The 57,671-nt window shown below is 66.1% G+C and carries 47 protein-coding genes and 2 pseudogenes (1 of these 49 running past the window's edge); 33 read left to right on the top strand and 16 right to left on the bottom strand.

Annotation, left to right across the window (positions count from 1 at the left end; translation table 11 throughout):
* Together ACV22W_RS29235 and ACV22W_RS29230 are read left to right on the top strand one after the other, a co-directional pair.
* On the top strand, positions 1-961 hold the 3' portion of the coding sequence (locus tag ACV22W_RS29235; RefSeq protein WP_448022915.1) for an HlyD family secretion protein. Its footprint begins 356 nt before the window's first position; only the last 961 of its 1,317 coding nucleotides appear in the window; the start codon falls outside the window, past its left edge; its stop codon occupies positions 959-961.
* Between the two features lie 103 nt (positions 962-1,064).
* Positions 1,065-2,621: a DHA2 family efflux MFS transporter permease subunit gene (locus tag ACV22W_RS29230; protein WP_448022914.1), complete on the top strand. Its 1,557-nt coding sequence runs from the start codon at positions 1,065-1,067 to the stop codon at positions 2,619-2,621.
* Here the strand turns inward: ACV22W_RS29230 and ACV22W_RS29225 are convergent.
* The 6 genes from ACV22W_RS29225 to ACV22W_RS29200 form a co-directional block, all read right to left on the bottom strand.
* A complete protein-coding gene (locus ACV22W_RS29225; RefSeq protein ID WP_448022913.1) occupies positions 2,615-2,842 on the bottom strand; it encodes a hypothetical protein in 228 nt (75 codons plus the stop codon). The two genes, ACV22W_RS29230 and ACV22W_RS29225, sit on opposite strands and share 7 nt — an antisense overlap.
* 400 nt (positions 2,843-3,242) lie before the next feature.
* A complete protein-coding gene (locus tag ACV22W_RS29220; RefSeq protein ID WP_448022912.1) occupies positions 3,243-4,247 on the bottom strand; it encodes a VTT domain-containing protein in 1,005 nt (334 codons plus the stop codon).
* A 175-nt stretch (positions 4,248-4,422) separates the two neighbouring features.
* Positions 4,423-5,694, bottom strand: a complete 1,272-nt coding sequence (locus ACV22W_RS29215; protein ID WP_448022911.1) for a DUF3734 domain-containing protein — start codon at positions 5,692-5,694, stop codon at positions 4,423-4,425.
* Between the two features lie 10 nt (positions 5,695-5,704).
* On the bottom strand, positions 5,705-6,487 hold the full coding sequence (locus ACV22W_RS29210; RefSeq protein WP_448022910.1) for a 3-hydroxybutyrate dehydrogenase: 783 nt from the start codon (positions 6,485-6,487) through the stop codon (positions 5,705-5,707).
* Between the two features lie 15 nt (positions 6,488-6,502).
* A complete protein-coding gene (locus ACV22W_RS29205; protein WP_448022909.1) occupies positions 6,503-7,282 on the bottom strand; it encodes an acetoacetate decarboxylase in 780 nt (259 codons plus the stop codon).
* Between the two features lie 295 nt (positions 7,283-7,577).
* Entirely contained in the window at positions 7,578-8,579 is a 1,002-nt protein-coding gene (locus ACV22W_RS29200; protein ID WP_448022908.1) for a bestrophin family protein, read from the bottom strand.
* A gap of 229 nt (positions 8,580-8,808) precedes the next feature.
* Here ACV22W_RS29200 and ACV22W_RS29195 point away from each other — a divergent pair, with 229 nt between their 5' ends.
* The gene (locus ACV22W_RS29195; protein ID WP_448022907.1) at positions 8,809-10,017 is read left to right on the top strand and encodes an NAD(P)/FAD-dependent oxidoreductase; all 1,209 of its coding nucleotides are present in this window, start codon (positions 8,809-8,811) and stop codon (positions 10,015-10,017) included.
* Between the two features lie 95 nt (positions 10,018-10,112).
* On the opposite strand, the gene ACV22W_RS29190 is transcribed toward ACV22W_RS29195, so the two are convergent.
* A complete protein-coding gene (locus tag ACV22W_RS29190) occupies positions 10,113-10,613 on the bottom strand; it encodes an Ohr family peroxiredoxin (RefSeq protein ID WP_448022906.1) in 501 nt (166 codons plus the stop codon).
* Positions 10,614-10,963: 350 nt separating this feature from the next.
* The gene (pdxR, locus tag ACV22W_RS29185) at positions 10,964-12,484 is read right to left on the bottom strand and encodes a MocR-like pyridoxine biosynthesis transcription factor PdxR (RefSeq protein ID WP_448022905.1); all 1,521 of its coding nucleotides are present in this window, start codon (positions 12,482-12,484) and stop codon (positions 10,964-10,966) included.
* Between the two features lie 193 nt (positions 12,485-12,677).
* On the opposite strand from pdxR, the gene ACV22W_RS29180 reads away from it, so the two are divergent.
* The 5 genes and pseudogenes from ACV22W_RS29180 to ACV22W_RS29160 all read left to right on the top strand — a co-directional run bounded on the left by ACV22W_RS29180 (position 12,678) and on the right by ACV22W_RS29160 (position 16,754).
* On the top strand, positions 12,678-13,421 hold the full coding sequence (locus tag ACV22W_RS29180) for an SDR family oxidoreductase (RefSeq protein ID WP_448022904.1): 744 nt from the start codon (positions 12,678-12,680) through the stop codon (positions 13,419-13,421).
* Positions 13,422-13,503: 82 nt separating this feature from the next.
* On the top strand, positions 13,504-14,541 hold the full coding sequence (locus ACV22W_RS29175) for a LysR family transcriptional regulator (protein WP_448022903.1): 1,038 nt from the start codon (positions 13,504-13,506) through the stop codon (positions 14,539-14,541).
* Between the two features lie 117 nt (positions 14,542-14,658).
* Positions 14,659-15,075 (top strand): annotated as a pseudogene (locus ACV22W_RS29170) (ABC transporter ATP-binding protein); the annotation flags it as partial.
* A 592-nt stretch (positions 15,076-15,667) separates the two neighbouring features.
* The gene (locus ACV22W_RS29165) at positions 15,668-16,171 is read left to right on the top strand and encodes an inclusion body family protein (RefSeq protein WP_059525772.1); all 504 of its coding nucleotides are present in this window, start codon (positions 15,668-15,670) and stop codon (positions 16,169-16,171) included.
* 64 nt (positions 16,172-16,235) lie between these two features.
* Positions 16,236-16,754: an AidA/PixA family protein gene (locus tag ACV22W_RS29160; RefSeq protein WP_448022902.1), complete on the top strand. Its 519-nt coding sequence runs from the start codon at positions 16,236-16,238 to the stop codon at positions 16,752-16,754.
* 136 nt (positions 16,755-16,890) lie between these two features.
* Here the strand turns inward: ACV22W_RS29160 and ACV22W_RS29155 are convergent, their stop codons facing one another.
* Positions 16,891-17,592: a FadR/GntR family transcriptional regulator gene (locus ACV22W_RS29155; protein ID WP_448022901.1), complete on the bottom strand. Its 702-nt coding sequence runs from the start codon at positions 17,590-17,592 to the stop codon at positions 16,891-16,893.
* A gap of 377 nt (positions 17,593-17,969) precedes the next feature.
* Here ACV22W_RS29155 and ACV22W_RS29150 point away from each other — a divergent pair, with 377 nt between their 5' ends.
* From ACV22W_RS29150 to ACV22W_RS29080, 15 genes are all read left to right on the top strand, one after another.
* A complete protein-coding gene (locus tag ACV22W_RS29150) occupies positions 17,970-18,986 on the top strand; it encodes a zinc-binding alcohol dehydrogenase family protein (RefSeq protein WP_448022900.1) in 1,017 nt (338 codons plus the stop codon).
* A gap of 17 nt (positions 18,987-19,003) precedes the next feature.
* Complete coding sequence (locus ACV22W_RS29145) at positions 19,004-20,116, top strand: mannitol dehydrogenase family protein (RefSeq protein WP_448022922.1); 1,113 nt, start codon at positions 19,004-19,006, stop codon at positions 20,114-20,116.
* A gap of 257 nt (positions 20,117-20,373) precedes the next feature.
* Positions 20,374-21,711: an MFS transporter gene (locus tag ACV22W_RS29140; protein WP_448022899.1), complete on the top strand. Its 1,338-nt coding sequence runs from the start codon at positions 20,374-20,376 to the stop codon at positions 21,709-21,711.
* A 71-nt stretch (positions 21,712-21,782) separates the two neighbouring features.
* Positions 21,783-23,324, top strand: a complete 1,542-nt coding sequence (locus ACV22W_RS29135; RefSeq protein ID WP_448022898.1) for a UxaA family hydrolase — start codon at positions 21,783-21,785, stop codon at positions 23,322-23,324.
* Positions 23,325-23,646: 322 nt separating this feature from the next.
* Positions 23,647-24,480, top strand: a complete 834-nt coding sequence (locus ACV22W_RS29130) for a transporter substrate-binding domain-containing protein (protein WP_448022921.1) — start codon at positions 23,647-23,649, stop codon at positions 24,478-24,480.
* Between the two features lie 92 nt (positions 24,481-24,572).
* A complete protein-coding gene (locus ACV22W_RS29125; RefSeq protein ID WP_448022897.1) occupies positions 24,573-25,295 on the top strand; it encodes an ABC transporter permease in 723 nt (240 codons plus the stop codon).
* 12 nt (positions 25,296-25,307) lie between these two features.
* Complete coding sequence (locus ACV22W_RS29120) at positions 25,308-26,054, top strand: ABC transporter permease (RefSeq protein ID WP_448022896.1); 747 nt, start codon at positions 25,308-25,310, stop codon at positions 26,052-26,054.
* A gap of 28 nt (positions 26,055-26,082) precedes the next feature.
* Positions 26,083-26,874, top strand: a complete 792-nt coding sequence (locus tag ACV22W_RS29115; RefSeq protein WP_448022895.1) for an ABC transporter ATP-binding protein — start codon at positions 26,083-26,085, stop codon at positions 26,872-26,874.
* Positions 26,875-26,881: 7 nt separating this feature from the next.
* A complete protein-coding gene (locus tag ACV22W_RS29110; RefSeq protein WP_448022894.1) occupies positions 26,882-28,375 on the top strand; it encodes an HAL/PAL/TAL family ammonia-lyase in 1,494 nt (497 codons plus the stop codon).
* 50 nt (positions 28,376-28,425) lie between these two features.
* Positions 28,426-29,181 (top strand): histidine utilization repressor, encoded by a 756-nt coding sequence (gene hutC / locus ACV22W_RS29105; protein ID WP_448022893.1) that lies wholly within the window; start codon positions 28,426-28,428, stop codon positions 29,179-29,181.
* A 118-nt stretch (positions 29,182-29,299) separates the two neighbouring features.
* Complete coding sequence (locus tag ACV22W_RS29100; protein ID WP_448022892.1) at positions 29,300-32,752, top strand: adenylate/guanylate cyclase domain-containing protein; 3,453 nt, start codon at positions 29,300-29,302, stop codon at positions 32,750-32,752.
* 92 nt (positions 32,753-32,844) lie between these two features.
* Positions 32,845-33,894 (top strand): patatin-like phospholipase family protein, encoded by a 1,050-nt coding sequence (locus tag ACV22W_RS29095; RefSeq protein ID WP_448022891.1) that lies wholly within the window; start codon positions 32,845-32,847, stop codon positions 33,892-33,894.
* Between the two features lie 63 nt (positions 33,895-33,957).
* Positions 33,958-34,578, top strand: a complete 621-nt coding sequence (locus tag ACV22W_RS29090) for an HD domain-containing protein (protein ID WP_448022890.1) — start codon at positions 33,958-33,960, stop codon at positions 34,576-34,578.
* Between the two features lie 295 nt (positions 34,579-34,873).
* Positions 34,874-35,593 carry a response regulator transcription factor gene (locus ACV22W_RS29085; protein WP_059809061.1) on the top strand — a complete coding sequence of 240 codons (720 nt, stop codon included), beginning with the start codon at positions 34,874-34,876 and terminating at the stop codon, positions 35,591-35,593.
* The gene (locus ACV22W_RS29080) at positions 35,593-37,086 is read left to right on the top strand and encodes a HAMP domain-containing sensor histidine kinase (protein WP_448022889.1); all 1,494 of its coding nucleotides are present in this window, start codon (positions 35,593-35,595) and stop codon (positions 37,084-37,086) included. Before ACV22W_RS29085 ends, ACV22W_RS29080 begins: the two co-directional genes overlap by 1 nt.
* Before the next feature lie 119 nt (positions 37,087-37,205).
* Here the strand turns inward: ACV22W_RS29080 and ACV22W_RS29075 are convergent, their stop codons facing one another.
* The gene (locus ACV22W_RS29075) at positions 37,206-38,120 is read right to left on the bottom strand and encodes a LysR family transcriptional regulator (RefSeq protein WP_448022888.1); all 915 of its coding nucleotides are present in this window, start codon (positions 38,118-38,120) and stop codon (positions 37,206-37,208) included.
* A 128-nt stretch (positions 38,121-38,248) separates the two neighbouring features.
* Between ACV22W_RS29075 and ACV22W_RS29070 the strand changes: the two genes are divergently transcribed.
* The 7 genes and pseudogenes from ACV22W_RS29070 to ACV22W_RS29040 all read left to right on the top strand — a co-directional run bounded on the left by ACV22W_RS29070 (position 38,249) and on the right by ACV22W_RS29040 (position 45,156).
* Positions 38,249-38,524: a hypothetical protein gene (locus ACV22W_RS29070; protein WP_448022887.1), complete on the top strand. Its 276-nt coding sequence runs from the start codon at positions 38,249-38,251 to the stop codon at positions 38,522-38,524.
* An 80-nt stretch (positions 38,525-38,604) separates the two neighbouring features.
* Positions 38,605-38,898 (top strand): annotated as a pseudogene (locus tag ACV22W_RS29065) (DoxX family protein); the annotation flags it as partial.
* Between the two features lie 210 nt (positions 38,899-39,108).
* Entirely contained in the window at positions 39,109-39,723 is a 615-nt protein-coding gene (locus ACV22W_RS29060) for a nitroreductase family protein (protein WP_448022920.1), read from the top strand.
* Between the two features lie 78 nt (positions 39,724-39,801).
* Positions 39,802-40,815, top strand: coding sequence for an alpha/beta hydrolase (locus tag ACV22W_RS29055; protein ID WP_448022886.1), 1,014 nt, complete (start codon positions 39,802-39,804; stop codon positions 40,813-40,815).
* Positions 40,816-40,929: 114 nt separating this feature from the next.
* Positions 40,930-41,853, top strand: a complete 924-nt coding sequence (locus ACV22W_RS29050; protein ID WP_448022885.1) for a LysR substrate-binding domain-containing protein — start codon at positions 40,930-40,932, stop codon at positions 41,851-41,853.
* 164 nt (positions 41,854-42,017) lie between these two features.
* The gene (locus ACV22W_RS29045; protein ID WP_448022884.1) at positions 42,018-43,679 is read left to right on the top strand and encodes a GMC family oxidoreductase; all 1,662 of its coding nucleotides are present in this window, start codon (positions 42,018-42,020) and stop codon (positions 43,677-43,679) included.
* Between the two features lie 19 nt (positions 43,680-43,698).
* Positions 43,699-45,156 (top strand): aldehyde dehydrogenase family protein, encoded by a 1,458-nt coding sequence (locus tag ACV22W_RS29040; protein ID WP_448022883.1) that lies wholly within the window; start codon positions 43,699-43,701, stop codon positions 45,154-45,156.
* 197 nt (positions 45,157-45,353) lie between these two features.
* Here ACV22W_RS29040 and ACV22W_RS29035 read toward each other — a convergent pair whose 3' ends face one another.
* Positions 45,354-46,454, bottom strand: a complete 1,101-nt coding sequence (locus tag ACV22W_RS29035) for an AraC family transcriptional regulator (protein WP_448022882.1) — start codon at positions 46,452-46,454, stop codon at positions 45,354-45,356.
* A gap of 320 nt (positions 46,455-46,774) precedes the next feature.
* Between ACV22W_RS29035 and ACV22W_RS29030 the strand changes: the two genes are divergently transcribed.
* A complete protein-coding gene (locus tag ACV22W_RS29030; protein WP_448022881.1) occupies positions 46,775-48,409 on the top strand; it encodes an AMP-binding protein in 1,635 nt (544 codons plus the stop codon).
* A complete protein-coding gene (locus tag ACV22W_RS29025; protein WP_448022880.1) occupies positions 48,409-49,569 on the top strand; it encodes an AraC family transcriptional regulator in 1,161 nt (386 codons plus the stop codon). Before ACV22W_RS29030 ends, ACV22W_RS29025 begins: the two co-directional genes overlap by 1 nt.
* Before the next feature lie 75 nt (positions 49,570-49,644).
* Here ACV22W_RS29025 and ACV22W_RS29020 read toward each other — a convergent pair whose 3' ends face one another.
* From ACV22W_RS29020 to ACV22W_RS29000, 5 genes are all read right to left on the bottom strand, one after another.
* On the bottom strand, positions 49,645-49,860 hold the full coding sequence (locus ACV22W_RS29020; protein WP_448022879.1) for a hypothetical protein: 216 nt from the start codon (positions 49,858-49,860) through the stop codon (positions 49,645-49,647).
* Between the two features lie 113 nt (positions 49,861-49,973).
* Positions 49,974-51,035, bottom strand: coding sequence for an NAD-dependent epimerase/dehydratase family protein (locus ACV22W_RS29015; RefSeq protein ID WP_448022878.1), 1,062 nt, complete (start codon positions 51,033-51,035; stop codon positions 49,974-49,976).
* 270 nt (positions 51,036-51,305) lie between these two features.
* Positions 51,306-52,721, bottom strand: coding sequence for a Re/Si-specific NAD(P)(+) transhydrogenase subunit beta (pntB, locus tag ACV22W_RS29010; RefSeq protein WP_448022877.1), 1,416 nt, complete (start codon positions 52,719-52,721; stop codon positions 51,306-51,308).
* A 13-nt stretch (positions 52,722-52,734) separates the two neighbouring features.
* Positions 52,735-54,336 (bottom strand): Re/Si-specific NAD(P)(+) transhydrogenase subunit alpha, encoded by a 1,602-nt coding sequence (locus ACV22W_RS29005; protein ID WP_448022876.1) that lies wholly within the window; start codon positions 54,334-54,336, stop codon positions 52,735-52,737.
* A gap of 454 nt (positions 54,337-54,790) precedes the next feature.
* Positions 54,791-55,381, bottom strand: coding sequence for a dimethylsulfonioproprionate lyase family protein (locus ACV22W_RS29000; RefSeq protein ID WP_448022875.1), 591 nt, complete (start codon positions 55,379-55,381; stop codon positions 54,791-54,793).
* A gap of 442 nt (positions 55,382-55,823) precedes the next feature.
* Between ACV22W_RS29000 and ACV22W_RS28995 the strand changes: the two genes are divergently transcribed.
* The gene (locus ACV22W_RS28995; protein ID WP_448022874.1) at positions 55,824-57,614 is read left to right on the top strand and encodes an acyl-CoA dehydrogenase; all 1,791 of its coding nucleotides are present in this window, start codon (positions 55,824-55,826) and stop codon (positions 57,612-57,614) included.
* The last annotated feature ends 57 nt before the right edge of the window (positions 57,615-57,671 follow it).

Genomic DNA, 57,671 nt, shown 5'->3' with positions numbered 1-57,671 from the left:
CGGCAACGCCGAGGCGGCGCTGGGCCAGACCGTGCGCCAGGTGAGCAGTCTCTACGTGAACGACGATCTGTACGCGGCGAACGTCGCGCAGAAGCAGTCCGATCTCGTGCGCGCCCAGGACGACCTGCGTCGTCGCGCGGCCGTCGCCGATACGGGTGCCGTGTCGGCCGAGGACATCGCGCACGCGCGCGACACCGTGGCGGCCGCGCGGGCCGCGCTCGACGCCGCGCGTCGACAGGCGGAGGCCAACCGCGCATTGACCGACCGCACGACGATCGATCAGCACCCGAACGTGCAGGCGGCCGCGTCGAAGGTGCGCGACGCGTATCTGGCCTACGCGCGCAACGTGCTGCCCGCGCCCGTCACCGGCTACGTCGCGAAGCGTTCGGTTCAGGTCGGCCAGCGCGTGTCGCCCGGCACGCCGTTGATGGCGATCGTGCCGCTCGACGGCGTGTGGGTCGATGCGAACTACAAGGAAAGCCAGTTGCGCAACATGCGCATCGGTCAACCCGTCACGCTGACGGCCGACGTGTACGGCGGAAAGGTCAGGTATCACGGCCGCGTGGTCGGCTTCTCCGCGGGCACGGGCAGTGCATTCGCGAGCCTGCCCGCGCAGAACGCGACGGGCAACTGGATCAAGATCGTCCAGCGCCTGCCCGCGCGCATCCAGCTCGACCCGAAGGAACTCGACGCGCATCCGCTGCGTATCGGACTGTCGATGGACGTCGATGTGGATACGCGCGACGACACGGGCCCGCAGCTCGGCGCGGCGACGAACACGTCGTATCGCACGGACGTGTTTGCCGAATACGGCGCACAGGCGGATGCCGAGATCGAGAAGATCATCGCGCGCAACACCATCATCGGGCGTGCGGGTGCGACGGCGCATGCCGGCGAGCCGACGGCATCCGCCGCGCGCGAAGCAAAGAACCCGAGCGACACGACGCGGCGCGCGAGTTGAACCGTCGGACGGGATACGCATGGCAGTCGCGTTCCGGTCGATTCAATCATCCGACTGGCCGGAGCGATGCGCCGGCGCGGTCGACCTACGGAGTTGGAACAAGATGAATTCCTCGACTCAACCCGCGCCGCCGCCGCTCACGGGCGGAAAGCTGGTGCTGGCGACGCTCGCCGTCGCGCTCGCGACGTTCATGAACGTGCTCGATTCGTCGATTGCCAACGTGGCGATTCCGACCATCTCCGGAAACCTCGGCGTATCCGTCGACGAAGGCACTTGGGTGATCACGCTGTTCTCGGCGGCCAATGCCGTCGCGATTCCGCTGACCGGATGGCTCACGCAGCGCGTCGGGCAGATCAGGTTGTTCGTGGCGGCGATCGTGCTGTTCGTTTTTTCGTCGTGGCTATGCGGCATCGCGCCGAACCTGCTCGTGTTGCTCGCCGCGCGCGTGTTGCAGGGCGCTGTCGCGGGGCCGCTGATTCCGCTTTCGCAGGCGATCCTGCTGGGCTCGTATTCGAAGGAGAAGAGCTCGACCGCGCTCGCGCTCTGGTCGATGACGGCCACGGTCGGCCCGATCGCCGGTCCTGCGCTGGGCGGCTGGATCACCGACAGCTACAGCTGGTCGTGGATCTTCTACATCAACATTCCGGTCGGCCTGTTCGCGGCCGGCGTGACGTGGATGATCTATCGCGACCGCGAGACGCAGGTGCGCAAGCTGCCCATCGACAAGGTCGGCCTGATGTCGCTGGTCGTATGGGTCGCGACGCTGCAGATCATGCTCGACAAGGGCAAGGATCTCGACTGGTTCAGCTCGCCCGTGATCTGCTCGCTCGCCGTGATCGCCGCCGTCAGCTTCCTGTTCTTCCTGATCTGGGAGTTCACGGCGCGCAACCCGATCGTAGACATTCGCCTGTTCGCCGTGCGCAATTTCCGCGGCGGCACGATCGCGATCTCGGTCGCGTACGCGGTGTTCTTCTCGAACCTCGTGATCCTGCCGCAATGGATTCAGGGCTATCTCGGCTATCGGTCGGTGGACGCCGGGCTCGTGACGGCGCCGCTCGGGATCTTCGCCGTGCTGCTCGCACCGTTGATGGCGAAGATCATGCCGAAGTCCGATGCGCGGATCCTCGCGACGCTGGCCTTCGTGGGCTTTGCAGGCGTGTTCTTCATGCGCTCGCGTTACACGACGGGCGTCGACCCCTATACGCTGGTGCTGCCGACGCTGTTGCAGGGTATTCCGATGGCGCTCTTCTTCACGCCGCTGACCGCGATCATTCTGTCGGGCCTCGCGCCCGACCGGATTCCGGCGGCCGCCGGGCTGTCGAACTTCGTGCGCGTCTTCGCGGGCGGCGTCGGTACGTCGCTGATCGCGACCGGATGGAACGACCGGACGATCCTGCATCACGCGCGGCTCGCCGAGCAATCAAGCGTGAACAACCCCGCTTACACGAGTGCCGTCGCGCAGCTTCAGGCGACACTCGGCGGCGGCGTCGATCAGGCTGCGGCGTTTTTCGAACGCACGCTCAATGCACAGGCCGCGATGCTCGCGCTGAACGACATCTTCTGGTTGTCGTCGATCATCTTCATCGTCATCATTCCGCTGGTCTGGCTCACCCGGCCGGGCAAGGGCGGCGGCGCCGGGATCGCGGCAGGCGGTCACTGAACGAGGCCGCCGGAATCGCGCGGCGACGATCGCTCGGTTGCCGCCGCACCGGGATGCGCCAAACCCGTGTGGATCGATGTCGGCATGGTGTCCGTCAAAATGAAGGACACCATGTCGTCGCGTTCTGCGGATAGGCCGGGTTGTCGCAGGAAGCGGCCGCGCCTTGCGTCAAACACTTCGTCAAACTGATCAAGCCGTTCGGGGCCAACCAGTGCCTTCATCGTCACGGAAATGCGTTTGACGGCGTACCAAGCCTGCCGACGTCGAACTTCCGTTACGCCGATCTCACTGACCGTGTCGGGGAAAGTGCCCCCCAGGCGCGCAGCGGCGGAACGGACGCTTTACCCGTTACATGAACGACAGCGCGTCATGCCCTCAGGTTCGAGACAAGTGGCGCAGTTGCCGCATGGCGCAACTGTCGCCGAGTGCGTCGCGTCAGGTCCGCCGAGGATGTGACCGGGAAGAAGAGGGGCGAGGCTCGCGATGTCGATGTCCGGCACTCGCTGCGCGAGCCGATGGAGGCGTCATTGAGGTGTTGACCGTCGCAAATCGAATCGGCGGCCCGACAGGCCGCCGACGGTGCGGTACCCCGCTGCCCGGGAATCCGGGCGCGCCACTGCGTCAATACGTGAAGGCTTTCCGTTCTTCCGGGCCGATCGCCGTGTCGTTCATCGCGACCATCGGCACCACGTCGAAGCCCGCGATGCGCCATGCATCGATACCGCCGGTGAGCGGCAACGCGAGCTTGACGCCGGACAGCCGCAGCTGCCTGGCCACCGACACGGCAGACGTTTCGTGCGGGCACGCGCAATAGATGACGAGTGTCCGGTTCGTGCCGTAGCGTTCCATGATCTGGCGGGGCTTGCGTTCATCGCCGATCACCGCGCCCGGAATGACGAACGGATCGAGCATTCTTCGTTCGGCGGAACGGATATCGATCACGGCCGGTCGCGGATTGTTCGCGAGCAGCGCATGCAGTTCCGCGGCGCTGATCCGCGCTTTACCGAGCGCGCTTGCCAGCATCCGTCGGCGGCAATATCCGTACGCGAAATACAGTGGCGGTGCGATGCCGATCACGATGAGCACATGCCAGCCGAGACGGGCGACGAGCGCGAAGACCGCATCGATCTGCGACGCGAACAGCGTGCCGACGGCCAGTCCGATCGATGCCCACAGCGCGATGCCGACGCAATCGTGCAAGACAAAGGCGCGTAACCTGACGGCCATCGCGCCGCAAAGCGGAACGGCCACGAGCGACAGGCCGGGTACGAACCGCGCGACCACGAGCACGCGAACGCCCCAACGCCCGAAGAAGCGCTCGGTCGTCCGGACGCACGCGTCGCGCGACGGCGTCAGTTTGCAGACGGTGTGAAGCGTGCGCTTGCCGTAGCGCTTTCCCCCCTGGTACCAGATCAGGTCGCCGAGCAAGCCGCCAACCACGGCGGCGGCCAGTATCGTCGAGAAATGCAGCAGCGTCGACGACGCGACATGGGTCACGAGCGCGATACCCGCGCCCACCGTGATCAAGGTCGGAATGGCAGGCAGCGGCAGGCCGAGCGACGACCCGAGCACGTTCAGGAATACGACCAACGTGCCGTACCGCGCGATCATTTCATGCGACATCATGGTGCTCTCCTTGAGACGAGCGCATGCGCGATCTCGACGATCGGTCATGGCTCCGACGGAAGCGGTCCTGCAAGCGCGGTACCGCGAGTCGGGAGCGGCACCGGCGGGGCGCCGGTCACGCGTCGCCGGCCCGCGGCCGACCGCCTGGCTCACCCGCGGCTGGCGTCGATACGGGTTACCCGGCGACGGACGATTCCTTCTCCGGCGGCAGTGGTTCCGCGGGAGAGGCATGCTTGCCGAGGCTGCCGGCTTCGTCGACGTCGTGCCGATAGCGGTGCACGTCCCGCGTGACGAAGCCGATTTCCCGGCTCGGAATCTCGAACCACTCCGGGTGTCCGAACGAACGGCGAATGTCCTCGAGACCGCTCGCCCAATGCTCGCGCATCGTGTCCTTGCTGAACTCGTAGTCCTTGTAGTGCCCCTCGAACGCCTTGTTCTTGTAGATCAGGTGCACCACGTTCACGGCGCTGCCATCCGCCGTCTTCTGTGCTTCCCGCAGCAGCGGGTGGGCAAGCCGCACGTGTTCGGGAATATGTTCGAGCAGCGCCTTGATCATCTGCGCATGCTTCTGGTTCTGCGACATGAACGCCGTGATCGCGCGCGTGCGGCTCGAATACTGAATGTCCTTGGTGCGTTCGCTGACATCGAGGAAGTCGCCCGGCAACTTGCCGCGCGAGCTCCACAGATCGAGCTGGAACACGAGCGTGTCCTTGTGCTGGCTTTCGCGGATGATCTCGGTGAGCGGCGTATTGGAAACGAGGCCGCCGTCCCAGTAGAACTCGCCATCGATTTCGACGGCCGGAAAACCCGGCGGCAGCGCGCCGGACGCGATGAAATGCTCCGGCGCGAGGCGCATCTTCGTATTGTCGAAATAGACGAGATTGCCCGTTCGCACGTTGACCGCTCCGACGGAAACGCGAATGTTCCCGTCGTTGATGCGGTCGAAATTGGCGTACCGAAGGAGCGTTTCGCGCAACGCCGAAGTGTCGTAATAGCTGACCTGGTCGGGACGCTTTCCGCCGAACCCGGCGAAAGGCACGTGCATGCGCGGCGAGAAGAATCCGTCCTGGCCTTCCATCAGCGTGCGCGTGGCGGCCCATGCGCTCGACCACCGTCGCCCCACGTCGGCCAGCCCGGGCCACGCCGACATGCACGCGCCGACGTGAGCGAGCGGATCGCCCGGCTGACTGATGGTGTTCCAGAAGCCGCGGAGCGCGTCCGTGCGGTCTGCCGGCGCGTTGCCGGCGATGATCGCCGTGTTCAGCGCACCGATCGATACGCCGGCGATTCGCGTCGGCTCCACGCCGACTTCGGCCATGCCTTCATACACGCCGGCCTGATATGAGCCGAGTGCACCGCCACCCTGCAGCACGAGCCCGATTTCGTCATACGCGGGCAGCTTGATGCGATGGGGCTGCTTCAGCTTGTTACGCTGGCTCGAATACATGGTGCGCTCCTTATTGCATGAACCAGCCGTGGCTGACGACGATCGATTGTCCGGTGAGCGCGTTCGACTCGAAGCCGGCCAGGAACGCAACCGTGTGCGCGACATCGGCCGCCGACGTGAATTCGCCATCGACGGTCTCCCTCAACATCACGTCCCTGACGACCTGCTGTTCGGAGATGCCCAGCGCCTTCGCCTGCTCGGGAATCTGCTTGTCGACCAGCGGCGTCCTGACGAAGCCGGGGCACACGACATTGGCGCGTACGCCGCGCGGCCCGCCTTCCTTCGCGACGACGCGCGCGAGACCGAGCAACCCGTGTTTCGCGGTCACGTAGGCGGACTTCAGCGGCGAGGCTTCGTGCGAATGCACCGAGCCCATGTAGATCACCGTGCCGCCCTTGTTCGACGCGTACATGTGCCTGATGGCGGCACGCGTCGTCGGGAATGCCCCGTCCAGATGAATGGCCAGCATCTTCTTCCAGTCGGAAAATGCGTAGTCCTCGATCCGGTTGACGATCTGGATGCCCGCGTTCGACACGAGCACGTCGATGCCGCCCAGCCGGTTCACCGTTTCGGCCATGCCGGCTTCGACGGCTTCCTCGCTGGTGACGTCCATCGCGATCGCCAATGCCTTGCCGCCGGCCGCGACGATATCGTCCGCAACCTTGTGGGCGGCCGCGAGGTTCAGATCGGCGATCACGACGGTCGCGCCGTCCGCCGCAAGCTTGCGTGCGCACAGGTCGCCGATACCGCTTGCCGCGCCCGTCACGAGCGCGATCTTGTCATTCAGTGCCATACGTCCTCCTGATGTTTACTGGTTGACCGCGAGCTTCAGCGACGCGGCGGGGGCGAGGTAGTCGTGGGCCACTTCGCCGATATCGAGCGTGAGATGCGCGATGACGTGGCGCGCGCCGATCACCTTGCGAACCGGCAGGTCGGCAACCGCCGCGAGCGCATGCGGATGCAGTTCGAGCGCGGTGGGCCCCTCCCATGCGCCGATCACGTCGACATCGCGCAGGAAGAAGCGCACCAGCTCGCAGATGCGCGCGGAGCCGTCGACGTGCGGAATGACCTTGAGCAGATAGTTGGGCGTGTCGGCGAGCTTGCGGCGTTCGGCTTCCGTGTCGAGCGCGCGGTACTTGTAACCCATCGTGCCGGTGGCGATGCGCTGCGTGCCGTAGTCGAGCGTGCCGAGCAGCGTGTCCTTGCCGTCGACGCAGAGCCGTGGCGACGCCAGTTTCTTCGGAAATCCCCAGATTTCCCGTCCGGCGGCGATCGGGCCTTCGTCGTCGAGGTACATCGCATGCGTGAAATTGGCGCGCGTGCCGTCCTCGTCCAGAACGGAGATCACCTGGCCGCTTTCGGTGTAGTCACCGAATCCCGACGAATCAGGCATCCGAATGAACTCGTAGTGGACGACGGCCCGATCGACCGTCAGCGGTTCCGGGACGACGGCCCGGAGGGCGTCCATGTCCGTCTCGTACGAGATGATGAAGTACTCCCGATTGACGAAGCGGAAGGGCGGACGCGGATACGCCGGGTTGTGCACGGGCATCGTAAACGCGTTGCTGCGGATATCTTCTTCTGTCACGGATCGTTCCTCGGTTGGTGAGGTGCCGGGTCACACCATGGCAACAGCCCTGGCTGCCGCGGCCAATGACGCGCGACGACGCGGCGCGTCGCAGACGGCCGCGCGGGTCGCACGTTGCTCTTGCGGTGTCGTGTCCGTTTCCAGGAAGGGAGCGGACATGCATGCACGGCCACCGTCAGCGCCAAGCGTAGGCGATGTGCTCGTGCGGCAGTAGCGCCGGGAAGGACCTCATCATGTTGTCGCGATGGCAACAATCGACGAACGGAGGGTGGCGCGACGAGAGACGCCTGACGCGTTACAGCGCGATGATCGTGCGGCTCGACGGGTCGCGCGCGTGTTCTCCGAGCATCGCTTTCAGATCGCGTTCGATCGTGCTGCACAGCGTTGAAATGGGCACGTCGTTGGCGCCGCCTTCGAACGGGTTCTCGGTGCTTTCGCCAACCTGCTCGAGCGAGGTGTACATCCAGGAAACGGCGACGCTGCACGGCACGACCAGCCAGACCATGTTGCCGTGCATGAAACCGCTCACGCCGTCGTTCAACCGGTTGAATTCGTTCAGCAAACCGAACGGAAGCGACAGGCAGAAGAACCGGACGAACAGGGAGCTGACGGTCGCATACTGACGCGGGTAGGGAAAGTTCTTGAAGCGTTCCGATCTTGCCTGGAGATCGATGAAGTCGCCGACGGTCTTCTGAAGCTCCATGTAGAAGTTCGAATTCAGATGGCCGGCCATGTGAAGCGTCCTGAGCGAAGTGCCCTGCAGGCTCAGCACGAACGTTGCGATGCAAGGCGACGCGAGCGCCTGTTCGGTTTCGGTCGAGGAGAGATACTTCGGCAACAATTCTCTGATGTCCTTTTCCCACTCGGGAACGCGATAGAACCGGCGGTACTCCGCGTTGTAGCGTTTGTTCGTGCTTTCCCAGACGCGCGGGCGGCGCAGGTCATAGCGTAGCGCGGTCAGCCATGCCAGGTGGCGATCGACGAGTTTTCGGGCGATCTCGTCATCGGTGACGAAATCGCGAGCGAGTTGGCCCCAGCGACGGCTCTTGCTCAGGATATCGGTCCAGATTTCCAGCGCGTCCATCGCGCGGTTGTAGGTTTGAACGTTCTTGAAGCCGACGATGAACGACGTCGCGGTTCCGAGCAGAACCACGATCGTCAGGGGGATCGACAGCCACGTAACGGAGAAGAACTTGTACAGGACAACCGGAACCGAACCGAAAATGAGCAGCTCGTAAATTTTCCAGCGTGTCCAGATCAGGAACTCCGACAGTTTGTACGATTTCCCCATGTGCATTTTGTTTGCCTCATCGTTGATTCAGGTGGGTGACGAAGACGGCGTTCGAGTCGCGTGCGATCGTTCGCCGACATCATGCCTGCGATCGATCCATGCGGCGTGTGATGGATTGGTGCCGAAGCGGCAACATCGTGAGCACGACTGCGGATCTACTGCGCAATGCCGTGTCGACCTACGATGATTTCGCGCGGCGAGTTGCCGCCATCGACATCAACCGAGGGCAATGATCATGTCGCAGAAGATCCTGATAGTGGGGGCCGGCTTTGCCGGCGTGTGGGGTGCACTGGGTGCCGCGCGCGTGCTGGATGGTGCCGGTGTGACGAGCGGCGACGTCGAGATCACGTTGATCTCGCCGAAACCGGAACTGCAGATCCGGCCGCGTCTGTACGAAAGCGAGCCGCAGCGGATGGCCGCGCCGCTGTTGCCGCTGCTCGATGCGGTCGGCGTGAGGTTTCTCGAAGGTAGCGTCGAGGAGATTTCCGTCCGCGAAAAGACGGTCAGCGTCGCGTGCACCAACGGCCAGCGACGTCTGCTCGCGTATGACAGGTTGTTGTTGACGAGCGGCAGCAGGTTGAGCAAACCGCCGGTGCCGGGGCTCGCGGAACACGCGTTCTCGGTCGATCGCATCGAGGACGCCGTCGCGCTCGACGAACACTTCGCGGCACTCGCGAAACTGCCGGAATCGCCGGCACGCAATACGGTCGCGGTGGTCGGCTGCGGCTTCACGGGTATCGAGGTCGCCACCGAGTTGCCCAAGCGCTTGCGCGAGTGGTTCGGCCCGCAGACGACGGGGCGTGTCGTCGTGATCGGCGCGCAGGACGACATCGGTCCCGATCTCGGCCCCAATCCTCGGCCGTATGTCGCCGAAGCCTTCGCGTCGCTGGGCGTCGAGGCCGTGCTCGGATCGCGCGTCGTGTCGGTCGCGGCCGACGGCGTTCGTACCGCGTCGGGCACGCACATCGAGGCCATGACCGTAATCTGGGCGGGCGGAATGCAGGCGAGCCCGCTGACGTCGCAGGTCTCCTCGCATCTGGACCCGCTCGGGCGCGTCGAAGTCGCACCGGATCTTCGCGTGGCGGAAGCGCCGCACGTATTCGTCGCGGGAGACGTGGCGCGCGCGCGCAGCGACGATGAAGGGCACTATGCGCTGATGTCGTGCCAGCACGCGATCGTGATGGGGCAATTCGGCGGGCATAACGTCGCGGCGGATCTGATCGGCGTGCCGACGCTGGAATATCGGCAGCCGTTCTATGCGACATGCGTCGACCTGGGCGACTGGGGTGCCGTGTACTCGGAAGGCTGGGATCGGCAGATCAAACTGACGCGTGCCGAAGGAAAGGCGCGCAAGCAGATGATCAACACGCAATGGATCTATCCGCCGGCACCGAATCGGGCCGAGGCGCTGGCGGCCGGTAACCCGCAGGCATCGCTCGATTGACCGGTTGCCCCCGCGCGTATCGCGAGATGCGCGGCGGGGGCGGCGCGCCGTTGCGGCAACGGACGACGCACTGCCGCGGCACGACGAGCGCCTGGTCAGTCGACGACGGTCACGATATTGACGGTGCCCTGCCGGGCCATCTTCGCATACGGGCACAAGCGTTCCGCGGTTCGAACCATTTCTTCCGCGAGGTTTCGATCGACACCGGGCATCCGCACCCGAACGTCGACGAGCAACGCATAGCCGCCATCCATGGGATCGCGGCCGAACGAGACCTGCACCTCCACGGCGGTATCGGGGGTTTCCATATCGGCGCGTTTCTCGAGCAGATTGAGCGCGCCGTGGAAGCACGCGGCGAAGCCTGCCGCGAACAACTGCTCCGGATTGGTCCCGTTGCCGGGCCCGCCAAACTCGGTGGGCAGGCGCAGATCGACGGCGAGATTGCCGTCGTCCGAGCGAACCACGCCGGATGCGCGGCCATGTCCCGTCTCGCCGCCGGACACGGTGACGGTCGTGGTGTAAAGCGGTTGAAAATCCCGGCCTCGATATCTGTCGAGGAGGGAAAGCGGCGGGGCTTGCAGCTTGTTGTCATCCATGATGCGTGCTCGAATTCAGCGATACGCTCCGACCCTCGGTCATTCGGGTGTCGAAACGTCTTGCGAAGGGGCTGGGCTGCCCGGGCAAATAGCGTATTCAGGGAATGACGGGCGCGGCTGATTGTCCGAGGAATGCGGCAACCTTCCGGTGAAGCCCGATTCCCGGTTCGTCTACGGGAGAAAGACGCTTCCATGCTAGAGGCACGCACCGGATGGCGGTACGGCCGTTCCGGGCGATTGTATGTTTCCCGTTGGACACCAATCGGGACCGCACCGTGAATTTCAACGAGGCGCCCGGCGGCAGCGGTTGCCGGCACGCCCGGCCGCACGCCATTGGTGCGCGCCGCGCGTCAGCGGCCCAGGCACGCGCGCAGCGTTTGGGCGTGACGTTGCGCTTCGTCCGCGTCGCCGATGTTCGCGAACCCGATGATGAGGCCGCGCGGCGTTTGCTGCGTGTGGCTGTTCGTGTACCAGATCGACAGCGGCAGGACCGCGAGCCCGGCTTCGCGGGCGCGCGCGGCGACGGCGACGTCGTCGACCGGCCCGTCGGGCCCCGCCGTGAACCGCACCGCGAACTGGATGCCGCCAGGCGGCAACTCGACGATCAGCCGCTCGCCGAATGCCTGCCGTAATGCGTGCACGATCAGCGTGCGGCGCTCGCCGTACAGCGTGCGCATGCGCTTCAGGTGCCGGGCGAAGTGGCCCTGTTCGATGAAATCGGCCAGGGCCGCCTGCAGGAGCGCAGGCGAGCCGGCGTTCATGCTGCAGGCCACGCGTTCGACGCGCTCCACCGCACGCTCCGGCACGACCGCGTACGCGAGCCGCAAACCGGGATACATCGCTTTGCTGAAGGTACTGCAATAGATCACGTGATCGCGCCGGTCGAGACTCTTCAGTGCCTGCAGCGGGCGGCCCAGATAGCGGAACTCGCTGTCGTAGTCGTCCTCGACGATCCACCCCGACGTCTTTTCGGCCCAGTCCAGCAGCGCGACGCGGCGGGACAGCGACAGCGTATGCCCGAGCGGGCTCTGATGCGACGGCGTCACGAGTGCGAAGCGCGCGTGCGCGTCCAGTTGCAGGCCGCGTTCGACGTCGATTCCCTCGGCATCCACCGGCACCGGGACGAGTTCGACGCCCGTCTCGGACAAGAAACTGCGTGCGAGCAGATAGCCGGGGTCCTCGAACCAGACGCGGTCGTTCGGGCGTGCGAGGCTGCGCAGCACGAGTTCCAGCGTGGCACGGTAGCCGCTGGTGATGAACACCTGTTCCGGCACGCAGGTGACGCCGCGCGACAGCCCCAGATAGGTGGCGATGTGTTCGCGCAGCGGCCGATAACCGGCCGGATTCGGGTAGCCCAGCAGCGCGCGATCGCCGCTGCGCGCGCGCAGCGACACGAGGCGGTGCCAGACCTTGCGCGGGAAGGCGTCGAGGGCAGGGACCCCGGGCTGCAACGGGCGCGGCTCGCCGCTCATCGCGACGGCGATCGGTTGCGCGCGCCGCGGCGGGGGGCTGTCGCGCGACGCGCCCGGCGCCTGAAGCACGCCGGCGTTGTCGACGGGCGCTGCCGATTCGTCGTCACGCGCGGGCATCGCCCGCGGCAGCGATTTCGGCAGGGACGGCGAGACGAACGTGCCTGCCGCGCCGCGCATTTGCAGATATCCCTCGTCGACCAAGATCGTGTAGGCCTGTTCGACGGTGCCGCGCGCCGTGTTCAATTGCGTCGCCAGACCGCGCAGCGCCGGCACGCGATCGCCGGGACGCAGGTGGCCCGCGGCGATCGCGGTTCTGAACCGCTCGCAGATCTGCAGATAGATCGGCAACTGATGCTGCCGGTCGATTTCGATGGTCAGCGTGGACGGTTGCGTAGACATGACGGCCTCGTGGGTGACGGAACAGGCACGGCATGGACCAGTCCGATCGACGATTCTTGGCACTGATGGATAGGACATGATTCTTCCACAATTGCGCCACGCGATGCGACAGTCATCACCGCTTTCACCGGATTCGGCACCCGTCATGTCCCGCTCGCATTCACATGCAATCCAATCGTCAGGAGATTTTGCGATGAAGATCGTTGTCATCGGCGGTTCGGGCCTGATCGGCTCGCGCGTCGTCACGCTGCTCGAGGAAGCAGGTCATCAGGCGCTCGCCGCGTCGCCGCGCACCGGCGTCAATACCGTCACGGGCGAGGGCCTGACCGACGCATTGACGGACGCGGACGTCGTCGTTGACGTGGCGAACGCACCGTCATGGGAACCGCAGGCGGTCCTGGACTTCTTCCGCACGTCGGCACGCAATCTCGGCAAGGCCGAGGTGGCCGCGGGCGTGCGCCATCACGTCGCGCTGTCGATCGTCGGCTGCGACCGGATGCCGGAGAACGGTTATTTCGCGGCCAAGGTCGCGCAGGAGCAGGCGATCGAGGCGGCGGGCGTGCCGTACACGATCGTGCGCGCGACGCAATTCATGGAATTCATCGGCGGCATCGCGGACTTCGGCACCGAAGACGGCACCGTGCGCATCGGCGACGGACTGTTCCAGCCGATCGCCGCCGAAGACGTGTCGGCACTCGTCGCGCAGGGCGCGCTCGCCGGGCCGCAGAACGGCACGATCGAGATCGCGGGCCCGGATCGTGCGCCGTTCGCGGAGATCGTCGCGCGCTACCTGAAGTCGGTCGGCGATACGCGCGCGGTGGTGACCGATCGCGACGCACGCTACTACGGCGGCCGCGTCGAGGAAACATCGCTGGTGCCGCTAGGGGCCGCGCGGCTCGGCCGCATCGGTCTCGACCAGTGGCTGGCAAGAAGCTGATTCACGTTCGCACGTGCGGCTGTTCGCCGGCGCACGCCGGCGGCGGGCAACCGGAGTGAGCGACATGTCTGAGGAAGCGGAAATGAGCCAAACGGAACCATCGGAACACGGCGCGCGGCGCGACCTGGCCAATCGCGCCGATGCTCTGTCGGCGAGCTTCGGAGCGAGCTACGCAGGCATCCTTGCATTCGTCGCCGTGGCGAGCGAGGGGAGTTTCACCAAGGCGGCGGAACTGCTCGGCGTCGGGCGGCCGGCCGTGAGCCGGAACGTCCAGAAGCTGGAGGCGCAGCTGAGCACGCGGCTGTTCCAGCGGACCACGCGCACGACCGAGCTGACGTGCGAGGGCCGGCGCTTCTTCGAGAATTGCCATCAGGGCGTGGCGCAGATCGTCGAAGCCATGAACGACATGCTGGAATTGCGGCAGGGGCCGCCGCGCGGCCTCATCCGCATCAGCTCGGCAGTGGGATTCGGCAGGAAAATCGTGGCGCCGCTGCTGGAAAAGTTCGCGCACGCCTATCCGGACATCGTCATCGATCTGCTGCTCGACGACCGGCCGGTCGATCTGGTGTCCGAACGGATCGACGTGTCGTTTCGAAACGGACGCATCGAGGACTCCAGCATCATCGCCCGGCAATTGATTCCGATGCAGATGGCGCTGTGCGCGGCGCCGTCGTATGTCGCGAAGCACGGCCTTCCGCAGAGTGTCGAGGAGCTCGACCGGCACGAGTGCATCAATTTCCGGTTTGCGAGCGGACGCCTGTTCGAATGGGAGTTCAACGTGGACGGCCGCGTGCAGAAGTACCTGCCGACGTCGCGCCTCACGTTCAACGATGTGGATCTGGTGTTGCGTTCGGTGCTGAACGGATCGGGCATCGCGCAGTTGGCGGGCTACCAGATCCGCGACCATCTCGCGTCGAACGAACTCGTCGTCGCGCTGGCAAAGCATGTGCCGGAGGATCGCGGCCACTACATCTGCTATCTGAGCCGGCAACACCTCCCGACGCGCATCCGGATCTTCGTCGACTTCATGACCGAGCAGATTCGCGCGCTCGATCTGAATTGCATGACGCGGTTCAATCCGGAAGTGCCGGTGTTGGCGTCGGCGGGCTTGGCCGCTTGACGAATCCGAGAAGGAAGACACCGGAGGCCCGCCGCCGGGGCCGGGAATCCTCGCGGTGCGAGAGGTGCTGCCGGGAACGCCGGGCCGCGCTGCGCCGGACGTGTCCGCAATGACGATGTGAGGCAGCCGGGCGCCGATCGCGGGATGGTGTTCCAGGGCTATACGCTGTTTCCGTGGCTCACCGTGAAGAAGAACGTGATGTTCGGCCTCCGAATGAACGGCAGCAGCAACAGCGAAGCCGAACGCGAGGCGCTGCAGTGGCTCGACCTGGTCGGGCTGACGCGTTTCGCCGACGTGTATCCGCATCAGTCGTCGGGCGGCATGAGGCAGCGTGTGGCGATCGCCCGCGCGCTCGCGAACCGTCCGCGCGTCCTGCTGATGGACGAGCCGTTCGGCGCGCTCGACGCGCAGACGCGTGCGCGGATGCAGACACACCTGCTCGACATCTGGCGCAATATCGACGCGACGATCCAGTTCATCACGCACGATCTCGACGAGGCGATCTTCCTCGCGGACCGGATTCTCGTGCTGGAACCGGGCGCTTATGTGTCCGTGATGACGTACCGGGCGCGATCGAGTGCGAACTTATGTCGTCGATGGTTTCGGTTCGGATTTTATATTAATCGAGACGGGTGGAATGCGGAGTGAAATAATGCCGTCAAAAACTCGTTAAAGTAATGTCGGATTCGAGGCGAGTTGCATGAGTCTTTTTGTTTCGGTTCGGTTTGAGGTGCGCCGCTTAATTAACGCGTTTGTGCATCGAGGTCGTGGATTCGTATTGGGGCGGTGATATTGATGAAAAATGATGATAGAACGGCGGAATGTTTCACTTCCTTGCGAATCTTTGCGGAGTGTGCCTCTGGTCGTTGATTTATCCTTCCCGAAAAGAGTGCGAAATATTGGATTAATTCTGGGCATTGTTTTGATAAAGCAAAAAACCTTATAAAAATAATCGAGAACTGTCAGCGTTTACAGGTCCATTGGATTAACTGCGCGGTGTAAATTTAAATCGCGGGACAACTTGAAGTTTCAAGGTTTCATGACGAATCGTCACCCGATCGGTGATTGAAGGTCGTATGAAACGGTCCGCGCACCGGCCGCCCCATTTACCTGAACGGGAGTTCCTATGTCACGCGTTACCGATGTGCTCGTCTCGATCGATACCGAAACGATTCTCCAGAAATATCCGAATCCCAGCCGGGATCCGAAAAACCCGACGCTGATCGACTGGAAGCACGTGTACATGGTCACGAACCAGGACAACGTCGTCTCCGGGCAGGCGGGCGGCGAACTCGACCTGAGAGCCCAGGTCGGCGACCTGATCCGTTGGCGCGAAACGAGCCTGTCCCTGGGCTTCGAGAAGCAGGTGGTTTTCTACGGCTTCATCGCGAACCAGGGCAAGGACCTGATTTCGACGCCGACGCCGCGCAAGGCCACCGCATCGGTCCCGATTCCGAATCCGAGCTCGCCGTCGACGCCGACCTGCCAGAAGGTGGACAACTACTACTGGTCGTCGGAAACGCTGTCGGAAGGCCGCGTCACCTATCACTTCTACTTCCAGATCATCGACCGCAACTGCCAGTCGCTGGGTTGCTATCAGTGGGATCCGTTCATCTCGATTCACAACTGATCTCGGCAGGCGGGCGGCCGCGCGGCGGTCGTCCGCGTCATATTCCCGTTCCGGAGGACGTGCCATGTCTGGTCTTCGTTGCGATGTGCTTGCGATCGTCGATGCCGTCACGCTGCTGTCGACCTATCCCGATGCGAGCCGGAACGCCGATACGCCGACGGTGATCGACGGCCGGCACATCTACGTGGTGAGCCCCGGCGACACCGGGGCGCTCGGCCGAAACGACAGCCGGCTCTTTGCCGGCCTGTCGCCGGGCGACCAGCTCCGCCTGCGCGAAACGGCGCTGGCGCTGCGTGCCGAAGCGAGCGTGCTGTTCATCCGGTTCGCATTGAAGGACGCGGGCATCGTCGCGCCGATCGAACCGGAGGTGCGCGACGCCGCGACGCCGGTGCCGTCCGGCGACGACCTGCTCCATCCACAGTGTCGGCCGATGCCGGATCACTACTGGCGCAGCGACGTGCTGGCCGCGGGCGCCACCACGTGCACGGCCGATTTCGCCGTGCTGGACCGCGATGGTGCCGTGTCCGGCTATTTCCGCTGGGAGACGTCGATCGAGATCGACGAGGGCGGGGCGGATTCGTAGCAATCCGATTTCAGGCCGTCGCCGGGCCGCGACGGCAACGTCAACCTGGCGCCCGATACCGGCGTCCCGGCGATTTTCCGCGCGAATGCCGCGTTCAAGCAGGACACCGAACCGTTTCATGGACGGCCCGCCCGGGTCAGTTTCGCTCCTGTTCCAGCCAGCGTCGTTGCGATGCGTATAGATGCGTGCGCATGGCCGCCTGGGCCATCAGCACCTCGCCGTTTTCCAGCGCATGAAGAATGGACTCGTGTTCGTCGAACGCCTTTGCCCACGTCTGCCTGCTTTCGGTGCGCGCGCTCACGCGCGACGAGATCGGACTGTGGCGTCCGTCGAACAGCTCGCCCACCAGCCTGACCAGCACCGAATTGCCGGTCATTGCTGCAATCGCGACGTGGAATTCGCGATCGTGCGCGAGCGGGGAATGGCCTTCCGCGATGGCGGACCGCATCGCCTCGACCGCGCGGCGCACGGGCGCCAGCCGTTCGGGCGTCGCGTGTGCGCATGCGAGTTCGACGACGCTGCCTTCCAGTGCGGCCCGGGCGCTCATCAGTTCGATCGGATTTTCGCCCAGCGGTGTCGCCGCGGCGTTCGACGCCTTCGCGGGAGGGCACACGAACACGCCGGATCCCATCCGGACTTCGACGATGCCCTCGATCTCCAGCGCAATGAGCGCCTCGCGAACCGACGGGCGTGATACGCCGAGCTGCTGAGCTAGATCCCGCTCGGGCGGCAGGCGCTCTCCGTCGGCGAACCGCCCCTCTTCGATGAGCGAACGAATCTGGTCGGCGATGCGCTGATACAGGCGGCGCGTATCCACCTGTTTGAACTGGTCCAGCAATGCTCCCCCTTGCCGCGTCGCGCGGTTGTCCGTTCCGAAGCGATCAGTCTACTGCACTTTGAATGGCCTGACCAATTGATGCGGTCTCGAGGGCGTCGGCCTATGTCGCGGGAGTTGAGTGGGCAAATTGGCCTTACCAAATGTCCGAGCCGTCAGTGTGCCCGTCGGCTTCGCCTCATGCCCGATCGTGGTGGGAGAAGCGGAATATGTTCGACCAGTGCGGCACGTGCTCGCCGCCGTGCCTTCTAAAGAATTTCCTTAATATCCCGGCAATTGGCTTGACCAATTGTGGCTAGATCAATAGCCTGTGTCCGGTCAGGCCAATTTGGTGATGACACGGACCATACCGTCCTGTTTCATTTCTTACCGAGATATTGATGAGAACCGTCATTTGTGAAGAACCCGGCCGTCTGGTCGTTGCCGAGCGCCCGGTGCCGGCCGCAGGCCCCGACGATGTCCTGATTCGCGTGAAGCGGGTCGGCGTATGCGGTACCGACATGCACATCTTCACCGGCAACCAGCCGTACCTCGCCTATCCAAGGGTGATGGGGCACGAGCTGGCCGGCGTCGTCGAGACCGCCCCGGCGGGCGCGCGCGTCAAGGCCGGCGACCAGGTCTACGTGATGCCGTATCTGTCGTGCGGGACGTGCGTCGCGTGTCGTGCGGGCAAGACCAATTGCTGCACCCGGATCGAGGTGCTGGGCGTGCACGCCGACGGCGGCATGGTCGAATACCTCGCCGTGCCGCAGGCCTTCGTGTTCGCGGCCGACGGCGTCACGCTCGATCAGGCCGCGATGATCGAATTCCTCGCGATCGGCGCGCACGCGGTCGCGCGTGCCGAGGTCCGGTCCGGGCAACGCGTGCTGGTCGTCGGCGCGGGCCCGATCGGCATGGCCGCGCTGATCTTCGCCACGCTGCGCGGCGCGCGGGTCTGCGTGCTCGACGGCCGCGCGGACCGGCTGGCGGTCTGCGCGACGGCGCTGGGCGCGCACGCCACCGTGCCGCTCGACACGAGCGGAGCCGACGTCGAGCGCCTCGCGGCGCTGACCGACGGCGAATTCTTCGATGTCGTGTTCGACGCCACCGGCAATCTCGCGGCGATGGAGCGCGGCCTGGACTTCGTCGCGCACGGCGGCAAGTACGTGCTGATCTCGCTCGTGAAGGGCCGCATTTCGTTCTCCGATCCGGAATTCCACAAGCGCGAGACGACGCTGCTCGCGAGCCGCAACGCGACGCCGGCCGATTTCGAAACGGTGCTCGACGCAATGCGTGCGGGGCGGGTGCCGACCGATGCGCTGAAGACGCACGCGCTGACGCTCGCGGACCTGCCCGACCGGTTCGCGGAACTCCTCGAACCGGACGCCGGCGTGATCAAGGCGCTCGTCGAATGCTGAACGCGGAGCGCGAACCGATGGGCAATCCGATCCTGCAGTTCGGCACCAGCCGCTTTCTCCAGGCGCACGTCGACCTGTTCGTGTCGGAAGCGCTGGCCGCCGGCCGTGCGCTCGGCGCGATCACCGTGGTGCAGACGACGTCGAGCGCGGAAAGCCGCGCGCGCATCGATGCGTTGCGCGCGAGCGGCCGCTACCCGGTGAGGATTCGTGGTCGGCGGCACGGCGAGACGATCGATCGCGAGGTCGACTGCACGGCGATCACGGAAGCGTTGCATGCGGCAGACGACTGGGCACGGTTGCGCGAACGCGTCGCATGCGAGGTTCGGGCCATCGTGTCCAACACCGGCGACAGCGGCTATGCGCTGTTCGACGACGACGGGGCCGATCTTCTGGCCGGCCACCGGGCGCCGCGCGGTTTCGCGGCGAAGCTCGCGGTGCTGCTGCACGAGCGCTTCCGCGCGGGCGGGGCGCCCGTCACGCTGCTGCCGTGCGAACTCGTCGCGCGCAATGGCGACGCGCTGCGCGACCTGGTCGTCGCCGTCGCGCGGGGCTGGCGCGCGGACGCGGCGTTCGTCGATTACCTGATCGACGGCTGCGTGTGGGTCAACTCGCTCGTCGACCGGATCGTGTCGGAGCCGATTCAGCCAGTCGGCGCGATCGCCGAACCGTATGCGTTGTGGGCGGTGCGGCGCACGGCGGGGATGACGCTGCCGTGCGAGCACCCGGACATCGTCGTGACCGACGACCTCGAACGTTACGAGCGCCTGAAGCTGCTGCTGCTCAATCTCGGGCACACGGTGCTCGCGGAGCAATGGCGCACGCGCGGCGGCGCGCCCGACATGACGGTGGGCGCGGCGATGGACGATCCCGCGTACCGCGCGCCGCTCGAGACGGTATGGAACGACGAGGTGATGCCGGTGTTCGATGCGCTCGGCGAGCGCGACGCGGCGCTGGCCTACCTCGATGAGGTGCGCGACCGCTTCCTGAACCCGTTCCTCGCGCACCGGCTGGCCGATATCGCGGGCAATCACGACGTGAAGAAGGCACGGCGCCTGCGCCCGGTGGTCGACATGGCGCGCGCGCTGAAGCTGCCGGTCGCGCAGCCGTACCTGATCGCGGCGCTGGGGTGAGCGGGCGTGCGGCCCGGCCCACCCGCGAAGCGCAATCAAATGAAGTGGAATGGAGACACGCAACGATGACGACACGCATTATCGATGTGCAGGTACGTGACATTCGCTTTCCGACGTCCAGAAGATGCCACAGGAGGCGCCGGGTTACGGCGTCACGATGAAGCCGGCGTCGCTCGATGCATTCGCGTACCCGGACGGGCCCGAATGGCGAGCGTAATCGAACGGGCATCACGACAAGAACCAAACCGGAGACAACGATGAATCACGATCCGCAGCAATCGCAGCACCTTGCCAGGGCGGTCAGGAAGGCCGCCGTCCGGCTCCTGCCGTTCCTCACGCTGATGTACGCGCTGGCCTTCATCGATCGCGCGAACGTCGGCTTCGCGAAGCTCGCCTATCAGGCCGACACGGGCCTGAGCGATGCGGCATTCGCATTCGGCGCCGGCATTTTCTTCGTCGGTTATGCATTGTTCGAAGTGCCGAGCAACCTGATCATGAATCGCATCGGCGCGCGCGTATGGATGAGCCGGATCATGGTGACGTGGGGCTTCGTCTCGGCGGCGATGATGTTCGCGCATACGCCGACGCAGTTCTATACGATCCGCTTCCTGCTCGGCGCGGCGGAGGCCGGATTCTTTCCCGGCATCATCCTGTACCTGACCTACTGGTTTCCCGCGAAGGGGCGCGCCCGCGCGCTCGGATTGTTCTACTTCGGCGTGCCCATCGCGATGCTGATCGGCAATCCGCTGTCGGGCTTCCTGCTGCAGATGCATGACATGTTCGGCCTGCGGAACTGGCAATGGATGTATCTGGTCGAGGGGCTGATGGCGACCGTGGTCGGCGTGATCGCGTTCTTCTACCTGACGAGCCGGCCGAAAGACGCGCGCTGGCTGACCGACGACGAGAAGCGCGCATTGTGCGACACGCTCGACGCGGAAGAGCGCGCGAAATCGCGACACCTGTCCGCGACGGTGTTCGGCGTGCTGAAGGACCGTCGCGTGCTGACCTTCATTGCCGCGTACTTCTGCATCCAGATCGGCAATGCGCCGCTCGCGTTCTACCTGCCGTCGAAATTCGCCGCGACGATGGGCACCCAGATCGATGGAAAGATCGGAATGCTGCTGATGATTCCGTGGCTGTGCACGATTGCGGCGATGATCGTCGCGACGCGCTTCGCGGATCGTCACGACAACCATCTGCAGGTCGCGACCGGCATGCTGACGGTAGGGATTCTCGCGTTCGCATCGATATCCGTGATCAACACGCCGGTGCTGGCGCTGCTCGCCTTCTGCATCGCGATCCCGGGGCTGGTCGCGTGCCAGCCGGTGTTCTGGTGCCTGCCGACGCGTTATCTCGGCGGGACGGGCGCCGCGAGCGGCATTGCGTTCATCGTGTCGATCGGCAATCTCGGCGGCTTCGTGTCGCCGCAGATCAAGGCGTTCGCGGATGCGGCGTCGCACGATTCGCGCGCCGGCTTCGTGGTGGTGGCCGCGTTGTGTTTCGTCAGCGTGCTGCTGCTGCGCTCGCTGCGCGGCATGGGGCACGCGGGCGCGGAAAGCGCGCCGAGCGGCGCGCGGGCCGGCTCGCATCGCTGAAGCGTTCGCCGGCGCGCCGCAAGGCGGCTTGCCGGCGCTGAACCACCCATCCTCAATCCAGGATCACTGTCATGTCCTTTCCCGTCACCGGGCCGGTCGCGATCCGGCTGCATCCGAACGACGACGTCGTGATCGCGACGCGCCAGCTCGTGTCCGGCGACCTGATCGCGTCCGAGGCGCTCGTCGTGTCCGGGCTGATTCCGCCGGGTCACAAGGTCGCCGTGCGCGACATCGCGAAGGGCGAGCCGGTCAGGCGCTACAACCAGATCATCGGCGTCGCGCGCGAGACGATCGCGCGCGGTCAGCATGTGCACGTGCACAACCTCGGCATGGCCGAGTACGCGCGCGAGCACGCGTTCGGTGCCGCCGCGAGTCCGACGCGTCTCGACGACACGCCGGCGACCTTCATGGGCATTCGCCGAGACGACGGGCGGATCGCGACGCGCAATTACATCGGGATACTGACGAGCGTCAATTGCTCCGCCACGGTGGCGCGTGCGATCGCCGATCATTTCCGGAGAGAGGTGAACCCGCAGGCGCTGGCCGACTATCCGGACATCGACGGCGTGATCGCGCTCACGCACGGCCTCGGCTGCGGGATCGACTCGCGCGGAGACGGAATCGCGATCCTTCGGCGCACGCTGGCGGGTTATGCCGCGCATCCGAATTTCCACTCGGTGCTGTTCATCGGCCTGGGTTGCGAGACCAACCAGATCAGCGACGTGTTGCGCGAAGGCGGGCACACGGACGCCGCGCGCCTGCGCCACTTCACGATCCAGGAGAGTGGCGGCACGCGCAAGACGATCGAGCGTGGCATCGCGATGGTCACGGACATGCTCGCGGACGCCAACCGCGCGGTGCGGGTCGCGATGCCGGCGGCGCATCTCGTGGTGGGGCTGCAGTGCGGCGGCTCGGATGGCTACTCGGGTATCTCGGCGAATCCCGCGCTTGGGGCGGCCGTCGACCGGCTGGTACGGCAGGGCGGCACGGCGATCCTTTCCGAAACGCCCGAAATCTACGGCGCCGAGCATCTGCTCACCCGGCGTGCCGTCAGCCGCGACGTCGGCGAAAAGCTGCTCGCGCGGATCGCGTGGTGGGAGGCCTATTGCGCACGTCACGGCGCTGCGCTGGACAACAATCCGTCGGCCGGCAACAAGGCGGGCGGGCTCACGACGATCCTCGAGAAATCGCTCGGCGCGATCGCGAAAGCCGGGAACACGAATCTCGTCGACGTATACGAATACGCGCAGCGTATCGACGCACGCGGCCTCGTTTTCATGGATTCGCCCGGCTACGACCCGATGTCGGCGACGGGGCAGGTCGCGTCGGGCGCGAACCTGATCTGCTTCACGACGGGGCGGGGTTCGGCGTACGGCTGTGCGCCGGCGCCGTCGTTGAAACTTGCGACGAATACCGCGCTGTGGATGCGTCAGGAAGACGACATCGACATCAATTGCGGCGGCGTGATCGACGGCACGTCGAGTGTCGACCAGCTCGGCGCCACGATCTTCCAGCGCATGCTCGCCTGCGCGTCCGGCAATCGTTCGAAAAGCGAATTGCACGGCTACGGCCAGAACGAATTCGTGCCCTGGCAGGTCGGCGTGATCACCTAGCCGCGTTCTTGCCCGCTGCAGCCGGAGTTCCCTCTGCCTGTGCCGTGCGATCGAATTCAGGATTTGTCTAGTCATCCTAGTGATTCGATCGTCCGGCATGCACCAACTGCGTGCCTGAATTCCCCGCAGCGAGGCACGTCAGAGCCCCTAAATTAGGGGATTTCCCGCGTTTTCACGGTTTTTTTTGATCGCTGCTTGTCTCGCTGTTTTTCTTCTTGCATGCTTGTATAGACAAATTCCTGAGGCGGCTTGCTGCACCGAAGGGATGACGCACTTCAACGCAAGGAGAACTCTCGTGAACGGCAAGCGCATCAAGTGGGCAATGAGGACGATCGGCGTCATCGCGGCAGCAGCGGCAACGCTCGCCGCACCGGTGCAGGCAAAGGAATGGAAGACGGTGACGGTCGCGCTCGAAGGCGGCTACGCACCGTGGAACCTCACGCTGCCGGGCGGCAAGCTGGGCGGTTTCGAACCGGAACTGCTCGCCAACGTATGCGAGCGGATCAAGGTGCAGTGCAACATGGTCGCGCAGGACTGGGACGGGATGATTCCCGGCCTGCAGGCTGGCAAGTTCGATATCCTGATGGATGCGATCTCCATCACGCCGGAGCGCGAAAAGATCCTGCTGTTCTCGCGTCCGTATGCGGCGACGCCCGCGACGTTCGCCGTCACCGATACCAAGATCCTGCCGAAGGCCGCACCCGGCGCGCCGATGGTCAAGCTGACCGGTGACGCGAACGCCGACAAGCCCACCGTCGACGCGCTGCGCAAGCAGCTGAAGGGCAAGACGATCGGTATCCAGTCGGGCACCGTCTATACGAAGTTCATCAACGACAGCTTCAAGGACATCGCGTCGATTCGCGTGTACAAGACTTCGCCCGAGCGCGACCTCGATCTCGTCGCCGGGCGCATCGATGCGTCGTTCGACGATGTCACGTATTACGCGGCGAACAACACGAAGAAGGACAACGCGTCGATCGTGCTCGCGGGGCCGAAGCTCGGCGGCCCGATCTGGGGGCCGGGCGAAGGCCTCGCGTTCCGCAAGCAGGACGCTGACCTGAAGACGAAGTTCGACACGGCGATCGGCGCGGCGCTCGCGGACGGCACCGTGAAGAAGCTGGCCGACAAGTGGTTCAAGACCGACGTCACGCCCTAAGCGTGCATTCGGCGGCCGCCGCGTAAGCGGTTCGAACGACGCGCGGCGGCACGCATCCCGCAGATTCACTCAACGCTTGCCGGGAGGCACGCATGGCGATTCTTGAAATGCTCGGCTTCGGAACCGAAGGCTGGGGCGGTGTGCTGCTGCTCGCGGCGCTGATGACGGTCGCGCTGACGCTCGCCGCGCTCGCGGTGGGCGCCGTGATCGGCGCGGCGATCGCGGCGGCGAAGCTGTCTCGCCACCGCAGCGCCCGCCTGCTCGGCGACCTGTACACGACGGTGTTTCGCGGCGTGCCGGAACTGCTCGTCATCTATCTGTTCTACTTCGGCGGCTCGACGCTCGTCACGGCCGTCGGCCAGTGGTTCGGCGCGGAAGGCTTCATCGGCGTGCCGCCGTTCGTGATCGGCGCGCTCGCGGTCGGGATGATCTCCGGCGCTTACCAGGCCGAGGTGTATCGCGCGGCGGTGCTCGCGGTGTCGAAGGGCGAGCTCGAGGCGGCGCGCTCGATCGGCATGCCGGGCAGCATGGTGCTGCGCCGCATCCTGATTCCGCAGGTGCTGCGCTTCGCGCTGCCCGGCATCGGCAACGTGTGGCAACTGAGCCTCAAGGACTCGGCGCTGATCTCCGTCACCGGCCTCGCCGAGCTGCTGCGCACGAGCCAGATCGCCGCCAATTCGACTCACCAGTACTTCGTGTTCTTCGTTGCGGGCGGTGCGCTGTATCTGCTGATGACGGGCTTGTCGAACCGCGTGTTCAACCGGGCGGAAGCGATCGTCGGCCGGTCGTTCCGCCGCAATTTCGCGCGCAACTGACGGAGAACGTGCATGTCCATCGATTTCGACTTTCTCTTCGATACGCTGCGCCAGTTGCTCGCGGCCGTGCCGACCACGCTCGGCCTGTTCTTCGCGTCGCTCGTGCTCGGCGGCCTGCTGTCGCTCGTGATCGTCACGATGCGCGTGTCGCCGCACTGGCTGCCGAACCGCTTCGCGCGCGGCTACATCCTCGTGTTTCGCGGCTCGCCGCTGCTGATCCAGATGTTCCTCGTGTATTACGGGCTCGGCCAGTTCGGCGTGATCCGCGAAAGCTTCATGTGGCCGTTGCTGCGCGAGCCGTACGTGTGCGCGGTGCTCTCGCTCGCGCTGTGTACGGCAGGCTACACGGCCGAAATCCTGCGCGGCGGTTTGATGGCCGTGCCGGTCGGGCAGATCGAGGCCGGTTATTCGATCGGGCTGTCGGGCTTCGCGCTGCTGCGGCGCGTGATCGGCCCGATCGCGCTGCGCCAGTGCCTGCCCGCGTACTCGACCGAGGCCGTGCTGCTCGTCAAGTCGACCGCACTGGCCAGCCTCGTCACGGTATGGGAAGTGACGGGTGTCGCGCAGCAGATCATTCAGCAAACCTATCGGACGACCGAGGTCTTCGCCTGCGCTGCCGTCATCTATCTGGCCCTGAACTTCATCGTCGTACGCCTGCTCGGCGCGCTCGAATGGCGACTCTCCGGGCACCTGCGTGCGCCCAAGCAGTCCGGTGCGTCCGTCGCGGCGACGCGCAATCCACGGCGCGTCGCATCCTGAGCGTCCCCATCCTTTCCAGGAGAATCCGATGAACACCGCTGCTCCCGTCGCGCTGTCGGTCAAGAACATCCACAAGTCGTTCGGCGATCATCATGTGCTGAAAGGCATTTCGCTCGACGCGCACGAGGGTGACGTCATCTCGATCCTCGGCGCGAGCGGCTCGGGCAAGAGCACGTTCCTGCGCTGCCTGAACCTGCTCGAGACACCTGACGACGGCTCCGTCGCGCTCGCCGGGGAAACGCTCGCGATGAAGCGCGCGCGCGACGGCAAGCTGCATCCGAGCGACCGGCGCCAGGTCGACCGGATCCGCTCCCAGCTCGGCATGGTCTTTCAGAACTTCAACCTGTGGTCGCACATGACGGTGCTCGACAACCTCGTCGAGGGGCCGCTGCGCGTGCAAAAGCGCAGCCGCGCAGAAGCGGTCGAGGAGGCAGAGGCGCTGCTGGCGCGCGTCGGTCTCGCCGACAAGCGCGGCTACTATCCGGCGCATCTGTCGGGCGGCCAGCAGCAGCGCGTCGCGATCGCCCGCGCGCTCGCGATGCATCCGAAGGTGATGCTGTTCGACGAACCGACGTCCGCGCTCGACCCGGAGCTGGTCGGCGAAGTGCTGCGCGTGATGCGTTCGCTCGCGGAGGAGGGGCGCACCATGCTGGTCGTCACCCACGAAATGGGCTTCGCGCGGCACGTATCGAATCGCGTGATGTTCCTGCATCAGGGCGAAGTCGACTCGGACGGCACGCCCGACGACCTGTTCGGCGGACAGTGCTCCGAACGTTTCCGGCAGTTCGTGTCGAGCCACCACGACCGCACATCGAACTGAGGCAGTCATGACCGTATTCCGTGCGGCACGGCCGCTCGATTGGCGACAGGTTGCGGCAGTGGCGGCAGGCGAGCCGCTTGCGCTGAGCGACGACGCACGCGCGCGTGTCGTCGCCGCACGCGAACTCGTCGACGAGATCGTCGCGCGCGGGATTCGCGCATACGGCGTCAACACCGGCGTGGGCGCGCTGTGCGACGTGATCGTGTCGCCGGCGCAGCAGAGCACGCTGTCGCGCAACATCCTGATGAGCCACGCGGTCGGCGTCGGCATGCCGCTCGGCGCGGCCGAAACGCGCGCGATCATCGCGGCCGCGATCAACAACTTCGCGCACGGGCATTCGGGCGTGCATGCCGATGTTGTCGAACAGCTCGTCGCGCTGCTCGAGCACGATTGCCTGCCGGAGGTGCCGGCGCACGGCTCGGTCGGCTATCTGACCCATATGGCGCACGTCGCGCTCGTCTGCATCGGGCACGGTCATGCGCGCCATCGCGGCGAGCGCATTCGCGGCGACGAGGCGCTGCGGCGCGTCGGCCGCAAGCCGCTCGTGCTCGGCGCGAAGGAGGGGCTGAGCCTGGTCAACGGCACGCCGTGCGTGACGGGGCTCGCCGCGCTCGCGCTCGCCCGCGCGGAGCGGCTGCTCGACTGGGCCGACTGGATCGCGGCGACGAGCTTCGAGAATCTCGGCGGACAGCTCGCGGCGTTCGATCCGGCCTCGCTCGCGCTGCGGATCTCGCCCGGTATCGGGCACGTCGGCTCGCGCTTGCGGACGATGCTTGCCGACAGCCCGATGCTTGCGGCGGCGAGCGGCCGGCATACGCAGGATCCGCTCAGCCTGCGCACGATTCCGCACGTGCATGGCGCGGCCCGCGACGTGTTCGCGGTGACAGCGGAAGTCGTCGATCGCGAGCTTGCGTCCGTCACCGACAATCCGATCGTTGCCGGTACGCGCGACGCGCCGGCCGTTCATTCGCAGGCGCATGCCGTCGGCGCGGGCATCGCGCTGGCGATGGACAGCCTCGCGGCCGCGATGGCGCAAGTGGCGGCAATCGCCGAGCGGCGGCTGGACCGTCTCGTCAATCCGCTCGTGAGCGGGCTGCCGGCTTTTCTCGCGGCGCCGGGCGGCACGTGTTCGGGGTTCATGATCGCGCAGTACACGGCGGTCGCGCTGGTCGCGCAGAACCAGCGACTCGCGGCGCCGGCGAGCCTCGACGGCGGCATTACGTCCGGCCTGCAGGAAGACCACCTGTGCCATGCGACGCCGGCCGCGCTGAAGGCGCTCGACATCATCGAGAATGCGACGCGCGTGCTCGCGATCGAGTTGCTTGCCGCCGCGCAGGCATACGATCTGCAGGCGAACGGAGCGGCGCCGGCCCCGTCGACCGATGCGTTGTGGCGATATGTGCGCCAGCGCGTGCCGGCCTACCACGACGACCGGCCGCTGGCGGACGACATCGCGATCGCGGCCGGCATCGTCGCGGGCGAACCGCCGTCACTGCGGTAGCGTCGGGCGGCGACTGGCGGATCATCCATCATTCATTCGGTCGAGGGCGCATGAACGAAACGGAAAGACACCCTTCCGCACGACCGGCAAGGGCATTGGGCGATGCCGTGCCGGCGCGCGCACTGCCGGCCTATCAACAGATCAAGCGCTACGTCGTCGAGCGAATCGCGAAGGGCGACTGGAAGCCCGGCGGCGCGATCCCGACCGAGGCCGAACTGGTCAAGGAATTCGGCGTGGCCCGGATGACCGTGTCGCGCGCGCTGCGAGAACTGACGGCCGAACGCGTGCTGACCCGAATCCAGGGTGCCGGCACCTTCGTCGAGCGCCGGCATTACGAATCGACGGTGCTGGAAATCCGCAACATCGCGGACGAGATTGCCGAACGCGGTCATCGGCACAGCGCGCGCGTGCTGCTGATCGAGCGCAGCGTCGACCCGGATGCGATCGAGGCGCTCGGGCTGCGTTCCGGGCCCGTGTTTCATTCACGCATCGTGCATTTCGAGGAAGACGAGCCGATCCAGTTCGAGGATCGCTACGTCAATCCGGCCTTGTTTCCCGCCTATCTGGAACAGGATTTCACGCTCGAGACGCCGAACCACTACATGGTGCGACTGGCGCCGATCCAGCGCGCGGAGTTCCGGATCTATGCGGAGAAACCCAACGCGCAGGTGCGTCGACATCTCGTGATGGAGATCGGCGAGCCGTGTCTGGTGTTGAGGCGCCGCACGTGGGTCGGCGAGCACGTCGCCACGTCGGTCAGGCTCTGGCATCCGGCGTCGCGGTTTCATCTGGCGGGGAAAATGTAGGGCTGTCGAGCCATTCGTTTTTCCCTGCCGGCACGCACGATCACGCTCGCGGCCCTCGTTCCCCGCAGAGAGTGGCGCATAATGTTTCGAGGTCGACCCTTGGCTGGAAGAGGGTTTTATGCGCTGCACAATTTGCGGGTCCGAGAATCCTCCCGGTGCGAGGTTCTGCCAGGAATGTCAGGCCGTGCTGTCCCGCACGTGTCCGCAATGCGGGCATGAGGCAGCGCCGGCGGCCCGCTTCTGCAGCAATTGCGGAACGTCGCTGGCGCCAGCCGCCGCGCCGTCGTTTGCCCGACCGTCGGTCCGGGAACCGCCGGCCACTCCGATTCATTACACGCCCGATCATCTCGCCGAGCGGATCCGTGCCGAACACGCGGCCATGGAAGCGCGCGGCGAGCCCGCCGGCGAGCGCAAGACCGTTACCGCGCTGTTCGCCGACATGGCCGGGTCGACCGCGCTGATCCACGATCTCGATCCCGAAGTGGCGCATCGCCTGATCGTGCCCGTGGTCGAGCTGATGATGGAAGCGGTCCACTACTACGAGGGGTACGTCGCGAAATCGCTCGGCGACGGCATCCTCGCGCTGTTCGGCGCACCGATCGCCCACGAAGACCATGCGCAGCGCGCGCTGTTCGCCGCATTGCGCATGCAGCAGGCGATGCGGCAGCATGGCGACCGCATTCGTCTGCAGGAAGGCATTCCGCTGCAGATTCGCGTCGGCGTTCATACGGGCGAGGTCGTCGTCCGTTCCATCCGAACCGTCGACTTGCACACCGAATACGATCCGCTCGGGCATACGATCCACATCGCGTCGCGGATCGAGGGCATCGCCACGCCGACGTCGATTCTCGTCAGCGAGTCCACCCACAAGCTCGCCGAAGGCTATTTCGAGTTCAAGGCGCTGGGTGCGACACAACTCAAGGGAATTCCCGCGCCGCTTTGCGTCTATGAGGTGCTTGGCCTGGGTGCGCTGCGCACGCGCCTGCAGCTGGCGGCACATCGCGGTCTCGCGCGGTTCGTCGGTCGCGAGACGGAAATGGAGCATCTGAGCCGCGCGCTGGAGGCAATGAGGAGCGGGCACGGGCGCGTCGTCGGCGTCGTGGGGGAGGCGGGCGTGGGGAAGTCTCGTCTTTTCCACGAGTTCAAGGAGCGCTCGCGACGTGGCGCGCTGGTGCTGGAGACATTCTCGGTCTCGCACGGCAAGGCGTTTCCCAATCTGCCGCTCATCGAACTCCTGAAGAACTATTTCCAGATCACGACGCAGGACGACGAGCGGCGCTGCCGGGAGAAGGTCATCGGCAAGGCGCTCGCGCTCGAGCGAAGTTTCGAGGATCTCGTGCCCTACGTGCTCTATCTGCTGGGAATCGGCGAGGGCGGATCGGTACTCGTCGACATGGATCCGCAGATCCGGCGCGACCGCACCTTCGACGCGATCAGGCAGCTTCTCGTGCGAGAGAGCCAGAATCAGCCGGTCCATTTGCTGTTCGAGGATCTGCAGTGGCTGGACCGCGAAACGGAAGCGTTCCTCACCTACCTGATCGACCACGTGCCGGACGCACGCATCCTGCTTCTCGTGAACTACCGGCCCGAGTATCAGCCCGCATGGGCCGACGCGGAGCATTGCAGCAGGATCCGGCTCGAACCGCTTGGCCCGTCCGATGCTCAAGGACTGCTCACGGTGCTGCTCGGCGAGGATCGCACGCTCGTGCCTCTCAAGCAGCTCATTCTGGAGAAGACGGAGGGCAACCCGTTCTTCATGGAGGAAGTGGTCCAGACGCTTGTGGAAGAGAAATCGCTGCTCGGCGATGCCGGGCGTTATCACATCGTCGAGACCCCGGCGACGTTGCACATTCCTACCACCGTGCAGGGCGTGCTGGCTGCGCGTATCGATCGCCTTCCCATCGAAGAAAAGGAGCTGCTGCAGGCGCTCGCGGTGATTGGCCACGAGTTCCCGTTCAGTCTGATCCGGCGAATCTGCGGTGAGGAACCGGCGCGCGACGATGAACTGCGTCGTCAGCTCGCCCACCTGGAGGCAGCGGAGTTCATCTACGAGCGCCCCGCATTTCCGGAGGTTAACTACTCCTTCAAACACGCGCTGACCCAGGAAGTGGCCGGGCGCTCGTTGCTGACAGAGCGGCGCACCACGCTGCACGAGCGCACCGCGCAGGCGATCGAAACGCTGTTCCCGACACGCATCGCCGATTACTGCAGCGAGCTTGCGCACCACTACGGTCAAAGCGGGAACATTCCCAAGTCTGTCGAATACCTGCATCGCGCGGCGCAGCAGGCGCTGCGCCATGCCGCCCATCACGATGCGATGAATCACCTTGGAGCGGCGCTTGCGTTGCTGAAGGGCCTGCCGGACACGCCCATGCGTGCGCATTGGGAACTGACTTTGCTGCTTTCCCTTGGACCGGTCCTGATGGACGTGCGCGGGTATGGCGCGACGGAGGTGGGCACGACCTATACGCGTGCGCTCGAGTTGTGCGATCGCACGGGCGAGGCATCGCAGCGCTTTGCGACGCAGCTGGGATTGAGGATGTACCACGTGGTGCGCGGAGAGTACGCACTCGCGACCGATCTCGGCAAGAGGATGCTCGAAACCGCAAGGCATGCGAACGATCCCGGTTTCCTCATCGAGGCGCACAGCGCGCTGGGCTCGTGCTTTTTTCTTCAGGGTGATTTCGGCACGGCTCGCGCGCATCTGGAACAGGCTCTTGCGATCTACGATCCGGAGCAGCACCAGGCACACGTCTTCGCACACGGCGTGGATCCCGGTATCCGGGCGCTCAGCTTTCTTGTGCTGACCTTGTGGATTCAGGGGTATCCCGACCAGGCGCTCAAACGCAGCGTCGAGGCACTTGCGCTTGCACGGAACCTTTCTTACGGGCCGTCCCTGGCGTTCAGTCTGACCTACACGGCGCACTTGCATCAACTGAGGCGGGAACCGATGCTTGTCGCCGAGCGCGCGGAAGCGGTCATTGCCGTATCGACCGAGCACGGATTGCCTTACTGGCTCGCGTGGGGGACGCTTTTGCGAGGCTGGGCGATGAGCGCGCATGGAGACATCCAGGACGGCATCGAGCAGATGCGGCTGGGCCTCGACGCGCAGCGGGCAGCGGGGGGCGAAGATCAGCGACCTTATTGTCTCGCGTTGCTCGCCGACAGTTACCGGCGCGCGGGTGCGGAGCGGGCCGCCCTGGACCTGCTGGAAGAGGCGACGACGATCGTCGAGCACTCCGGCGAGCATTGCTACGAGGCCGAGCTGTATCGGCTCACGGGAATCTGTCTGGTCGGCGCGGCGAGCAAGGAGGGTGCTGCCGCCGCACGTGATGACGAAGCGTTTGACTGTTTCCATCGGGCGATCGCGCGAGCGCGCCGGCAGGGCGCCAAAGCGCTTGAATTGCGAGCAGCGTCGGACCTGGCGCGGCTGTTGAAACGGCAGGGGAAGACCGTGGAGGCGAGGCAGGCGCTGTCCGAGGTATACGCCAGCTTCACGGAAGGATTCGACACGCGCGACCTGCGAGAGGCGAAAGCGCTGCTCGATGCACTCGACGCGCGCGCAGGATGAGTAAACCTGCGTCGAACGATGACGTATCGCGTGACGACGCGTCGTTCGTGACCTGCAATTGTTCCGTATAACGAATAGTTTGGGAGGTCGGCATGACGATCACGCACACACGACGCCGCAACGATCTGCCTCGCAAACAGATCGCGCTGGCCTTGCAGGGAGGCGGGATGCACGGCGCCTTCACCTGGGGCGTGCTTGACCGGCTGCTCGAAGACGGCAGGCTCGAAATCGAGGGTGTCAGTGCAACCAGTGCCGGCGCGATGAACGCCGCCGTGCTCGCGTACGGGCTGCAACAAGGCGGCGAAGACGGCGCACGTCAGGCACTGCACGACTTCTGGCAGGCGGTCGCGCGATCGGCGGAGCACTACAACCCGCTGCGCTGGGTGCCGTGGCTGAAGGGCACGCACAGCTTCGGGCTCGACCATTCGCCGCTTTATGCGTTCGCCGACATGATGCTGCGCGTCTTTTCGCCCTATCAGTTCAATCCGAACAACCTGAATCCGCTGCGCGAAGTGCTCGAAAGCCACGTCGATTTCGGCGCGCTGCGCAAGCACTGTCCGATCCGGTTGTTCCTGTGTGCGACCAACGTCGAGACGGGGAAGATACGCCTCTTCACGGGCGAGGATGTCAGTGCCGACGCGGTACTGGCATCGGCATGCGTGCCGACACTGTTCCAGGCGGTCTCGATCGATGGCGAATATTACTGGGACGGCGGCTACATGGGCAATCCGGCCATCTATCCGCTCATCTACAATTGCGCGACGCGCGACGTCGTGATCGTGCATATCAATCCGCTCGTGCGACGGGGCGTGCCGATCACGGCCGCGGAAATCCTCAACCGCATCAGCGAGATCAGTTTCAATTCGTCGCTGATGCGCGAGATGCGAGCGATCGCGTTCGTCACCGACCTGATCCAGCAGGGCACGATCGATCGCGGCGAGATGAAGGAAATGCTGATCCATTCGATTCGCGCCGACGACGCCATGTGCGCGTTGAGCGTATCGAGCAAGTACAACGCGGATTGGGTGTTTCTCAGCGAGCTGCACGATCACGGGCGCCGCGAAGCCGACGCATGGCTCGCGCATCACTACGGAAACATCGGGCAGCGGTCGAGCATCGACATCCGCCGGGAATTTCTCTGAACGCATCGCGGTAATGTCGGCATGGGGCGGTCATGTGCAGATGCCCCGGGCCAAGGAGCGAACGTGAGCCGGATGCAGGAGCGGTTCGTCGCGTTGTGGTCGTGCAGCGGCGGAACAGATGCCGAAGATGTCTATCGCATGCTGGCGCGATGCTATACGGAGCCGGCGCGCCGTTACCATACGCTCGTGCATGTGAGGCGATGCTTGCGCCAGTTCGACCTGGCACGCGCGTCGATCCCCGAACCGGACGCCGTCGAACTCGCGCTGTGGTTCCATGACGTGATTTTCGTGCCCGGTGCGAAGGACAACGAGCAGAACAGCGCTGACTGGTTCCGACATCGGGCGGACGAGCGAATCCGCGCATGCGACCACATCTGCGCGATGATTCTCGCGACGACCCACCTGGGTATTGCCGCAGGACTGGATGCCCGTTTCGTCTGCGACATCGATCTGGCAGCGCTCGGCGCTTCCCGCAGCCGGTTTCGCGAAGACGGCCGGCGTCTGCGGGCAGAGCGTCCCGATCTTGACGACCGGGCCTACGACCTTCATGAGCGGACCATTCTGCGCGGGCTGCTCGTACGCCCGCGCATCTATCTGACGGACTTCTTCCACACGCGTTGCGAGATGCAGGCGCGCAGGAATCTGAGCTGGCGGCTGGGCTTGCCGGTTCCTGAATCGGAATGACGAACTGCTGCGCCGATGTGATGATCGATCGAAGCGGTACTCGAGCCCGGGCGATCGCCGTCTGAATTTTTCGGGGGCCGGAATGAAACGTCGTGCCGGTATTGCCCGTGCGCTCGCTCGCTACCCAAACTTAAACGAATTGTGACCCCTCCCCGCCGCAAAATTTTGCACAATGGCGGCAGCGCGGCGTTGCTGCCGCGATTCGCCTCCGGACCGGCCCTCCTGCCCGGGCGCGACCGGAACGAACCTCCGAAACCAACCCGAGACCCATACCGACGTGCCGCCGCCGACCGCCATGGACCACCCCAAACGCATCCTGATCGTCGAGGACGATGCCGACATCGCCGACGTGCTGAGCCTCCACCTGCGCGACGAGCGCTACGAAGTGGTCCACAGCGCGGACGGCACGGAAGGGCTGCGCCTGCTCGAACAGGGCAACTGGGATGCGCTGATCCTCGACCTGATGCTGCCCGGCGTCGACGGTCTGGAAATCTGCCGGCGCGCGCGCGCGATGGCGCGCTACACGCCGATCATCATCACGAGCGCCCGCTCGAGCGAGGTGCACCGGATTCTCGGCCTCGAGCTCGGCGCCGACGACTACCTCGCGAAGCCGTTCTCGGTGCTCGAACTCGTCGCGCGGGTCAAGGCGTTGTTGCGGCGCGTCGACGCGCTCGCGCGCGATTCGCGGATCGACGCGGGCACGCTCGACGTGGCCGGGCTGTCGATCGACCCGATCGCGCGCGAAGCTGCCGTCGACGGTGCGCGCATCGACCTCACGCCGCGCGAGTTCGACCTGCTGTATTTCTTCGCGCGGCATCCGGGCAAGGTGTTCTCGCGGATGGACCTGCTCAATGCCGTGTGGGGCTACCAGCACGAAGGCTACGAGCACACGGTGAACACCCACATCAACCGGTTGCGCGCGAAGATCGAGGCCGATCCGGCCGAACCCGTGCGCATCCTCACGGTGTGGGGACGCGGCTACAAGCTCGCCGCGCCGGACCAGCGGGACACGTGATGAAGCTGACCCTCACCCAGCGTCTGTCGCTCGTGTTCTCGATCCTGCTGCTCGCGTGCTCGGGGGCGTCGGCATGGCTGCAGATCCGCGCGAACGACATGCGCGAGAAGGAAGTCGTGCAGGGCCTGTCACGGGATCTCGCCGCGCATATCGCGAGCAGCACCCCGCTGATGGACGCGAACGGGCTGCGTCCGGACGCCGTGCGCACGTTGTTCGGCCAACTGATGGGCGTGAATCCGAGTGTCGAGGTGTACCTGCTCGACAACGCGGGGCGCATCAAGGGCGACGACGCGCCGCCGGGCCACGTGAAGCGCGACCGCGTCGATCTCGCGCCAGTGCGGCGCTTCATCGCGGGCGAGCCGCTGCCGATCCTCGGCGACGATCCGCGCAGCCCCGACGCGCGCAAGGTGTTCAGCGCCGCGCCGCTGCAGCGTGCGGGACAGCCGCCGTCCGGCTACATCTACGTCGTGCTGCTCGGCGAAGCGCACGACCGGCTCGCCGCGCGCGTCGACGCCGGCAACGTGCTGCGCACGACGCTGTGGTCGATGGCGGTCGTCGCGCTGCTCGGCCTGCTCGCCGGCCTGACGGCGTTCAGTTTCATCACGCGCCCGCTGCGCCGGCTGACCGATGCGATGCGCCGCTTCGACGCGAACGCCGCGCCCGACATGCAGCCGCCGGTGCCGCGCTCGCCGCCCGGGCGGCGCGGCGACGACATCGCGGTGCTCGAATCCGCATTCGCGCAGATGGCCGACCGGATCGGCGACCAGTGGCGCGCGCTGACGCGTCAGGACCAGCAGCGGCGCGAACTGATCACGAACATTTCGCACGACCTGCGCACGCCGCTGACGTCGCTGCACGGGTATCTGGAAACGCTGTCGCTGAAGTCCGACGCGCTCGCGGAGTCCGAGCGCCGCCGCTACCTGTCGATCGCGCTCGCGCAGAGCACGAAGGTCGGCCGGCTCGCGCAGGCGCTGTTCGAACTCGCGCGGCTCGAATCGGGCGGCGTGCAGGCCGAGCGCGAGCCGTTCTCGCTCGTCGATCTCGTGCAGGATGTATTCGAGAAGTTCGAACTCGCCGCGCAGTCGCGCGGCGTCACGCTGCATGCACGCATCCCGCCGCGAGTGCCGGTCGTGTCGGCCGATCTCGGGATGATCGAGCGCGTGTTGACCAACCTGCTCGACAACGCATTGCGGCACACGCCGCAGCATGGCGAAGTCGAAGTGGCGCTGACGCCTCAGGACGACCGCGTGGTGGTGACCGTGTCGGATACCGGCGAAGGGATTCCGCCGGCGCGGCGCGAAGGGCTGTTCCAGCGGGCGCAGCGGCCGATGAGCGGCGGTGCGGCGACGCGCGGCGGGCTCGGGCTGCTGATCGTGCACCGGATGCTGGCGCTCAACGGCAGCGGGATCCGGCTGGTCGACCGGGACGGGCGCGGCGCGGTGTTCGAGTTCGCGCTGGCGATCGCGCAGCCGGCGGCGGGCGAAGCGCGCTGAGACCGACCGGCGCCTTCGTCGCGATTTCCGCCGATCGGCTGCGTGCAATGGCGGACGGTCGACGCCGGCCCATCGGTCGTCCTCGGCGGTTGGCGCCGCGTGCGGCATGAGCGGAGGCGTTAAGTATCGATGCCCGGGCCGCTCTGACCGATCGTACAAACGCGTTTGAACCACGCGACTTGCGACTGGCAGAATTCGAGATAGGCGCGAACGATGGCCGACGGATGCCGATGCGAAGGATACAGCAGGTTCACCTGTTGTTCGGGTAGCGGGCAGGCGGCAAGCACGACAGCGAGCCGGCCCTGCCGAACGGGCTCCGCGGCCAGGAACGGTGGAAGTTCGGTGAGGACCTCACCCGCTATGGCGCGGCTGCGCAAGAACGCGTAGTCGTTGGTTGTCAGGACCGCGTTGGGTTCGAAGGTCTGTTCGCCCAGGCGCCAGCCGCGGCCGGCATCGGCAACCGGACTCCATACCGCGCACGGGAACCGGTGCAGGTCGTCAGGTGTTTGCGGCATCCCCAACGTATCGAGCAGGTTCGGACTGGCCACCAGGACATGGCGATAGGTGAGTAACTGGCGCGCGACCATGGCTTCATGCGTGATCGCGCCGACGCGCAGCGCGACATCGATGCCGTCTTCTATCAGATCCACGCGCCGTTCGGTGGCGTAGGCGTGCAGCTGGATATCCGGAAAGCGCTTCCTGAAAGCGGATAACAGTGTCCACCACACGTCGAACCCGGGCGGCAGCGAAATGCGCAGCCGTCCCTTCAGCCTGGCCTGGTCGCTGACCACGGCCTGTTCGCCTTCGGCGAGCATCTCTACGCCTCGGCTCGCATGTTCGTAAAGCCGGGTTCCGGCTTCGGTCAGCTTGGTGCCGCGCGCGGTGCGCTCCAGCAACTGGACCCGGAGCTGCTGTTCGAGCGCGCGAATGCGGCGACTGACCGTCGGCAACGGTATCGCCAGTCGCGTCGCGGCGCCGGAAAGGCTGCCGGTCTGCACGACGCTGACAAATATCCGCACATCGTTGAGATCCAATTCAGCCTACCAAAAATGAAAGTATCGCTCTCATTTTACCCAGTTCCAATGCGGATATCGATAACCCAGAATGTGGCCGGATCGATGGTTCACAGGGCGCGCGAAGCGGTCGCCTGTCTGGAGAGTGCATGAAAGCCAATGTGATCGAACGCTTCGGCGGCCCCGACGCACTGCAGTTGCAGGACATTCCGCCGCGGAAACCGGACGGCGGCGACGTTCGGATTTGCGTGCGCCCGCCCGGCGTGTTCGGCGCGACGGCGATGCCGGCGGCGGACGTCCCGCTGCCGGAGATCGCTCGCGCGTCGGCCGAAGGACACATGCCGTCGTTGCGCGCGCATACGTTCGGTTTCGACGAAATCCGTCGCGCTCACGGCCTGACGGAAAGCAATTGCGTGCAGGGCTAGATCGTCGTGACCGTTTGACGGTTGTCGTGCATCGACCTCGTGGCCGTCCCCAATCTGAACCAAAAACATAGGATTCCAATATGAAACAGAACGCCCTGTCCGATCATCCGCTGTCCGCGGCAGGCATCGCACGGTTCCAGCCGGCCGCGATGCTGGCCGCGCGCATTCTCCTCGCGCTGATTTTCCTGCTGTCGGGTCTGTCGAAGCTCGCCGCGCCCGACGCGATCCGCGGCTACATGGAGGCCAATCACGTGCCGGGCATGCTGTTCGTGCCGACGGTGCTCTTCGAGATCGGCACCGGCGTGCTGATCGTCGTCGGCTACCGCGTGCGCATCGTGGCGGCGCTGCTTGCCGGCTTCTGCGTCGTTACCGGCGCGTTGTTTCACACCCAGTTCGCGGACCAGACGCAGATGGTCATGTTCCTCAAGAACGTGTCGATGGCCGGCGGCTTCCTGCTGCTGGCGAGCGTCGGCGCCGGCCGTTTCAGCCTGGACGCAAGACGGGCGCGATCCGACGATCGTGCTGTCGTCCGCGATGACATCCATCCCGTTGTCATCCCCCCGAAAGAAGAAAGGAGTGTGCAAGTGTCGAACATGTCTGAAGTGATCAAGTCGCGCATCTCGGCGAACCGGTATGACACCAGCCGCAAGTTGTCGGACGAACAGATCGGCAATCTGATCGAGCTCGCCACGCGTGCGCCGTCCGCATTCAATCTGCAGAACTGGAAGTTCGTCGCCGTGCGCAGCGACGACGCGAAGGCGCGCCTGCTGCCGCTCGCGTTCGGGCAGCAGAAGGTCGCGGATGCCGCCGTGACGTTCATCGTGTGCGGCACGCTCGATCCGCATCTGACGCTCGCCGATGCGCTCCGGCCGACGCTGGACGCGGGAATCATCGACGAAGGGCTGTACAAGGGCTGGATCGGTGCCGCACAAAACATGTATCGCGACAACTACGCGTTCCAGCGCGACGAAGCGATTCGCTCGGGGTCGCTGGCGGCGATGACGCTGATGCTGGCCGCCGAGGGCCTGGGGCTCGCGTCCGGTCCGATGATCGGCTTCGATCCGCAAGGCGTCGCGACCGCGTTCGGTCTCGCCCAGAGCGATGTCCCCGTCATGCTGGTCACGGTCGGCTATGCGGCGTCGGGCAACTGGCCGCAGAAGCCGCGCAAGCCGGTGTCGGACGTTCTGTCGTTCGCGTGACGAATGCACCCGGGCGAACGCGATCCCGTCAGTAGTGAAACGAAGTGCAGGAACAGGCCTCTGGCCAGGAGTGAACACATGTTTTCAGGGAAGCTGTTGGGCCGGCCGGGTTTCGGTCTGGTTCCGAAGCATCATGTCGTCGAGCCGGGTGCCCTCGCGGCCCGTCCGGTCAGCGAAGCGATGGCCGCGTTCGCGAACGAGATGCGCACGTCCTATCGCGCGATGATTCCGTCGGCCGGCGTTCCGGACGCGGTGAGCGAGGTACGCTCGATCGACGTGCCGACCGAGCACCCCGCCCGGAGCATTCCGGTACGCGTCTACAAGCCGGCCGGCGCGCGCGGCGAGGACGCGCTCCCGATCGTTCTGTTCGCGCACGGCGGCGGCTTCGTGTCCGGCGACCTCGACACGCACGACGTGCTCGTGCGTGCGATCGCCGGTCGCGCGCAGGCGATCGTCGTGTCCGTCGACTATCGGCTGGCGCCCGAATTCCCGTTCCCCGCCGGGCTCGAGGACGTCTACGCGGTGCTGCAATGGGCAGCCGCCCACGCCGCGGCATTCGGCGGCGATCCGGCGCGGATCGTCGTTTGCGGCGACAGCGCCGGCGCGACCCTGTCGGCGGCCACCGCGATGCTCGCGCGCGATCGCAACGGCCCCGCGCTCATTGCGCAATGGCTGATGTATCCGTCGGTGAGCCTGAGGACGGACACGCCGTCGTGGGCCGAACTGGGTGCCTCGTACTTCCCGACCCGGGAAGTGATGCGCAACGTGCTCGCCAGCTACGTGCTGCCGGGAACGAATCCGTATGCGCCGCTGCTGTCGCCGCTCGAGGGCAATCATGCGGACCTGCCGCCCGCGCTGATTCAGGTTGGCCAGCTCGACCCGCTGCGCGACGAAAACGTCGCTTATGCAAACCGCCTGAACGAAGCCGGTACGAACGCGTCCGTCACCGTCTACGAAGGGCAGGCGCACGGCTTCGTCCAGTTCTTCAAGGACAAGGCGAACCATGCGCTGGGCGAGCGTGCGCTGGACGAAGGCGTTCGGTTTCTTCAGGAGCGCACCGCCGCCGGCGCGACCGGAGTGCGTGGCACATGATCAGCCCGTCGGCGCGATGACCGGCACGATTCGGCGCCGCGCGATGCGCGAGGGCCGAGCCGGTCGGCCGCCGATCCGGTACGCCTGCCCCGGGACATGAACAAATTCTCCGACATGAGCACCTTCGTAGCCGTGATCGAAGCGGGCAGCTTCTCCGAGGCTGCCCGGCGCCTCGGCACGTCCAAGTCCATCGTCAGCCAGCGCATCCAGCAGCTCGAGAAGCGGCTCGGCTGCGCATTGCTGAAACGCGGGCGCCAGCTTCAACTGACCGAGCCCGGCCACGGCTTCTTCGAGCAATCCAGGCAACTTCTCAAGGATCTCGAACGGATCGAGGAGGAAGTCCAGGAAGCTGGCGCGAGCCTGCACGGCACGTTGAGGCTGGCGGTGCCGGCCGCGTTCGTCACACACCGGCTTGCGCCGCTGCTCGCGCGGCTCGCGGCGAAATACCCGGCGCTCTGCGTCGACATCGAGGCGGAGGACCGGCTGTCCAATCTGCTTGACGGTCATTTCGACGTTGCGATACGCATCGGCAAGCTGGCCGATTCGAACCTCGTCGCGCGCACGCTCACCGCGAATCATCACCTGATCTGCGCCAGCCCCGCCTATCTCGCGCGGCGCGGCGTGCCGGCACACCCCGGCGACCTGCTGGAGCACGACGGGCTGATTTATCTGAACCGCGAGCCCAATGGCATGTGGAGCCTGCCGCTCGACGGCGCGCGCCAGTCGTTCCGGATCCGCATCCGGATGCGGACCGATTCGGGACATCAATTGCTCGCGGGCGCGCTGGCCGGCCTCGGGCTTGCGATCCTCCCGACCTTCCTCGCCGCGGATGCGCTCGTCGCCGGCGAACTCGTCCCGGTGCTGTCCGACTACACGCCGCCGGGCGGGCAGATTTCCGCGCTCTACAGAAAGACGATCCGCACACCGCCGAAGATCCAGGCGCTGATCCAGTTCCTGGCCGACGAAATCGGGCAGCCGGCGAGCTGGGATGCCGCGCTGATCGAGCACGGCATCCTGCCTCGCGCCCAGCGCGCGTAGCGGCCGCGCGCAATGACGATTCGCGCGCGCTTGCGCCGCGAATCAAGATCGCCGCCGTGCCTTCGTTCGGAAAAGCCGAACGCCGGGTTCGCTTGCCGCCGGCTATGCGGGCGCCGCCGCCGTTCGTAATCTGATCGCGATTTTCCTCCACGTGACCTGCGATCATGAACGACGATACCCCGCAATACCCCGCGCGCCGCACGATGCTCGCGCAGACCCTTGCTCACTCGGCGGCGCTCGCCGTCGGCTCGCTGCTGGGCGGCGAAGCGATCGCGGCGCCCGCCGCCGACACGCCGACCGACGCGTCGCCGCGACGGCGTGCCGGAAACGGCAAGCGCGCGATCGACGTATTGATCGTCGGCGGCGGCTCCGCGGGCGCCGTGATGGCCGCGCGCCTGAGCGAAAAGGCGAGCCGCAACGTGCTGCTGCTCGAGGCCGGCCACAACTACGCCGCATGGGACTACCCGCACGTGATCGCGAGCAGCGACATCGTCGGCGGCGATGCCGGCCACGAATGGGGCTACCGCACGCAGGCCGGCTACATCGATCACCCGATCCGGGCGCTGCGCGGCAAGGTGCTGGGCGGCAGCTCCGCGATCAACGGCGCGGTGGCGCTCCGCGCGCGTGAGCAGGACCTGAAGAACTGGAATCTGCCCGGCTGGTCGTATGCGGACATGTTGCCGTCGTTCCGGCGGCTCGAAAGCCGCGACAGCGGCAGCGCGGCGCTGCATGGTCACGCCGGCCCGCTGCCCGTGCGTCAACTGACCCGCGAGGACATCACGCCGATGCAGCGCGCGTTCGTCGACGCGACGGTCGCGAACGGCTATCGCGTCATCGACGATTTCGACGGCCCGGACGCGAACGGTGTCGGCCCGTATTCGATGAATATCGTCAACGGCGTGCGCGTCAACACGGGCATCGCGTATCTGACCAACGACGTACGCGCGCGCAAGAACCTGCAGATTCGCGGCGGCGCGCTGGTCGATCGCGTGATCTTCGACCGTGACCGGGCGATCGGCGTCAAGCTAGCGAGCGGCGAGGAAATCCACGCGAACGAAGTGATCCTGAGCGCTGGCAGCTATGGCAGTGCCGCGGTTCTGCTGCGATCCGGCGTCGGGCCGGGGGCGGATCTGCGCGCGCTGTCGATCCCCGAGATCGCGAACCTGCCGGTCGGGCAGCGCCTGAAGGATCACCCGTTCTACTACAACGCGTATGCGGCGCGGCCCGACAGGATCGGCGACCAATCGCCCGTGATCGGCGCATTTCTTTGGACGCACAGTGCGTCCGCGCAAAACGGCGACCTCGACCTGCACGTCACGGCGACCCACCTGTTTCCGCACGATCAGAGTCCGACCAAGGTCGGGTTCGTGCTCGCGGTTGCGTTGACGCGACCGTTGTCGGTCGGCAGCCTGAAGCTCGCGAGCCGCAAGCCCGACGACGCGCCGGTCATCGACCTGAATTTCCTCGCCGAACAGCAGGATCGAACGCGCCTGCTCGACGGCGTCCGGCTCGCGCGACGCATCGGCCGTACCGCGCCGCTGTCGGACCTCGTTCATGCCGAGCTGAATCCCGGCCCCGGCGCGGCGACGGACGAGCAGATCCTCGCGTCCGTCAAGTCGACCGTCGACACCTACCACCACCCGACGTCGACCGCGCCGATGGGCGCCGCGGGCGATCCGCACGCAGTCGTCGACCTCGACGGCCGCGTGCACGGCGTGCGCAATCTGCGTGTTGTCGACGCGTCGATTTTCCCGGATGCGATTTCCGTCGCCACCAATATCACCACGATCGCGACTGCCGAGCACATCGCGCATCGATACGCCTGAACCCGAGCCGGAGCACTCGATGACCATCACTTCTCATGCATTGCACTGGATCGACGGCGAATGGAGCGATTCGCCCGTGCATCGCGATTCGTTCGATCCGGCAACCGGTACCGTGATCGGCCGATACGCCGACGGCGGCGAAGCCGAAGCGCGCGCGGCCGTCGCCGCTGCGTCGCGTGCGTTCGATCGCACGTCCTGGAAACACGATGCGGCGCTGCGCGCGAAAGTGCTCGAGGAAATTGCGCTCGCGTTCGAACGGCACACCGATGCGCTGATCGACCAGTTGTCGCTCGAAAACGGCAAGATCAAGCCCGAAGCACGCTTCGAAGTTGAGATGGTGCCGTCGAAGCTGCGCTACTACGCGGCGCTCGCACGCGCCGAGCGTGCGCACGGCGGCACGCCGCGCCCGGACGTCGTGTCGCTCGTGTTGCGCGAGCCCATGGGTGTGGCCGGCATCATCGTGCCGTGGAACTCGCCGGTCGTGCTGATGGTGCGCTCGCTCGCGCCCGCGCTCGCGGCCGGCGCGACCGCCGTCGTCAAGATGCCGGGGCAGACCGCGCAAACCAACGCGCTCGTCGCCAGCGTGATGTCCGAAGCGCCGTCGCTGCCGCGCGGGGTCGTCAACGTGTTCAGCGAATCCGGTGCGGACGGCGCGAAATATCTGGTCGCGTCTCCGGACGTGCCCGTCATCAGCTTCACGGGTTCGACGGCGACCGGCCGGGCGATCCTGGCTGCCGGTGCGGCGCGCGTGAAGCGCTTCGGCCTCGAACTCGGCGGCAAGACACCGCACGTCGTGTTCGACGATGTCGATCTGGACGCCGCGTTGCCCGTCTTCGAAAAATCGCTGACCGTGTTCGCCGGGCAGTTCTGCATGACTGGTTCGCGCCTGCTCGTCCAGCGCAACGTCGCGGACGCGGTGCGCACGCGTCTGATCGCGCGTCTGGAGGCGGTGCGCGTGGGGCCTGCCGCGGACCCGCGCAGCGACATGGGGCCCTTGATCGATCAGGCCAATGTCGCGCGCGTCGATCGTGCCGTTGAGCAGGCGATCGCGGCGGGCGCGAAAGTGCTGCTGCGGGGCGGCCCCGCGACCGACGGCGAACTCGCGCGAGGCGCGTTCTATCGCCCGACGCTGCTCGAAGTCGACGACCCGAAACTCGACATCGTGCAGCAGGAGACGTTCGGTCCGGTCATGACGTTGCAAGTATTCGATACGGAAGACGAAGCGATCGCACTGGCCAACGACAGCGAATACGGCCTCGCCGCCGCGGTGTGGACGCGCGACGGACAGCGTTCGATGCGCGTTGCGCGCGCGCTGCAGGCCGGTACGGTCTGGATCAACGACTGGGCGAAGGTCTACGACGAATTCGAGGAAGGCGGCTACCGCCAGTCCGGTCTCGGACGTCTCAACGGTGCCGCGGCCATCGACGATTTCATCGAATACAAGCACATCACGCTCAGCATCGGGGTGTCGCGATGAACGGCAAGATCGTGCTCGAGGAACGCCTGACGACGGAGCCAACACCGCGCAGTGGCAGGCGTCGGACGAAGCCGCGCGCAACGGACGGACCTATATGAAGGACGTCGATGTCCCGCTCATCGATGTGGACGCGGCACGCGCGTATGCACGGCGAGGTCGGGCTGGAGCGGCGCTACGCGCTCCCTTGTGCATAGCGCCTACCCGCCGCGCTTGCGCCGCACTTCGCTCGGCGTCGTGCCGGTCCAGCGCTTGAACGCGTGGCGGAATCCCACTGCGTCGCTGAAGCCGAGCGTCAGCGCGATGTCCTCGGTGCTGAGCGTGGTGGTGCTCAGGTAGTCGATCGCGAGCGCCTTGCGCACGCTCGTGAGCAACTCGCTGTACGACGTGCCTTCGGCGTCGAGCTTGCGGCGCAGCGTGCGCGACGTCATGCACAGGATGTCGGCGATCGCGTCGATGTCCGGGAATTGTCCGGGCGTGCGCGTGAGTTCCTGGTAGACGCGTCGCGTGACACCGGCCTGGCTGCGCAATTCGTCGAGCAGGCGCGCGCAGTGCGACGACACCTGCGCGGCGGTGATCGGGTTCGCGAGCTGCGGCGCGCGCGTGAGCCACGCGGCCGGGTAGCTCAACACATGGTGCGGCTGATCGAACGCGATCGGGCATTCGAGCGCATCGGACAGCAGCGCCGCATGCGGCGGCCGCGGTTGCGCGAACTGCGCGCGGGCCGGCACGCACCACGCGCCCATCACGTCCTTGATGATCGTCACGTGCAGCGCGAATTGCATGTCGATCAGGAAGCGGTAGAGCGCCAGGTCCGGCTCGGGCAGCGCGGCTTCGTGCGGATCCGGAAACAGCCACGACGCGGTGTCGCCCTGTTCGACCCACCGGATCGCGAGCATCCCGTTCGCGAGCTGGTGATATTTGACTGCCGAATCGAACGCGTGCGCGAGCGATTCCGAACACAGCATCGCGTAGCCGTACATTCCGTAGCTCGACGCATGCAGCCGGTGGCCGACGCGCACGCCGAGATCGGTGCCGTCATAGCGGCCGATCGCGTTGCGCGCGGCGGTCAGGAACTGCAGTTGCGACGTGAGCGTGAACGGGTCGGTGACGGCGTCCGGCGACAGGCCGGTGCCGTCGAGCACGGCGGCCGGGTCGAGGCCGAGTTCCTGGGCGACGCCGACGAGCACGGCCAGCTTGGCCGGCGAGAAGCGCTTCTCGCGCAACGCGTGAGCGAGCGGGGCGTCCGGCAGCGGGGCGGCGCCGTCGGCCGTCGGGGTCAAGGGCGCACTGCGCGGCATGACTGGTTCTGCGTCCGATTCGATATCGTTCCGGGTTCGCGATTTTGCGCCGGAACGCGCGGGCGCGCCATAGGGTTCACCCTGATGCGCACGGGCTGGCACGGCCCGACGACGGCAAACCGACGCGCGAGCGCAAGCCGCGGCTGGCGGCGCGCCGCGCGCTCGCGTGTCCGTTTCGATCATCTTTTCGACCGCCCGGATCATTTTCAAAGCCCCTTTGGCGGGCGATAGTCGCCGGTCAGGCGACGGCCCATGCGCATCCGGTGCGCGGGCCGCCGTGCGAACGGCGCTGCCCGGCGCCGTCCCCCGAGGAGCAGGACATGACGAAGAGACACTGGATCGGGTCGTACGGCTCGATCCCCGCCGAGATCGATGCCGATCGCCATCCTTCCGTAACCGCGTTGCTGGACGAAGCGATGCGCCGTTTTGCCGATCGCCCCGCGTTTCGCGCATTCGGCCACACGCTGACCTACGCCGACGTCGACCGCCTGTCGGCCGCACTCGCCGCCTACCTGCAGCAGGTCGTCGGTGTGCGCAAGGGCGACCGCGTGGCCGTGATGCTGCCCAACGTGCTCGCGTTTCCGGTGGTGTTCGCCGCGGTCGCGCGGATCGGCGCGATCCAGGTCAACGTGAACCCGTTCTACACCGCACACGAGCTCGAGCATCAGCTCAACGACGCGGGTGTCGAAGTCGCGGTGGTGTGCGGTGGATCGATGGGCACGTTCGCCGAGGTAGTCGGCAAGACGCGCATGCGAACCGTGCTGAGCGTGGGACGCGGCGATCTCGGCGTCGTCGATGCGCCGGCCGGCGCGTGCGACGCGTTGCCGCCCGGCTCGATCCCGCTCGCGGACGCGATCGCCGCCGGCGAATCGCTCGCCTTCGAGTCGGCCGCGCTCGGCGGCGCCGACCTGCTGCTGCTGCAATACACGGGCGGCACGACCGGGCTGTCGAAGGGCGCCGCGCTGTCGCACCGCAACCTGGTCGCGAACATCGAGCAGTTCGCGGCAATCGTGCCGGCCGCGCGTCAGCCGGGCGAGGAGGTCGTCGTCACGGCGATCCCGCTGTATCACATCTTCGCGCTGACGGTGAACTTCCTGTCCTACTTCGCGATCGGCGCGGAAAACTGGCTCGTCGCGAACCCGCGCGACATGGATGGCTTCATCGACGTGCTGAAGGCGGCGCGGCCGTCCGTGTTCGTCGGCGTCAATACGCTGTATGCGGGGCTCACGGGCCATCCGCGGCTGAAGGAAGTCGACTGGTCGCGGCTGAAGCTGTCGGCGGGCGGCGGCGCGGCGGTGATCGACGTGATCTCCGCGCGCTGGAAGGCGGTGACGGGCAACTTCATCCGCGAAGGGTACGGGCTGTCGGAAACGTCTCCGGTGGTCACGTTCAACCCGCAGTCGGTCGACGCGTTCACCGGCACGACGGGCCTGCCGCTGCCGTCGACCGACGTGAAGCTGCTGGACGACCAGGATCGCGAGGTCGGAATCGGCGAAGCGGGCGAGATCTGCGTGCAGGGGCCGCAGGTGATGGGCGGCTACTGGCACAAGCCGGATGCGAATGCGGCCGCGTTCACCGCGGACGGCTACTTCCGCACCGGCGACATCGGCGTGTTCGACGCGGCCGGCTTCCTGAAGATCGTCGATCGCAAGAAGGACATGATCATCGTGTCCGGCTTCAACGTGTATCCGAACGAGGTGGAAGCCGCTGCCACCTCGCTGGCGGGCGTGGCCGAATGCGCGTGCATCGGTGTGCCGGACGAGCGGACGGGCGAGGCCGTCAAGCTGTTCGTGGTGCTCGCGCCCGACGCGGCCGTGACCGAAGCGGAAATCGTCGCGCACTGCCGCGCGAACCTCGCGGCCTACAAGGTGCCGAAGCTGATCCGCCTGGTCGACCGGCTGCCGAAGTCGACGGTCGGCAAGATCTTGCGTCGGGAACTCAGCCGCGCCGACTGATGGCGCCGAAGCGCCGCGCGCCCGACGGCGCGCGGGCCGGTGCGCCGAAAGCCCCGAAGGCCCGGTCGGGGCCGCTCAAGTACAATGCGAGCGGTTCGACCGACGGGGACGCGATGACCGGTTCAGACTCACCTTCCGCCCAGCCCGGGCGTGCGCTGCCGTCGCCGAGCGCGACGGTGCCGATCTCGCTCGTCAACGGGTTCCTGGCAAGCGCGGGCGCGCAGCGCGACGTGGTCGAGCGCTACCTGCGCGGGGCCGGCATTTCGCTCGAGCTGCTCGGCGAGCCGCATGCGCGCGTGACGGAAGAGCAGTTCTCGACGCTGTACCGCACGCTCGCGATCGACCTCGACGACGAAATGCCCGGCATCTTCTCGCGCCCGCTGCGTGGCGGCACGCTGAAGTACCTGTGCCTGAGCCTGCTCGATGCGCGCAACCTCCAAACGGCACTGCATCGTTTCGGCCAGTTCTTCCATATCCTGCTCGACGACTTCTTCGTCGAATCGAAGCGCGACGGTCTGGTCGCACAGGTGCTGCTGCGGCCGAACCCGGCCGTCGGTCCGATCGGCGCGCTCGGCCAGGAATTGATGCTCAAGCTCGTGCACGGCGTGTGTTCCTGGCTGATCGGGCAGAAGATCCCGTTGCTGCAGATCGAGTTTGCGTGCCCGCGTCCGCGCCATGCGGTCGAGCATCTGTACTTCTTCACCGGCTCCGTGCAGTTCGACTGCGAACGCACGTTGATGCGCTTCAGCGCCGACTACCTCGACGCGCCGATCCGGCAGAGCAAACGCAACCTGCGCAAGTTCCTCGCGCGCGCGCCCGGCGACTGGATCTTCGAATCGTTCAGCGAACAGCTCGTCTGCCATCGCGTGCGGCAGTACCTGTCCGCGGCGCTGCCCGACCTGCCCGTGATCGACCAGGCGGCCGAGCATCTGCATTGTTCGGTGCGCACGCTGAGCCGCCATCTGGCCTCGGAAGGCACGACGTTCCAGGCGCTCAAGGATGAACTGCGGCGCGACATCGCGATCCAGCGGCTGACCGACACGCTCGACACGATCGCGGCGATCGGCGCCGATATCGGCTTCGACGACCCGAGCGCATTCCATCGCGCGTTCCGCCACTGGACGGGCAGCACGCCCGGCACTTACCGGCGGCGCGCGTAGCGCGTCGCGCGGTGCATTCGGACCTGCTCCCATAACCGGCATCCTTCGGGCGCTCCCATGGATGGCTTCCCGTCGTCACGCCGCCCTGCGCTTCGTGTCGGGTGTACGTCGTCGTCGGGTCGACACGACCGTCAGTGCACGGCCCGCGAATGCGCGGAAGGACGAATTCGGATCCTGATGGTCGAGCAGGAACGCGATCTGGCTGCAGGGCAGGTCGGGCTCGAAGATTTGCCACACCGCGTCGTTCGCCGTCACGAACGGGCGGCGCACGTCGTGCAGCGACACGTTCACGGATGGCGCGTCGCCTTACCGGGGTGTCAACCGCGCGCGCAGCAGCCACTCGTCGACGCGCACGCCGAGGTCCGTCAGCACGACCTGCAAGCCCGGTGAAATCACGCAGCGGTTCATCGCTTCAGTTGTCCGGTTTCGACCAGCTGCTGAAAGAACTCGTTCATCGACTCCGCAAGCGGGCGGTAGCGGATCCCGAGTTCGTTGCGGCTGCGGCTATTGTCGGCGCGCCACGGCAGTCCGACGTTGCGGGCGACGACGCGGCGCGTCACGCTCTTGTTCGCCAGCGGGCCGACCAGCCAGACGAGCCACTTCGGCAGAATGCGCCGCGGAATCGGGTAGTCGGCACCATACCGTTCGAGCAGAGTCGCGGCCATTGCCGGCAGGCTGGTGTTGTGACCCGACACGATGTAGCGGCCGTTGGCCTCGGGCAGGAACGCGGCCCGCACGTGCGCGTCCGCCACGTCGCGCACGTCGACCGCGCCCATGCCGAGATCCGGCACGCCCATTTTCATCGTGCCATTGCCCATCTGCCGGACGATCCCGAAGCTTTCCGAGGTCGCGTACGGATTGATGCCCGGCCCGATGACGAGCGACGGATTGATGGTCACGAGATCCCAGCGCTGCTGCGCGCGGGCGATCTGCCACGCCTCGCGTTCGGCCACCGTCTTGGAATACGAGTACGGCTGGTGCGCGAGCGATGAACTGGTATTCCAGATCGCCTCCGTGAACACGCCGTTCGGCGTCGCGTCGAGATCGGCGTTGTCGCCATAGATCGCGGCGCAGCTGCTGGTCAGCACGACGCGTCGGACCGACGGCGTGCGGTTCACCGTCTCGAGCACGTTGCGCGTGCCGAGCAGCGCCGGATCGACCAGCTCTTTCTGGGGATCACGAACGGTGACGGTAAACGGCGATGCGGTATGGAACACGATCCCGCACCCGGCCATTGCTTCCGCATACGAACCCGGTTCGAGCAGGTCGGCGCGGAAATAGCGGATCGTGCCGGGCTTGCCGGCCGCGATCCGCTGCAGATGCGCGAGCTTGCCCGGGGCGTCGGGATTGCGGACGGCCGCATGCACCGTCAGGCCGGCTTCGAGCAATCGTTGCACGAGCCATCCCGCGACGTAGCCGGTCGCGCCGGTCACCATCACCGGCAGGTCGGTATCGATATTCACCATCATGGGTTCCGTGACGGAAGACGGTGAACATGATGCCGCTTTTTCGTCGCCGGGTAACTCGCAATGCGCGCCGATCGCTACGCAATGTGCGCCAGGCGTGCGCCGTCGACGCGCGCGGTACGGCGGACTACGGACGGGGGAGGCGGCGCCAACGGAGGCGGGAGGGATGTCGGGCAGGGTCGATGCGTTCGGTCACGACATCCGCAGGGACAGGTCGAGGCCACGCGGCGCCGGAGCGGCGTGCTGCCCGCTCCGCGCCCGCGACCTTGGTCAGGCTTTCAGTGCACCGAAGATTTCACTGAGCATCGACTTCGCATCGCCGAACAACATGCGGTTGTTGTCCTTGTAGAACAGCGGATTGTCGACGCCCGCATAGCCCGAAGCCATGCTGCGCTTCATCACGATCGACGTCTTCGCCTTCCACACTTCCAGCACCGGCATGCCGGCGATCGGGCTCGACGGATCGTCCTGCGCCGCCGGGTTCACGATGTCGTTCGCGCCGATCACCATCGACACGTCGGCCTCGGGGAAGTCGCCGTTGATCTCGTCCATTTCCAGCACGATGTCGTACGGCACCTTCGCTTCGGCCAGCAGCACGTTCATGTGCCCCGGCATGCGGCCCGCGACCGGGTGGATCGCGAAACGCACGTCGACCCCCTTTTCGCGCAGCAGCTTCGTCAGTTCGAACACCGTGTGCTGGGCCTGTGCGACGGCCATCCCATAGCCGGGTACGATGATCACGCGTTTCGCCTCGCGCAGCAGCTCGGCCGTCTCCGCCGCGCTCACCGCGACCGCTTCGCCGGCCGGCTGTGCCGCGCCGCCGCCGGCCGACGCCGGTGTGCCCGCGCCGCTGCCGAAGCCGCCCGCGATCACGCTGATGAAGTTGCGGTTCATCGCGCGGCACATGATGTACGACAGGATCGCACCGGACGAGCCCACCAGCGCGCCGATCACGATCAGCAGGTCGTTGCCGAGCATGAAGCCCGTGGCCGCCGCCGCCCACCCCGAGTAGCTGTTGAGCATCGACACCACGACCGGCATGTCCGCACCGCCGATCGCCATCACCATGTGCACGCCGAACAGCAGCGAGATCACCGTCATCACGACGAGCGGCAGCATGCCGTCCTGGATGCTTTCCGCATGCAGGAACGCGCGACCGTAGTAGATCACGATCAGCAGCGCGGCCAGGTTCAGCCAGTGCCGTGCCGGCAGCAGCAGCGGCTTGCCGCCGATCTTGCCCGACAGCTTGCCGAACGCGATGATCGAGCCCGCGAAGGTCACCGCACCGATCAGGATGCCGACATAAATCTCGACCTCATGAATGGCCTTCTCCGCGCCGATGAACTGCACCGACGTGTCGATGTAGCTCGCGAAACCGACGAGGCAGGCCGCAAGGCCGACCAGGCTGTGCATCAGCGCGACCAGTTCCGGCATCTGCGTCATCTGCACCTTCTTCGCGGCGTACAGGCCGACGGCGCCGCCGACGACGAGCGCGGCGATCACGTACGGAATGCCCGCGGCCGACACGCGCGGACCGGCGACGGTGGCCAGCACGGCGATCAGCATGCCGATCATGCCGAGCAGGTTGCCGCGGCGAGCGGTTTCGGGATTGGCCAGCCCGCCGAGGCTGAGGATGAACAGGATCGCGGCGCCGATATAGGAGACGGTAGTCAGGTTGGAAGTCATTGTTGTCGTCCCCTTATTTGCGGAACATCGCCAGCATGCGGCGCGTGACCGCGAAGCCGCCGAACATGTTGACGGCCGTGAGCGTGAGCGCGCCCACTGCCAGGCCCAGGATCAGCCCGGACGGGCGGTCGCCGGCATTGGCCAGCTCACCCAGCGGCGGCGCGACCTGCACGAGCGCGCCGATCGCGATGATCGACGAGATGGCGTTGGTCACGCTCATCAGCGGCGTGTGCAGCGACGGCGTGACGTTCCAGATCACCATGTACCCGACGAAGCATGCGAGCACGAACACCGTGAAGTGCGACAGGAAGCTGGACGGTGCGAACTGGCCGACCAGCAGGAACGCCAGCGCACCGATCGCGAACACGATCGCGAGCGCCTTGGCCGACATCGGCTCGCCGCTGTGGCCGTGGCCTTTCGACTTCGCCGGCGCGGCCGCCGCGGGTGCGGCTGCCGGCGGCTTGGGCGGGACGGCCGCCTGCTTGAGCGGCGGTGGCGGCCAGGTGACGTTGCCTTCCTTGATCACGGTGAGACCGCGGATCGCATCGTCTTCGAAATCGACATTGATCGTGCCGTCCTTGGCCTTGCACAGCTCCTCGATCACGCGCAGCAGGTTCGTTGCATACAACGTGGACGACTGCCGCGACAGGCGCGACGCGAGATCGGTATAGCCGACGATCGTCACGCCGTGGCGCACGATCGCCTCGCCGGGCACCGTGAGCTCGCAGTTGCCGCCCTGTTCCGCGGCCATGTCGACGATCACGCTGCCGGGCTTCATCGACTGCACCATCTCGGCGGTGATGAGCTTCGGCGCCGGCTTGCCGGGGATCAGCGCGGTGGTGATGATGATGTCGGCGTCCTTGGCCTGCTGCGCGTACATCGCGCGCTGCGCCTGCTGGAAGCCTTCGCTCATCACCTTCGCGTAGCCGCCGCCGCCCGAGCCTTCCTCTTCGTAGTCGACCTTGACGAACTCGCCGCCCAGCGACTTGACCTGGTCGGCCACCTCGGCGCGCGTGTCGTTCGCGCGCACGATCGCGCCGAGACTCGCGGCCGTGCCGATCGCGGCCAGACCGGCCACGCCGGCGCCGGCGATGAACACCTTGGCCGGCGGGATCTTGCCGGCTGCCGTGACCTGGCCGTTCAGGAAGCGGCCGAACGCATGCGCGGCCTCGATCACCGCGCGATAGCCGCTGATGCCGGCCATCGACGTGAGCGCGTCCATCTTCTGCGCGCGCGACAGCGTGCGCGGCAGCGAATCGATCGCCAGCACCGTGGCGCGCTTCGCGGCCAGTTGCTGCATCAGCTCGGGGTTCTGCGCGGGCCACACGAAGCCGATCAGCGTGCCGCCCTCGCGCATCAGCGCGACTTCGTCGGCGCTCGGCGGGCGGACCTTGAACACGATGTCGCTGCCGGACCAGAGCTCGGCGGCGCTGGCGGCGATGCTCGCACCGGCCGCGCGGTACGCGTCGTCGTCAAAGTTCGCGCCGGCCCCGGCGCCGCTTTGGACGGCCACCGTAAAACCCAGCTTGATCAGTTTCTCGACCACTTCGGGGACGGTCGCAACGCGCCGTTCCTGAGTGGCTGTCTCCAGAGGAATCCCAATCTGTAATGTCATAGTGTTGAAAGATGGGTGATAGATCGGTGATGGCCATCGCGAAGCGCGCGGGCCGGTGCGTCAAGGTACCAGAATCATGTGCGTGTTTAGTGGCGTGTGCGAGGGTCTGCGTCAAGAATAGAACGACCGTTCGCCGAATGCGGATAAAGTATGCCGCATAACGACGGGGCTATCGAGGGCACAAATGCGTCGAACGCGTCTTCCGATGTTCTGTTGCGTTTTATCCACGCGCGGGCGATATCGCGTCGGCCGAATGGATGTTGACGATGCAATCGGGCCACTGCTGCCACGGTGCGGCGGTGCCGCGCGGCGGGACTGCATGGGCTTCCCATAACCGGCTTCCTGCGCGGGCTCCCATGGCCGGCTCCCCATTGGCGATGCCGACCGACCGGCAGGTCAGTGGCGGGCTGCTTGTGGCAGGCGAACCCGTCGGCACCACGCGTCGATCGTCGGATCAATTCAGCAGGCACCATATCGCGAGGAACGGCGCGCTTCCGGAGCGCATCGCATGCAATGCGCCAGGCGCGTTGTGAATGCCGCCGCCGATCCCGGGATCGAACCATGCGCCGTTTTGCTGCCGGAATTCACCGGCGGTCATGAGCACGTACGCTTCCTCCGGTGCGTGACCGTGATCCGGATATCTGACGTCGGGCGTCATCAACGAGAAGCCGAGCTGGATGTCGTCGCGGCTTTCCGCGCCGCCGGGCCCGCAGATCATCCCGTTCACGTGTCTGTCGATGTAGTTCGGGCTGCCGTCCTTGCCCGACGTGCGACGCGACCAGCCGACCACGGGTTCGAGCGACTTGATCAACCGTGCGACGGTGGCGAACGTCGGGCCGACGCGCGCGACCGACTCGAGCGCCGGGTCGAGCCATTCGCATGCGGGGTATCGCACCGCGAGCCGCGTTCCGTTGTCCGACGGGGTCTGCAGCCGTGCGAATACTTGCGGCGCGAATGCGCGCGCGGCGGGTGGAAGCTTGTCCGACTCGAACAGATCGCCGGCGACCCGGACGAAATCCGCGATGTCTTTCGGGCGTTCACTCATCCTGGTCTCTGCTCCCGTGCTCGCTTGGCCTGATGAGAAAGTCTACGCAGAAACGTGCCGGCCCGGACAGCGAAAAAGGACAGACGATTTGGCACCGGCCGCCATACGCGCGCCGCGACTTCCGTCCGCCCCGAGGCAGCTTCGGCGACTTTCCATCATCAACGCCCGGTCTTCGGCTTCGCCGGCCAACCCGTCCGGCCGGCATGCCGATTGCGCGTCGCTTGTGCCGAAATCGGCATCCGAACCCGCCGCCCGGACGCCCGTTTCCGCCATCGCTCCGCGCATCACGTGGCCGGTTTTGTCACCATGTGGGCCGGATATGACAATGGAAAAGCGCCGGCGCGGCATTACGATGGGTCACGACGTCGCCTGGCGCTGGCCGGTTTTGCCGCAGCCGCCCGGGCCGCGCGCCTCATTCACCGCCTGATTTGGAACATCGACCATGAGCTATAACGCCCCTGTCAAGGACATGCTGTTCGTGCTGAAGGAACTCGCGGGCATCGACACCGTCGCGCAGTTGCCCGGCTTCGAGGAAGCCGGCTACGACACCGCGCAGGCCGTGCTCGACGAATCCGCGAAATTCTGCGGTGAAGTGCTGGCGCCGCTGAACGTCGAGGGCGACCGCAACCCGAGCAGCTGGAAGGACGGCGTCGTGACGGCAACGCCCGGCTTCGGCGCCGCGTTCCGCCAGTTCGTCGAAGGCGGCTGGCAAGGTTTGCAGCATCCGGCCGAATACGACGGCCAGGGGCTGCCGAAGCTGATCGCGACGCCGTGCATCGAGATGCTGAACGCGTCGAACCTGTCGTTCGCGCTGTGCCCGCTGCTCACCGACGGCGCGATCGAGGCGCTGCTGACGGCCGGCACCGACGAACAGAAGCAGCGTTATGTACCGAAGCTGATCTCGGGCGAATGGACCGGCACGATGAACCTGACCGAACCGCAGGCCGGCTCCGACCTGGCGCTGGTGCGCTCGCGCGCCGAGCCGCAAGGTGACGGCACGTACAAGGTATTCGGCACGAAGATCTTCATCACGTGGGGCGAGCACGACATGGCGGACAACATCGTCCACCTGGTGTTGGCGCGCACGCCGAACGCGCCGGAAGGCGTGAAGGGCATTTCGCTGTTCATCGTGCCGAAGTTCCTGGTCAACGAAGACGGCTCGCTCGGCGCACGCAACGACGTGCACTGCGTGTCGATCGAGCACAAGCTCGGGATCAAGGCGAGCCCGACCGCGGTGTTGCAATACGGCGACCACGGCGGCGCGATCGGCTATCTGGTCGGCGAGGAGAATCGCGGCCTCGAATATATGTTCATCATGATGAATGCCGCGCGCTTCGGCGTCGGGATGCAGGGGATCGGCGTGGCCGACCGCGCATACCAGAAGGCCGCGGCATTCGCGAAGGAGCGCGTGCAGAGCCGCCCGGTCGACGGGTCGGCCAGGCAGTCGGTGACGATCATTCATCACCCGGACGTGCGCCGCATGCTCGGCACGATGCGTGCGCTGACCGAGGGCGCACGGGCGCTCGCGTATGTCGCAGCGGCGCACAGCGACATTGCCCACCGCCATTCGGACGAGGCGACGCGCACGCGTCATCAGGCAATCTACGAATATCTGGTGCCGGTCGTGAAGGGCTGGAGCACGGAGATGGTGAACGACGTGGCGAGCCTCGGCGTGCAGGTGCACGGCGGGATGGGCTTCATCGAGGAAACCGGCGCCGCGCAGTACTACCGCGATGCGCGGATTCTCGCGATCTACGAAGGCACGACCGCGATCCAGGCGAACGACCTGGTCGGCCGCAAGACGATGCGCGACGGCGGTGCGGTGGCGAAGGCGCTGATCGCGGAGATCGGCGACACCGTCGCGGCGCTCGGCAAGGTCGACGGCGCGGCGGCCGCGTCGATGAAGGCGCAGCTTGAGAAGGGTGCGCGCGCGTTGTCGACGGTGGTCGACTACGTGGTCGCGAACGTGAAGCAGGACCCGAACGCGGTGTTCGCGGGCAGCGTGCCGTACCTGAAGCTGGCGGGCGTGGTGCTGTGCGGATGGCAGATGGCGCGCGCGCTGCTGGCGGCGCACGCGAATCGCGCGAGCGACACGGCGTTCTTCGATGCGAAGATCGCGATCGCACAATGCTTTGCGGAACACGTCCTCGTGCAGGCAGGCGGGCTCGAAGCGTCGATCGTCGGTGCGAAGGGTAACGAGAGCGTGCTCGCGTTGACGGAAGACCAGTTCTGACCGTAACGGTCGGGGCGCAGGAGGAGACGGGATTTTGACCACACAGGACTTGCTCGC

The organism is Burkholderia sp. AW49-1 (genome assembly GCF_053427845.1).
This window is presented reverse-complemented; position numbering and strand designations above follow the sequence as displayed.

What these genes read in the sequence shown, in the direction of transcription:
- pdxR (WP_448022905.1), bottom strand. Translation starts at nt 12,484, where the DNA reads ATGTCTACGCAACCGTCCACGCTGACCATCGAAATCGACCGGCAGCAT.
- ACV22W_RS29120 (WP_448022896.1), top strand. Translation starts at nt 25,308, where the DNA reads ATGTCCATCGATTTCGACTTTCTCTTCGATACGCTGCGCCAGTTGCTC.
- ACV22W_RS29005 (WP_448022876.1), bottom strand. Translation starts at nt 54,336, where the DNA reads ATGACATTACAGATTGGGATTCCTCTGGAGACAGCCACTCAGGAACGG.
- ACV22W_RS29025 (WP_448022880.1), top strand. Translation starts at nt 48,409, where the DNA reads ATGGCGCCGAAGCGCCGCGCGCCCGACGGCGCGCGGGCCGGTGCGCCG.
- ACV22W_RS29015 (WP_448022878.1), bottom strand. Translation starts at nt 51,035, where the DNA reads ATGGTGAATATCGATACCGACCTGCCGGTGATGGTGACCGGCGCGACC.
- ACV22W_RS29100 (WP_448022892.1), top strand. Translation starts at nt 29,300, where the DNA reads ATGCGCTGCACAATTTGCGGGTCCGAGAATCCTCCCGGTGCGAGGTTC.
- ACV22W_RS29030 (WP_448022881.1), top strand. Translation starts at nt 46,775, where the DNA reads ATGACGAAGAGACACTGGATCGGGTCGTACGGCTCGATCCCCGCCGAG.
- ACV22W_RS29040 (WP_448022883.1), top strand. Translation starts at nt 43,699, where the DNA reads ATGACCATCACTTCTCATGCATTGCACTGGATCGACGGCGAATGGAGC.
- pntB (WP_448022877.1), bottom strand. Translation starts at nt 52,721, where the DNA reads ATGACTTCCAACCTGACTACCGTCTCCTATATCGGCGCCGCGATCCTG.
- ACV22W_RS28995 (WP_448022874.1), top strand. Translation starts at nt 55,824, where the DNA reads ATGAGCTATAACGCCCCTGTCAAGGACATGCTGTTCGTGCTGAAGGAA.
- ACV22W_RS29180 (WP_448022904.1), top strand. Translation starts at nt 12,678, where the DNA reads ATGAAGATCGTTGTCATCGGCGGTTCGGGCCTGATCGGCTCGCGCGTC.
- ACV22W_RS29085 (WP_059809061.1), top strand. Translation starts at nt 34,874, where the DNA reads ATGGACCACCCCAAACGCATCCTGATCGTCGAGGACGATGCCGACATC.
- ACV22W_RS29080 (WP_448022889.1), top strand. Translation starts at nt 35,593, where the DNA reads ATGAAGCTGACCCTCACCCAGCGTCTGTCGCTCGTGTTCTCGATCCTG.
- ACV22W_RS29135 (WP_448022898.1), top strand. Translation starts at nt 21,783, where the DNA reads ATGTCCTTTCCCGTCACCGGGCCGGTCGCGATCCGGCTGCATCCGAAC.
- ACV22W_RS29095 (WP_448022891.1), top strand. Translation starts at nt 32,845, where the DNA reads ATGACGATCACGCACACACGACGCCGCAACGATCTGCCTCGCAAACAG.
- ACV22W_RS29195 (WP_448022907.1), top strand. Translation starts at nt 8,809, where the DNA reads ATGTCGCAGAAGATCCTGATAGTGGGGGCCGGCTTTGCCGGCGTGTGG.
- ACV22W_RS29210 (WP_448022910.1), bottom strand. Translation starts at nt 6,487, where the DNA reads ATGGCACTGAATGACAAGATCGCGCTCGTGACGGGCGCGGCAAGCGGT.
- ACV22W_RS29130 (WP_448022921.1), top strand. Translation starts at nt 23,647, where the DNA reads ATGAGGACGATCGGCGTCATCGCGGCAGCAGCGGCAACGCTCGCCGCA.
- ACV22W_RS29045 (WP_448022884.1), top strand. Translation starts at nt 42,018, where the DNA reads ATGAACGACGATACCCCGCAATACCCCGCGCGCCGCACGATGCTCGCG.
- ACV22W_RS29055 (WP_448022886.1), top strand. Translation starts at nt 39,802, where the DNA reads ATGTTTTCAGGGAAGCTGTTGGGCCGGCCGGGTTTCGGTCTGGTTCCG.
- ACV22W_RS29150 (WP_448022900.1), top strand. Translation starts at nt 17,970, where the DNA reads ATGAGAACCGTCATTTGTGAAGAACCCGGCCGTCTGGTCGTTGCCGAG.
- ACV22W_RS29160 (WP_448022902.1), top strand. Translation starts at nt 16,236, where the DNA reads ATGTCTGGTCTTCGTTGCGATGTGCTTGCGATCGTCGATGCCGTCACG.
- ACV22W_RS29220 (WP_448022912.1), bottom strand. Translation starts at nt 4,247, where the DNA reads ATGATGTCGCATGAAATGATCGCGCGGTACGGCACGTTGGTCGTATTC.
- ACV22W_RS29110 (WP_448022894.1), top strand. Translation starts at nt 26,882, where the DNA reads ATGACCGTATTCCGTGCGGCACGGCCGCTCGATTGGCGACAGGTTGCG.
- ACV22W_RS29050 (WP_448022885.1), top strand. Translation starts at nt 40,930, where the DNA reads ATGAGCACCTTCGTAGCCGTGATCGAAGCGGGCAGCTTCTCCGAGGCT.
- ACV22W_RS29070 (WP_448022887.1), top strand. Translation starts at nt 38,249, where the DNA reads ATGAAAGCCAATGTGATCGAACGCTTCGGCGGCCCCGACGCACTGCAG.
- ACV22W_RS29115 (WP_448022895.1), top strand. Translation starts at nt 26,083, where the DNA reads ATGAACACCGCTGCTCCCGTCGCGCTGTCGGTCAAGAACATCCACAAG.
- hutC (WP_448022893.1), top strand. Translation starts at nt 28,426, where the DNA reads ATGAACGAAACGGAAAGACACCCTTCCGCACGACCGGCAAGGGCATTG.
- ACV22W_RS29225 (WP_448022913.1), bottom strand. Translation starts at nt 2,842, where the DNA reads ATGAAGGCACTGGTTGGCCCCGAACGGCTTGATCAGTTTGACGAAGTG.
- ACV22W_RS29125 (WP_448022897.1), top strand. Translation starts at nt 24,573, where the DNA reads ATGGCGATTCTTGAAATGCTCGGCTTCGGAACCGAAGGCTGGGGCGGT.
- ACV22W_RS29165 (WP_059525772.1), top strand. Translation starts at nt 15,668, where the DNA reads ATGTCACGCGTTACCGATGTGCTCGTCTCGATCGATACCGAAACGATT.
- ACV22W_RS29140 (WP_448022899.1), top strand. Translation starts at nt 20,374, where the DNA reads ATGAATCACGATCCGCAGCAATCGCAGCACCTTGCCAGGGCGGTCAGG.
- ACV22W_RS29000 (WP_448022875.1), bottom strand. Translation starts at nt 55,381, where the DNA reads ATGAGTGAACGCCCGAAAGACATCGCGGATTTCGTCCGGGTCGCCGGC.
- ACV22W_RS29215 (WP_448022911.1), bottom strand. Translation starts at nt 5,694, where the DNA reads ATGTATTCGAGCCAGCGTAACAAGCTGAAGCAGCCCCATCGCATCAAG.
- ACV22W_RS29200 (WP_448022908.1), bottom strand. Translation starts at nt 8,579, where the DNA reads ATGCACATGGGGAAATCGTACAAACTGTCGGAGTTCCTGATCTGGACA.
- ACV22W_RS29230 (WP_448022914.1), top strand. Translation starts at nt 1,065, where the DNA reads ATGAATTCCTCGACTCAACCCGCGCCGCCGCCGCTCACGGGCGGAAAG.
- ACV22W_RS29145 (WP_448022922.1), top strand. Translation starts at nt 19,004, where the DNA reads ATGGGCAATCCGATCCTGCAGTTCGGCACCAGCCGCTTTCTCCAGGCG.
- ACV22W_RS29190 (WP_448022906.1), bottom strand. Translation starts at nt 10,613, where the DNA reads ATGGATGACAACAAGCTGCAAGCCCCGCCGCTTTCCCTCCTCGACAGA.
- ACV22W_RS29035 (WP_448022882.1), bottom strand. Translation starts at nt 46,454, where the DNA reads ATGCCGCGCAGTGCGCCCTTGACCCCGACGGCCGACGGCGCCGCCCCG.
- ACV22W_RS29175 (WP_448022903.1), top strand. Translation starts at nt 13,504, where the DNA reads ATGAGCCAAACGGAACCATCGGAACACGGCGCGCGGCGCGACCTGGCC.